General features: G+C 60.3%; 42 protein-coding genes. 23 read left to right on the top strand and 19 right to left on the bottom strand.

All coding sequences use genetic code 11. The features are described 5' to 3' along the window. The 3 genes from GSQ93_RS12165 to dnaA form a co-directional block, all read right to left on the bottom strand. Nucleotides 1–1,643, bottom strand: a 1,643-nt coding sequence (locus tag GSQ93_RS12165; protein WP_158935898.1) for a DNA gyrase subunit B, incomplete at its 3' end; no start/stop codon positions are given. Between the two features lie 147 nt (nucleotides 1,644–1,790). Next, a complete protein-coding gene (gene dnaN / locus GSQ93_RS12160) occupies nucleotides 1,791–2,894 on the bottom strand; it encodes a DNA polymerase III subunit beta (RefSeq protein WP_158935897.1) in 1,104 nt (367 codons plus the stop codon). A 500-nt stretch (nucleotides 2,895–3,394) separates the two neighbouring features. Beyond that, nucleotides 3,395–4,987: a chromosomal replication initiator protein DnaA gene (gene dnaA, locus GSQ93_RS12155; RefSeq protein WP_158935896.1), complete on the bottom strand. Its 1,593-nt coding sequence runs from the start codon at nucleotides 4,985–4,987 to the stop codon at nucleotides 3,395–3,397. A 418-nt stretch (nucleotides 4,988–5,405) separates the two neighbouring features. Between dnaA and rpmH the strand changes: the two genes are divergently transcribed. The 4 genes from rpmH (at nucleotide 5,406) to yidC (ending at nucleotide 8,221) form a co-directional block, all read left to right on the top strand. Next, nucleotides 5,406–5,540, top strand: coding sequence for a 50S ribosomal protein L34 (rpmH, locus tag GSQ93_RS12150; RefSeq protein ID WP_006998755.1), 135 nt, complete (start codon nucleotides 5,406–5,408; stop codon nucleotides 5,538–5,540). 92 nt (nucleotides 5,541–5,632) lie between these two features. After that, nucleotides 5,633–6,085 carry a ribonuclease P protein component gene (rnpA, locus tag GSQ93_RS12145; RefSeq protein WP_174254610.1) on the top strand — a complete coding sequence of 151 codons (453 nt, stop codon included), beginning with the start codon at nucleotides 5,633–5,635 and terminating at the stop codon, nucleotides 6,083–6,085. Between the two features lie 67 nt (nucleotides 6,086–6,152). After that, complete coding sequence (yidD, locus tag GSQ93_RS12140; protein ID WP_158935900.1) at nucleotides 6,153–6,536, top strand: membrane protein insertion efficiency factor YidD; 384 nt, start codon at nucleotides 6,153–6,155, stop codon at nucleotides 6,534–6,536. Between the two features lie 8 nt (nucleotides 6,537–6,544). After that, nucleotides 6,545–8,221 carry a membrane protein insertase YidC gene (gene yidC / locus GSQ93_RS12135; protein WP_158935894.1) on the top strand — a complete coding sequence of 559 codons (1,677 nt, stop codon included), beginning with the start codon at nucleotides 6,545–6,547 and terminating at the stop codon, nucleotides 8,219–8,221. A gap of 77 nt (nucleotides 8,222–8,298) precedes the next feature. Here the strand turns inward: yidC and GSQ93_RS12130 are convergent, their stop codons facing one another. Further along, nucleotides 8,299–8,718, bottom strand: a complete 420-nt coding sequence (locus GSQ93_RS12130; protein ID WP_158935893.1) for a transcriptional regulator — start codon at nucleotides 8,716–8,718, stop codon at nucleotides 8,299–8,301. Between the two features lie 312 nt (nucleotides 8,719–9,030). On the opposite strand from GSQ93_RS12130, the gene mnmE reads away from it, so the two are divergent. The 4 genes from mnmE (at nucleotide 9,031) to GSQ93_RS12110 (ending at nucleotide 11,546) form a co-directional block, all read left to right on the top strand. Further along, nucleotides 9,031–10,419 (top strand): tRNA uridine-5-carboxymethylaminomethyl(34) synthesis GTPase MnmE, encoded by a 1,389-nt coding sequence (mnmE, locus tag GSQ93_RS12125; protein WP_158935892.1) that lies wholly within the window; start codon nucleotides 9,031–9,033, stop codon nucleotides 10,417–10,419. Between the two features lie 67 nt (nucleotides 10,420–10,486). Further along, complete coding sequence (locus tag GSQ93_RS12120) at nucleotides 10,487–10,624, top strand: hypothetical protein (protein ID WP_158935891.1); 138 nt, start codon at nucleotides 10,487–10,489, stop codon at nucleotides 10,622–10,624. Between the two features lie 243 nt (nucleotides 10,625–10,867). Beyond that, on the top strand, nucleotides 10,868–11,233 hold the full coding sequence (locus tag GSQ93_RS12115; RefSeq protein ID WP_158935890.1) for a type II toxin-antitoxin system RelE/ParE family toxin: 366 nt from the start codon (nucleotides 10,868–10,870) through the stop codon (nucleotides 11,231–11,233). After that, nucleotides 11,226–11,546: a DNA-binding transcriptional regulator gene (locus GSQ93_RS12110; RefSeq protein WP_158935889.1), complete on the top strand. Its 321-nt coding sequence runs from the start codon at nucleotides 11,226–11,228 to the stop codon at nucleotides 11,544–11,546. The genes GSQ93_RS12115 and GSQ93_RS12110 overlap by 8 nt, the downstream gene beginning before the upstream one ends. A gap of 160 nt (nucleotides 11,547–11,706) precedes the next feature. On the opposite strand, the gene GSQ93_RS12105 is transcribed toward GSQ93_RS12110, so the two are convergent. Continuing rightward, the gene (locus tag GSQ93_RS12105; RefSeq protein WP_158935888.1) at nucleotides 11,707–12,333 is read right to left on the bottom strand and encodes a LysE family translocator; all 627 of its coding nucleotides are present in this window, start codon (nucleotides 12,331–12,333) and stop codon (nucleotides 11,707–11,709) included. Between the two features lie 530 nt (nucleotides 12,334–12,863). Here GSQ93_RS12105 and sap1 point away from each other — a divergent pair. Further along, the gene (sap1, locus tag GSQ93_RS12100) at nucleotides 12,864–13,208 is read left to right on the top strand and encodes a surface attachment protein Sap1 (RefSeq protein ID WP_158935887.1); all 345 of its coding nucleotides are present in this window, start codon (nucleotides 12,864–12,866) and stop codon (nucleotides 13,206–13,208) included. Between the two features lie 374 nt (nucleotides 13,209–13,582). Continuing rightward, nucleotides 13,583–14,134: a YaeQ family protein gene (locus GSQ93_RS12095; protein ID WP_158935886.1), complete on the top strand. Its 552-nt coding sequence runs from the start codon at nucleotides 13,583–13,585 to the stop codon at nucleotides 14,132–14,134. A 24-nt stretch (nucleotides 14,135–14,158) separates the two neighbouring features. On the opposite strand, the gene GSQ93_RS12090 is transcribed toward GSQ93_RS12095, so the two are convergent. Then, complete coding sequence (locus GSQ93_RS12090) at nucleotides 14,159–14,566, bottom strand: VOC family protein (protein WP_158935885.1); 408 nt, start codon at nucleotides 14,564–14,566, stop codon at nucleotides 14,159–14,161. A gap of 388 nt (nucleotides 14,567–14,954) precedes the next feature. Between GSQ93_RS12090 and ada the strand changes: the two genes are divergently transcribed. From ada to GSQ93_RS12060, 6 genes are all read left to right on the top strand, one after another. Continuing rightward, the gene (gene ada / locus GSQ93_RS12085; protein ID WP_158935884.1) at nucleotides 14,955–16,064 is read left to right on the top strand and encodes a bifunctional DNA-binding transcriptional regulator/O6-methylguanine-DNA methyltransferase Ada; all 1,110 of its coding nucleotides are present in this window, start codon (nucleotides 14,955–14,957) and stop codon (nucleotides 16,062–16,064) included. Between the two features lie 49 nt (nucleotides 16,065–16,113). Continuing rightward, nucleotides 16,114–17,082 (top strand): DNA-3-methyladenine glycosylase, encoded by a 969-nt coding sequence (locus GSQ93_RS12080; RefSeq protein WP_158935883.1) that lies wholly within the window; start codon nucleotides 16,114–16,116, stop codon nucleotides 17,080–17,082. Nucleotides 17,083–17,345: 263 nt separating this feature from the next. Continuing rightward, entirely contained in the window at nucleotides 17,346–18,965 is a 1,620-nt protein-coding gene (gshA, locus tag GSQ93_RS12075; RefSeq protein ID WP_158935882.1) for a glutamate--cysteine ligase, read from the top strand. Between the two features lie 279 nt (nucleotides 18,966–19,244). Further along, nucleotides 19,245–19,790, top strand: a complete 546-nt coding sequence (locus GSQ93_RS12070; RefSeq protein WP_158935899.1) for a hypothetical protein — start codon at nucleotides 19,245–19,247, stop codon at nucleotides 19,788–19,790. 792 nt (nucleotides 19,791–20,582) lie between these two features. Then, nucleotides 20,583–20,840 (top strand): hypothetical protein, encoded by a 258-nt coding sequence (locus GSQ93_RS12065; RefSeq protein WP_158935881.1) that lies wholly within the window; start codon nucleotides 20,583–20,585, stop codon nucleotides 20,838–20,840. A gap of 243 nt (nucleotides 20,841–21,083) precedes the next feature. Beyond that, a complete protein-coding gene (locus GSQ93_RS12060) occupies nucleotides 21,084–22,655 on the top strand; it encodes an efflux transporter outer membrane subunit (RefSeq protein ID WP_158935880.1) in 1,572 nt (523 codons plus the stop codon). 69 nt (nucleotides 22,656–22,724) lie between these two features. Here the strand turns inward: GSQ93_RS12060 and GSQ93_RS12055 are convergent, their stop codons facing one another. From GSQ93_RS12055 to gspD, 12 genes are all read right to left on the bottom strand, one after another. Beyond that, nucleotides 22,725–23,516, bottom strand: a complete 792-nt coding sequence (locus GSQ93_RS12055) for a type II secretion system protein N (RefSeq protein WP_158935879.1) — start codon at nucleotides 23,514–23,516, stop codon at nucleotides 22,725–22,727. After that, nucleotides 23,513–24,016, bottom strand: a complete 504-nt coding sequence (gspM, locus tag GSQ93_RS12050) for a type II secretion system protein GspM (RefSeq protein ID WP_158935878.1) — start codon at nucleotides 24,014–24,016, stop codon at nucleotides 23,513–23,515. The genes GSQ93_RS12055 and gspM overlap by 4 nt, the downstream gene beginning before the upstream one ends. After that, entirely contained in the window at nucleotides 24,013–25,314 is a 1,302-nt protein-coding gene (gene gspL, locus GSQ93_RS12045) for a type II secretion system protein GspL (protein ID WP_158935877.1), read from the bottom strand. The genes gspM and gspL overlap by 4 nt, the downstream gene beginning before the upstream one ends. A gap of 78 nt (nucleotides 25,315–25,392) precedes the next feature. Further along, nucleotides 25,393–26,532: a type II secretion system minor pseudopilin GspK gene (gspK, locus tag GSQ93_RS12040; RefSeq protein WP_254073855.1), complete on the bottom strand. Its 1,140-nt coding sequence runs from the start codon at nucleotides 26,530–26,532 to the stop codon at nucleotides 25,393–25,395. A gap of 2 nt (nucleotides 26,533–26,534) precedes the next feature. Continuing rightward, entirely contained in the window at nucleotides 26,535–27,233 is a 699-nt protein-coding gene (locus GSQ93_RS12035) for a type II secretion system protein J (RefSeq protein WP_158935875.1), read from the bottom strand. Continuing rightward, complete coding sequence (gene gspI, locus GSQ93_RS12030) at nucleotides 27,211–27,639, bottom strand: type II secretion system minor pseudopilin GspI (protein WP_158935874.1); 429 nt, start codon at nucleotides 27,637–27,639, stop codon at nucleotides 27,211–27,213. Before gspI ends, GSQ93_RS12035 begins: the two co-directional genes overlap by 23 nt. Continuing rightward, nucleotides 27,639–28,151: a GspH/FimT family pseudopilin gene (locus GSQ93_RS12025; RefSeq protein ID WP_158935873.1), complete on the bottom strand. Its 513-nt coding sequence runs from the start codon at nucleotides 28,149–28,151 to the stop codon at nucleotides 27,639–27,641. Before GSQ93_RS12025 ends, gspI begins: the two co-directional genes overlap by 1 nt. Before the next feature lie 49 nt (nucleotides 28,152–28,200). Further along, nucleotides 28,201–28,677 (bottom strand): type II secretion system major pseudopilin GspG, encoded by a 477-nt coding sequence (gene gspG / locus GSQ93_RS12020; protein WP_158935872.1) that lies wholly within the window; start codon nucleotides 28,675–28,677, stop codon nucleotides 28,201–28,203. Nucleotides 28,678–28,914: 237 nt separating this feature from the next. Next, nucleotides 28,915–29,328 (bottom strand): type II secretion system protein N, encoded by a 414-nt coding sequence (locus GSQ93_RS12015; RefSeq protein WP_158935871.1) that lies wholly within the window; start codon nucleotides 29,326–29,328, stop codon nucleotides 28,915–28,917. Nucleotides 29,329–29,341: 13 nt separating this feature from the next. Then, entirely contained in the window at nucleotides 29,342–30,559 is a 1,218-nt protein-coding gene (gene gspF, locus GSQ93_RS12010) for a type II secretion system inner membrane protein GspF (RefSeq protein ID WP_158935870.1), read from the bottom strand. A gap of 6 nt (nucleotides 30,560–30,565) precedes the next feature. Next, nucleotides 30,566–32,053, bottom strand: a complete 1,488-nt coding sequence (gene gspE / locus GSQ93_RS12005; protein WP_158935869.1) for a type II secretion system ATPase GspE — start codon at nucleotides 32,051–32,053, stop codon at nucleotides 30,566–30,568. Then, on the bottom strand, nucleotides 32,050–34,464 hold the full coding sequence (gspD, locus tag GSQ93_RS12000; protein ID WP_254073854.1) for a type II secretion system secretin GspD: 2,415 nt from the start codon (nucleotides 34,462–34,464) through the stop codon (nucleotides 32,050–32,052). The genes gspE and gspD overlap by 4 nt, the downstream gene beginning before the upstream one ends. 660 nt (nucleotides 34,465–35,124) lie before the next feature. Here gspD and GSQ93_RS11995 point away from each other — a divergent pair. Beyond that, nucleotides 35,125–35,571: a lytic transglycosylase domain-containing protein gene (locus tag GSQ93_RS11995; protein ID WP_156528906.1), complete on the top strand. Its 447-nt coding sequence runs from the start codon at nucleotides 35,125–35,127 to the stop codon at nucleotides 35,569–35,571. A 189-nt stretch (nucleotides 35,572–35,760) separates the two neighbouring features. Next, the gene (locus GSQ93_RS11990; protein ID WP_158935867.1) at nucleotides 35,761–36,915 is read left to right on the top strand and encodes a GTP-binding protein; all 1,155 of its coding nucleotides are present in this window, start codon (nucleotides 35,761–35,763) and stop codon (nucleotides 36,913–36,915) included. A gap of 947 nt (nucleotides 36,916–37,862) precedes the next feature. Here the strand turns inward: GSQ93_RS11990 and GSQ93_RS11985 are convergent. Next, a complete protein-coding gene (locus GSQ93_RS11985; protein WP_031364544.1) occupies nucleotides 37,863–38,141 on the bottom strand; it encodes an HU family DNA-binding protein in 279 nt (92 codons plus the stop codon). 436 nt (nucleotides 38,142–38,577) lie between these two features. On the opposite strand from GSQ93_RS11985, the gene mnmC reads away from it, so the two are divergent. From mnmC to GSQ93_RS11960, 5 genes are all read left to right on the top strand, one after another. Then, nucleotides 38,578–40,440, top strand: a complete 1,863-nt coding sequence (gene mnmC / locus GSQ93_RS11980; protein ID WP_158935866.1) for a bifunctional tRNA (5-methylaminomethyl-2-thiouridine)(34)-methyltransferase MnmD/FAD-dependent 5-carboxymethylaminomethyl-2-thiouridine(34) oxidoreductase MnmC — start codon at nucleotides 38,578–38,580, stop codon at nucleotides 40,438–40,440. A gap of 746 nt (nucleotides 40,441–41,186) precedes the next feature. Beyond that, nucleotides 41,187–42,389, top strand: a complete 1,203-nt coding sequence (locus GSQ93_RS11975; protein ID WP_158935865.1) for a cation:proton antiporter — start codon at nucleotides 41,187–41,189, stop codon at nucleotides 42,387–42,389. 190 nt (nucleotides 42,390–42,579) lie between these two features. Next, nucleotides 42,580–43,695 carry a YbdK family carboxylate-amine ligase gene (locus tag GSQ93_RS11970; RefSeq protein ID WP_158935864.1) on the top strand — a complete coding sequence of 372 codons (1,116 nt, stop codon included), beginning with the start codon at nucleotides 42,580–42,582 and terminating at the stop codon, nucleotides 43,693–43,695. A 695-nt stretch (nucleotides 43,696–44,390) separates the two neighbouring features. Beyond that, nucleotides 44,391–45,035 (top strand): MarR family winged helix-turn-helix transcriptional regulator, encoded by a 645-nt coding sequence (locus GSQ93_RS11965; protein ID WP_158935863.1) that lies wholly within the window; start codon nucleotides 44,391–44,393, stop codon nucleotides 45,033–45,035. A gap of 209 nt (nucleotides 45,036–45,244) precedes the next feature. Next, entirely contained in the window at nucleotides 45,245–45,964 is a 720-nt protein-coding gene (locus GSQ93_RS11960; protein ID WP_158935862.1) for a glutamine amidotransferase, read from the top strand. Nucleotides 45,965–46,171 lie beyond the last annotated feature (207 nt).

The raw sequence follows: 46,171 nt of genomic DNA, 5'->3' as shown, positions 1-46,171 counted from the left end.
CCACGCTCCACAATCTCCGGCATCTGCCGATAAAAGAACGTCAATAGCAGCGTACGAATGTGCGCACCGTCCACGTCCGCGTCGGTCATGATGATGATGCGGTGATAACGCAGCTTCTCGAGGTTGTAATCGTCCTTGCCCAGCCCGGTCCCGAGCGCCGTAACCAGCGTCACGATCTGCTCCGACGAAATCAGCTTGTCGAAACGCGCGCGCTCCACGTTCAGCACCTTCCCGCGCAACGGCAGGATGGCCTGAAATTTCCGGTCACGCCCTTGCTTCGCCGATCCGCCTGCCGAGTCGCCCTCGACAATGTAAATCTCCGACTTCGCCGGATCCTTCTCCTGGCAATCGGCCAGCTTGCCTGGCAAACCCACGCCGTCCAGCACGCCTTTACGCCGCGTCATTTCACGCGCTTTACGAGCAGCGTCGCGAGCACGCGCTGCATCGATAATCTTGTTCGTGATGATCTTCGCGTCGTTCGGCGTTTCCTGCAGGAACTCCTCGAGCGCCTTGGCGACCACGTCTTCCACCGGCGCGCGCACTTCCGACGACACCAGCTTGTCCTTCGTCTGCGAGCTGAATTTCGGCTCCGGCACCTTCACTGACAGCACGCACGACAAGCCTTCGCGCATGTCGTCTCCACTGGTCTCGATCTTCGCTTTCTTCGCGATGTCGTGGTCCGTGATGTACTTGTTCAGCACCCGCGTCATGGCCGCGCGCAAGCCGGTCAAGTGCGTGCCGCCGTCGCGCTGCGGAATGTTATTCGTGAAGCACAACACGTTTTCGTTGTAGCTGTCGTTCCACTGCATGGCCACTTCGACCGTGACGTTGTCCTTCTCGCCAATCGCGTGAAACACCGTCGGATGCAGCACTTGCTTGTTCTTGTTGATGTAATCGACAAAACCCTTCACGCCGCCGACGAATGCGAAGTCGTCTGTCTTGCCGTCACGCTGGTCGGTCAGGCGAATCCGCACGCCGTTATTCAAGAACGACAATTCGCGCATACGCTTGGCGAGGATGTCGTAGTGGAATTCCACGTGGCCGAAAATGGTGATGTCGGGCATGAAATGCACTTCGGTGCCACGATTTTCCGTGTCGCCAACAACGGGCATAGGCGAATACGTAATGCCGTCTTCCGTCACGAGTTCGCGGTTCTGCACCACGCCCTGACGAAACTCCATGAAGTGCTTCTTCCCGTCGCGGCGCACGGTGAGGCGCAGCCATTCGGACAAGCCGTTCACGCACGACACACCCACGCCGTGCAAGCCGCCCGACACCTTGTAGCTGTTCTGGTCGAACTTGCCGCCCGCGTGCAGCTCCGTCATCACGATTTCGGCGGCGCTGCGCTTCGGATCGTGCTTGTCGTCGAGCTTCAGACCCGTCGGTACGCCACGGCCGTTATCGGTCACGGAGATGGAGTTATCGGCGTGAATGGTGACGTGGATGTCGTTGCAATGTCCGGCGAGCGCTTCGTCGATGGAGTTGTCCAGCACTTCGAAAACGAGGTGGTGCAGACCCGTGCCATCCGACGTATCGCCGATATACATACCCGGCCTCTTGCGGACCGCCTCCAGACCCTCGAGGATCTGAATGGAGGATGCGCCATAAGCGTTGTCGGGTTGCGAAATTGGGTTTTCAGTCATGGGTTTTTTTCCGGTTCTGCGTCACTACGGAGTTGCTACTGGGTCACTGCGGGGTTGCTGCGCGGTCGCTGCATGAGACTTTTCGAAACACCTTAAAAATGCCAAAGGGGCAATGCGCCCCTTGGAAAGTTTTTAGTTTTGGCCGCGTCAGATGCGCATCGGCATCACCACATATTTGAATTCGTCGTTCTCGGGAATCGTGATCAGCGCGCTTGAGCTAGCGTCGCCGAGACTCACTTGCAGCATGTCGATCTTCAGGTTCGCGAGCACGTCGAGCAGATACGTGACGTTGAAACCGATGTCCACGCTGTCGCCTTGATACGCGATTTCCAGTTCTTCCTGCGCTTCTTCCTGGTCGGCGTTGGTCGACATGATCTTCAACTGGCCCGGCTCGATCAGGCAGCGCACGCCCTTGAACTTGTCCGACGTCAAAATGGCGGCACGCTGCAGCGAACGCTGCAATTCTTCGCGGCCGATCAGGAACGTGTTCTTGTGCGACTTCGGGATCACGCGCTGAAAGTCGGGGAACTTGCCTTCCACGAGTTTCGACACGAGTTCGACCTGGCCGAACGTGAACTTGACCTGGCTTGCAGCAATGTCGATAACCAGCGCGTCGTCAATGTCTTCAAGCAGGCGCTGCAATTCAAGGATGGTCTTGCGCGGAATGATGACTTCCTGGCGCGCGAACGATCCCTCGATTTTCATCGATGAAAACGCAAGCCGGTGACCGTCCGTTGCAACTGCCATCAACTGGTCGCCGTCGACCACCAGCAGCATGCCATTCAGGTAATAGCGGATGTCCTGCTGCGCCATGGCGAAGTGGACCATGCCGAGCAATTGCCGGAAGGTCTTTTGCGGAACCGACAGGCTCGCGCCGAACTCTGTAGCCTGGTTGACGGTCGGGAACTCATCGGCAGCAAGCGTCTGGAGCGCGAAGCGGCTTTTGCCGGAGCGTACCGTCAGCTTCTTGTCGGTGAGATCGAGCGACACTTCACCCGGCGGCATGGCGCGCAGGATGTCAAGCAGCTTGCGCGCGGCGACCGTGGTGGCGACCTGATCGCTGCCCGTGCCGAAGTCAGCACGCGTGGTGATCTGAAGTTCGAGATCGGTCGAGAGGAACGACACGTCGGCGCCAGTCTTCGTGATCAGCAAATTGGCGAGGATCGGCAACGTATGACGGCGTTCGACGATTCCGCTCACGGTTTGCAGCGGCCTTAGGAGATTATCTCGTTCGGTCTTGACCAGTTGCATAGAGTTCCTTCGTTGATGTGACGGCCGTCCGCCGCTTTTGTCACCGCTGCAGTCACCACTTTTGCCCCCGCTTTTTGAGAAGCGTTTGCCACCGCATGGATGACCTTCGGACGGTCTCGTGTCACGCGCGGGCGGCTACTGCCGCCCGCACGTGCCAGGCTTGCGCCAAAACGCCGCCCAGGGCCGCTGGACGGTCAAACCCGTATTGTGCCTCAAAACCTGACCGCTCCCTGAAAATGGGGGCAATTTCGTCAATAAACAGGCCCATTTTTTGACGCTTTTTGTGGCGCTTTTGGGCGCAAGCGACAAACCACCGCGCGCAGGATCATCAGTGGCCGTTGAATGCGTTTTTCGCCGCCAGCATGATTGCTTTCTGGTTCGGCATTGGTTTGGGGCCGTTCATTGCCGGCGGCCAGATTCAGCCGCCATTTTCCCGCACCCCAACGTCTTTTGCCGCACGCGCGGACGTGCGCCGCGTGGGTGGCCGCCGCGCAAAACGCTCAACCTTTCAGCGTTTGCTCAAGCACGTGTAATTCGTGGTTCAACTGAGCGTCCGTGCCGCGTTCCGCCGAAATTTTCCGTACGGCGTGCAGCACCGTGGTGTGGTCGCGCCCGCCGAACAGTTCACCGATTTCCGGCAGACTCTTCTGCGTGAGTTCCTTCGCCAGATACATGGCGATTTGACGGGGCCGCGCAATGTTCGCCGGCCGCTTCTTGGAATACATGTCGGCGACCTTGATGTTGTAAAAGTCCGCCGCTGTCTTCTGGATATTTTCCACCGATATCTGCCGGTTCTGCACCGTCAGCAGGTCTTTAAGCGCTTCCTTGGTCAACTCGATCGAGATCTCGCGGCCGTGGAAACGGGAGAACGCCAGGATCTTGCGCAACGCGCCTTCGAGTTCACGCACGTTCGAGCGCAAATGTTTTGCGACGAAAAATGCCACATCCTCCGACAAACTCACGCCTTCCGATTGCGCCTTGCGCATCAGGATGGCCACGCGCATTTCAAGCTCCGGCGGCTCGATCGCGACCGTCAGGCCGGAGTCGAAGCGTGAAATCAGCCGGTCATCGATACCCGAAATCTCCTTCGGATACGTATCGCTCGTGATGATCACCTGCGCCTTGTTGGCCACCAGCGCCTCGAACGCATAGAAAAACTCTTCCTGCGTCCGCGATTTACCCGAGAAGAATTGAATATCGTCGATCAGCAGCAGGTCGAGCGAATGGTAGTAACGCTTGAAATCGTCGAAAGCCTTGCGCTGGTAGGCTTTCACCACGTCCGACACGTATTGCTCCGCATGGATGTAGCGGATGCGCGCGCCGGCCTTGTCCTGCAACAACTGGTTGCCGATTGCGTGAATCAGGTGGGTCTTGCCCAGACCTACGCCGCCGTACAGGAACAGCGGGTTGTACGAGATGCCGGGGTTATCGGCGACCTGGATCGCGGCTGCGCGGGCGAGCTGATTCGCCTTGCCGGTCACGAAGTTATCGAAGGTGAGGACGGGATTGAGCTTCGAACGCTCGTAAGCCGAATCGTTTTCCCCGTTCGACGACGCCGTGCCGCCCGGCCGCCATGTCCGGCGAGCGACGGCAGCTTCGTTGGCGTCGAGGCTCGGGAGATCGAGATCGCCGTTGTCGCCCTGGTCGTTATGTTGCAGCGATTGCGCGTTCTGCGCGGCTTCCGCCGCGAGCGCATTGATATGAGCGCTCGCGTTCGCGTGGCCGCCATTGCTTCTTTCGGCAGGCTGGGGCGAGGGCCGCTGCATGGACGGGGAAGCCTGCGTGCTCGAGGGCGCGGCCGAAGCGGATGTCGCTGGCGCGCCGCCCATCGCCTTGCGGGCGGTGGCTTTTGGGTCCAGGACAAACTGAATATCGACGGGTGCGTGCCAGAAATCCCGGGCCATATCCGCGATTCGGCCGGAAAACTGGCTTTTCACCCAGTCGAGCTTGAACCGATTGGGCGCGGCGATGCGCAGCGTGCTCGCGTCGGCATCGAAGTCGACCAGGGCCAGCGGTTTGATCCATGTGACGTACTGCTGTGGCGTAAGTTCGCGCTCCAGCAATGCGGAACAGTGTTGCCAGAAATCGTTCATCGAATGCAGTCGTTAGGGTTTACCGCGAGTCCTGCCGCCGCCCTCGCCGCCACTCGGCAGCAAGGCCCGGTGCGCGCGGGCAAGCGTGCCCCAGAGCCTTGTCCACCATGCTTTTGCAGGCGGTACAGCGGACCGGGACAACGTGCGGTTACGTCGGATTGAGCGGAGATTCTAACGCCAAATGCAACCGCGGCGCGAGTTATCCACAGGGACGGACCATGTCGTGTATCGAATCATCGGACCTGTGGACTTCTTGGAAAACCGCTCGCCATGCCTCGTAACCTATTGACGGTCAATAGGAAAACGGTTTAAATAGCGGGTTCCGCAAAACCGAATTTCTGTACCACCGGCCGGTGCGTCGCTTTTTACGTCGCTTACCTCATGCCGCGCGGTCCGTATTTACCCAAGTGAGACCAACATGAAACGCACTTACCAACCTTCCGTCACCCGCCGCAAGCGTACCCACGGCTTTCGCGTCCGCATGAAGACGGCCGGCGGCCGCAAGGTGATCAACGCACGTCGCGCGAAGGGCCGCAAGCGCCTGGCTGTATAAGGTCGCTTTTGACGGCGCGCCCCGGCACTCGCCCAGACGCGTGCGACGGCCAGGTGTGCAGCACGACCAGCTCCGGACAGGAAACCAGTCAGTTGCGAGCGAGTGCCGCGTTCCCCAAGGCCGCAAGGCTGCTGAAAACGGATGAATACTCATCCGTTTTTCGTTTGCGCCCCTGGCGCCGGTCCCCGCACTTTGTCCTGTATGGCAAGCCGACAGGCAACGAGGCGCGACTGGGTCTGGTTATCGGCAAGAAGTTTGCACCGCGTGCGGTGACGCGCAATCTGATCAAGCGGCTGGCGCGCGAGGCATTTCGGCTTCGGCGCGCGGAGCTTGGCGGCTGGGACATCCTGCTGCGGCTGCATGCGAAAATTGACCGCAAGGCCATGCCGAGCGCGAAATCGCCGCCGCTGCGTACGTTGTTTCGCGAAGAGATCGACGGCCTGCTTGACCGTGCAGTGCGCGAAGCCGCTCGACGTACTGAAGGCATGGGTGAGCAGGGTGCATCGCCTATCGTCAACGACCCACCCGCGCCTGCGGGCTCTTGAGCCGCTTCAGGCGCACACCGGCTTGTTCGGCGTCGACTTGAGCGCGAATTCTATGCAAACGGCACGAATGGCAGAAACGGCGTTGATCGCCTTATTACGCTTCTACAAGGTTGCGGTGAGCCCCATGCTCGGCAACCGGTGCCGCTTTTACCCATCGTGTTCTGACTACGCGCGCGAAGCAATCCAGTATCATGGCGCCGCGCGTGGCTCATTCCTCGCAGCGAAACGTCTGTGCCGCTGCCATCCGTTTTCGGCTGGCGGCATCGATCTGGTCCCCGTGCCTCCGTCCGCCGCCGGCTGCGTTCAGCAGGATGGCGCGTCAGCGGCCGACCCAGTCGACGACTCTGCCCCGAGCGCATCGAATTCGCCAAATCCAGCTCCGTCGGATTCGGCAAATTCTGTGAGTTCAAACCCCCACGGCGCCAATAACGCGCTCTTCGATCGACACTGAGACAACGCATGGATATCAAACGTACCGTCCTATGGGTCATCTTTTTCATGTCGGCTGTCATGCTGTTCGACAACTGGCAACGTGACCATGGGCGCCCGTCGATGTTCTTCCCGAGCGCCGTCCCGACCAAGACGGTCGGCAGCGCTGCACCGGGAACCACGACGCCGGGCACGCAAGCCGCCGATTTGCCGGCCACTCCTGGCGTACCAGGCGCACCGGTCGCACCGGGTTCGAACGCACCTGCATCGAGCGCCGCAGACCAGCTCGTGAATTTCTCCACGGATGTCTACTCCGGCCAGATCGATACGCGCGGCGGCACGCTGTCGAAGCTGTCGCTCGTGAAGGAAGGTGACGGCAAGCAGCCGGATCTGTACATCACGCTCTTCGATCACACCGCGACGCACACGTATCTCGCGCGCACGGGCCTGCTCGGCGGCGACTTCCCGAACCACAACGACGTGTTCACGCTCGTGCCGGGCGGCCAGACGTCGATGGGTGACGGCAACACGTTGTCCATCGCGTTCGAGTCGCCGGTCAAGGGCGGCGTGAAGGTCATCAAGACCTACACGTTCACGCGCGGCAGCTATGTGATCGGTGTCGACACGAAGGTGCAAAACGTCGGCACGGCGCCGGTCACACCGCGCCTCTATATGGAACTCGTGCGTGACGATTCGCCGGTGGAAACGCCGCGCTTCTCGCATACGTTCATCGGGCCGGCTGTTTATACCGAACAGCATCACTTTCAGAAGATGACGTTCAGCGATATCGACAAGGGCAAGGAAGATTTCGCGCCCTCCGCCGATAACGGCTGGGTCGCGATGGTGCAGCATTACTTTGCGTCGGCGTGGATTCCGCAGCAGGGCGTGAAGCGCGATATCTACGTGCAGAAGATCGATCCCGCGTTGTATCGCGTTGGCGTGCAGCAGCCGTTGCAGACCATTGCGCCGGGGCAGACCGTCGACGTGCAATCGCGGCTTTTTGCCGGTCCGGAAGAAGAGCGGATGCTGGAAGGCGTCGCGCCGGGTCTTGAGCTGGTGAAAGACTACGGCATGGTGACGATCATCGCGAAGCCGCTGTTCTGGCTGCTCGAGAAGATCCATAGCTATGTGGGCAACTGGGGCTGGTCGATCATCCTGCTCACGTTGTTGATCAAGGCGGTGTTCTTCCCGCTGTCGGCGGCAAGCTACAAGTCGATGGCTCGCATGAAGACCATTACGCCGCGCATGACGCAATTGCGTGAACGGTATAAGGGCGATCCGCAGAAGATGAATTCGGAGTTGATGGCGCTCTACAAAACCGAGAAGGTGAATCCGTTCGGCGGTTGTTTGCCGGTCGTTGTACAGATTCCGGTGTTTATCTCGCTGTATTGGGTGTTGCTGTCGTCGGTGGAAATGCGCGGTGCGCCGTGGGTCTTGTGGATTCACGACTTGTCGCAGGCCGATCCGTTCTACATCCTGCCGGTGATGATGGCCGTGTCCATGTTCCTGCAAACGCGGTTGAATCCCACGCCGCCGGATCCGGTTCAGGCAAAGATGATGATGTTCATGCCGCTGGCTTTCTCGGTCATGTTCTTCTTCTTCCCGTCAGGACTGGTGCTGTATTACGTTGTGAATAACGTGCTTTCCATCGCGCAGCAGTATTACATCACGCGCATGATGGGACAGAAGAAGGTGGCGAAGGCTTAAGCCTTTGACCTTCGGTTGAATTGAAAACGCCCGGCTTGCCGGGCGTTTTCGTTTTGTGAACTGTTTGTATAAGCGTTTTATCGTTTCCCACCCGCCCCATAAAACTGGTCGATGAGTTCTTCCAGCAAATACCGGTGATGCGACGAAAGCGCCTCGATCTTCGACGCCAGTTCAAGCGTCTCTTCTGAGGCCGGATACTTCTCGTCATGCGATATCGGTTTCGGCGCGTTTTGTGGATTCCCGCTCGGCGGCGGTCCGTAGTGAAGCCAATGCTGCTCGACCTTGAACCACTCAGCGAGTGTCGCCAGTTTGTCGGTAGTGGGAATTGAACGCGCGGTCAGCCACTTATGCGTGGTTTGCGGCGACACGGGTTCGCCGTGATAACGCAAATTGAAATGCAAAGCGAGATCGGTTGCGCCGCGCATTTTCTCGGGCGCGCGTGTCATCGAAAATTTGAGCCGATCCGAAAAATCGGTTTTTTCTTTGGGTGTTGGCATGGTCGCGATTGTGCGAGGCAAACGCAGTGGTGGAGTCAACCGCCTACGCTAGATATGGCGCATCTTTCTCATTTTTAGCGCGTTCAGGAAAAACAACTCGAGAATGCCGCGATGGTTGATTAATGATGTCACCCAATAGCCAGCACATTTGCACCCAATGAAACGATGCGCACCCACAGCCATTCCTAAGGTTCATCATATCCCACATAAGATAAATTAAGAATCCTCCGAACGACTCGTGCGGCGCAGCGAAACAAAGGCGCCACGCTACAATGCCGCCACTCGTTCACTCGCGTTCCGCTGGAAACCACCATGTCCAATAACGACACCGATCCGATTGTCGCGATCGCCACCGCGCCGGGGCGTGGGGGGATCGGCGTGATCCGGCTGTCGTTCGGGCGGGCGGGCGAGGCGGCGGCGAAGCACGCAATGCTTGCGCTGTGCGGCCAGTTGCTCGACGCGCGGCATGCGAGCTATGTGCCGTTTATCGATGCACGCGGTGAGGCGATCGATCGCGGCATTGCGCTGTATTTCCCCGCGCCGCACTCTTACACCGGCGAACACGTGCTCGAGTTGCAGGGGCACGGCGGTCCGATCGTGTTGCAACTGCTGTTGCAGCGTGCTGTCGATACCGGGCGTGAATTCGGGGTGCGGTTGGCCGAACCGGGCGAGTTCACGCGCCGCGCCTTTCTGAACGACAAGCTAGATCTGGCTCAGGCCGAAGCCGTGGCCGATTTGATCGAGGCGAGCACGGAAGCCGCGGCGCGCTCGGCGGGCCGTTCACTCGATGGCGCTTTCTCGCGCGAAATCCACGCGCTCGTGGAAGACGTGATCACGTTGCGGATGCTGGTCGAAGCGACGCTCGATTTTCCCGAAGAGGAGATCGATTTCCTGGAAGCCGCCGATGCCCGCGGCAAGCTTGCCCGCATCCGGGCCTTGCTGGACAAGGTGCTCGCTGATGCTCGTCAGGGCGCGCTGCTGCGTGAAGGGCTATCGGTTGTGCTGGCCGGGCAGCCGAACGTGGGCAAATCGTCGTTGCTGAACGCGTTGGCCGGCGCGGAACTCGCTATCGTCACGCCGATCGCCGGCACCACGCGCGACAAGGTCACGCAGACTATTCAGATTGAAGGCATTCCACTGCATGTCATCGATACCGCGGGCCTGCGCGAAACGCAGGACGAGGTGGAGCGGATTGGTATCGAGCGGACGTGGGGGGAAATCGGTCGCGCAGATGTCGTGCTGCATCTGTTGGACGCTCGCGAAGCGCTGAGCACCGACGATGCTGCAATCTCGGCGCGTTTTCCGGTTGGCGTGCCGGTCGTGCGCGTGCTGAACAAGGCGGATCTGGCGGGCGTGGAAGCATCGGCTGATATGGCCGATGATGGCGTCGGGGAAGTGCGTTTGTCGGCGAAAACCGGGGACGGTATTGCGCTGTTGCGCGGCGAATTACTCAAGATTGCCGGTTGGCAGGCGGGCGCGGAAAGCATCTATCTGGCACGCGAGCGGCATCTGATTGCGCTGCGCGCGGCGCGCGAACATCTGGCGATTGCCGCGGACCACGCGGACCAGAATTCGCAAGCGCTCGATTTGTTCGCCGAAGAGCTGCGGCTCGCCCAGGATCAGCTCAATTCGATCACCGGGGAGTTCAGTTCCGATGACCTGCTGGGTGTGATTTTCAGCCGGTTTTGTATTGGGAAGTAGGCGTCGCATGGTTCATCGCATTCCTTGATGTAGGATTCCAGCAGGGAAGCCACGCAGGGAGGCCGAAATGGCGAAACCAAAGGGTCTCGATGAAGAGCAAGCCACTCGCTGCCGCAGGCAGATAGCCTTGGCCACCATCGCTGCGGTGATCGTTATCGCGGGGCTCTGGCGAATGGCGGTGTGGTTTGGATGGCTTGGTTTGTGATTCGGGCCTCTAGTCAGAGCGCCATGGCGCCGACGAATCGAAGTGGAGGCGTACCGCCGCTTGACCCGCGCCGCTCACCTAAGCCTTAACCCCCTCTTCCCTCTTCGCTGACATTCGCACTATGTGTGGTGCGAGCTCCCGCCATCGAACCGGATCGATCATAGTCTCCGTTGCATCAGAATTTGACTTGAAGACTATACCACCAGGTGTCATAGCCGATCTTTATAGTCAAACCGGCATGCAATGCAACCACCCGCGCAGCGCTTCTTTAAGACAGTATGGTTCAGCAGGGCCGCCAACTCTGCTGGCATTACCTACGGCGATCTGTGCAAAGCCGCAAAGCAACTGATGGCGGGCCAAGGCGATGATCTCGGTGGCAATGGCTGGAAGAAGCGACTGGACAGGAATACGAAACGCCGCCTCGTTTTAAACAAGGTGGGCAGAAGATGGATCTTCGTGTTTTTGTTTGCGAAAAGCGACATGGACAATATCGGCGACATCGATCTAAAGAAGTTCAAGCGACTCGCCAAGGATTATGGAAGCAAGACATCAGGCGATATCGATGTACTAGTTGACCTGCGAGAACTATTGGAGATTTGCAATGGCTGACAAACGATTCAAGAGCGACGCTTCGGAGGCAATTCACAGCGCCGCGTCTGGCCTGTTTCGCGCGAAGCTTATCGACAAAAAGACGATGCGTGAGTATGAAGACCTATGCATCGAGGAGCCGCCTCACTATGAGGCTAAGGACGTTGCACGTATCCGAAAGTCTGCCAATGTCAGCCAGAGTGTTTTTGCTCATTACTTGAACACGAGTCCTTCGACCGTCAGGCAGTGGGAGGCTGGCGCAAAAAAGCCGAGCGGTCTTGCGGCACGTCTGCTTCAAGTCGTTCAAAAACACGGCTTGGAGGTGCTTGCGTAATTCGGTGACCCGCAGGCATTGCCACAGCCGCTTCGGGGCGGAAATGGGCTGAGATAACCGTTGAAAAAGCGAGTGTTGCTTGCGAACGCTCAGCCCATCCGAGAGCGAAGCGGCCGATAACCGGCTACGCGGCGCTTCCCCGGCGCCGCCCACCCAAACCTTAAACCGCCTTCTTCCACGCCGCCGCAAACACCCCTGCCCCGATCAGCAGCGCGCCGCCGGTGCGATTCACCGTCCGCTGCACGCCGGGCCGCCGAATCGCGCGCCGCGCAAACGAAGCAAGCATTGCATACGCAAACGCATTCGCCGCCGCCAACCCGACAAACGTCGCCTCCATGATCGCGATTTGCGAAATGCTCGCCACGTGCGGATCGATGAATTGCGGCAAGAACGCGATAAAGAAAATGATGCTCTTCGGATTAAGCGTGGTCACCGCGTAAGCATGGGCGACGATCCGGCTCGTGCGCAACTCGGTGGGCGCGCTGACCGCATCGGCATCGATCACCGGCGCGCGCCACAACTTGATGCCCAGATAAACGAGATAAGCCGCGCCCACCCATTTCAAGACCATAAACAGTTCCGCCGATGCCGCGAGCAACACGCCAAGTCCGAGCATGGAAGCGGTCATCGACGTAAGGTCGCCCAGCGCGACGCCAGCGGTCGTAGCAAGCGCGTATTTGCGGCCGTGGCCAAGCGCATAGGAGACAACGAGCAACACGGTCGGTCCGGGAATGGCAACAAGGATGGCGGAGGCAATCGCGAACGGCAGCCATTGAGCAAGGGTCATAGAAGCTCCTGTAGAAAGCGTCGATTAATCCACGAACATCCGCGTCTGACAAGACACTGTGTAAAAACAGCAGAAGCCGCAGCGGGACCTGGCCCACGTCGAAGCAACGTGTCACGCACCAAGTGCCTGACTTGCAACGGTTTCATCTGCGGAATTGCGTTTTTGTGATCGATTTCCGCGTTCGGCACAGATTCTGCTTAGTATTTAACGGGTTTTGACCAGCGATCAGGCCCGGTAATCCGTAGTGTCTCCTCCCTCACTCGTGAGGTTAATGCCCGGTTCCGGCGAACCGGGCATCTTTTATTGTCTTTTCTATTTGCGCCGCATCAATCGAGATTTTTGACTACGGCACCGCGCGCTTAAAGCCGCTTAATCCTAAATATCCCTCTGCGACAATCTGTCGTGTTGCGAACGCACACAAGTTGTGCTTGCCTCTTGCAAATTCTCGTCTAGGATAAACGCTGCAGATTAATAACTAGTCACTGAATACATAGCTAAATCCCCGCTAAAGAGTTGCATGGAGGCTATAGATGAAAAAGCGCGCCATTGCTGGTTTTGCGATGATCGGCTTATTGGGCGCGGTCACCTCGGTGCAAGCCCAGGACAAGGTGATCCAGCCGCAACAAACGTTCAGTTTCATGCCTAATGCGTTCGGTTGTTTATCGAAGGACAAATTCGATTCCGCCGATCAGCACGCCCAAGCAGGCGAGCAGCAGAAAATGCAGGAATTCTTCACGGGGTTTCAATGCATGCCGACTCCGGAAGGCGCTCATTTCCGGGTAGTGCAGGTTGTCGGCCATGATGTCGAATTTGTAAATGCCTCAAACAGTGATACACAAGGCTTGTGGACTGCAGACCGATTCATTAAGCAGTGAATTAATCAGCTGTAGATCACGGTTTTAAACGATAACGGCGGCGTAAAAACCGCCGCTCATCTAATCGCTTGATTACCTCGCGGAGTGAATTTATTCACGCCCGTCAGGTTTTACACGCCCGCGCGAGACAGTCGCGGGACAGTCTCAAGCCACATCGGCAACGGCATACGTCAGCGCCAACTCGCCCCCGTTTTCCCCGCAACATCTCCCCTTTACCAGCGATTCCCCGCAACGATCGAACGCGTTCGGTATCATCACGCGTTGAACGTCGTCGAATGTGATTCGGAACGCGTCGGCACGCAGCGGTTCCGCCCGAAACATCCGTTCCGAATTCCCCCTTTTTCAAGCCTCTCAAACAGGCTTTCCGGTGTTGCATGGCCCTTAAATCCACAATCTACAAAGCTGAGCTGCAAATTGCCGACATGGATCGGCATTACTACGGCGACCACGCGCTGACCATTGCCCGGCATCCGTCCGAAACAGACGACCGGATGATGGTGCGTGTCGCCGCGTTCGCGTTATTCGCAAGCGAACGCCTCGAATTCACCAAAGGGCTGTCAGACACCGACGAACCCGATCTCTGGCAAAAGGATCTGACCGGGCAAATCGAAACATGGATTGAAGTGGGTCAGCCGGAGGAACGCCGCATCGCGAAGGCGAGCGGTCGCGCGGACCGGGTGATCGTGATCGCGTATGGCGGCCGCACCTCCGAAATCTGGTGGCAGGGCGTCAAGGCGAAGGTCGAACGGATGCAAAACGTGACCGTCTGGTCGCTCACCGATGGTGTGGCCACAGCGCTCGGCGCGTTGGCCGAACGGACCATGCGGCTTCAATGCACGGTGCAGGACGGCGAGGCGTCGCTGGGCAGCGCCACGGTGGATCCGGTCGCTATCGACTGGACCGTGTTCAAGGGAAAGCCACGCTGAGCGGATGAGCAGGCCAGCCGCCGGTCACGCCTCCGGCGGCCCCTTTAGCTCAACAAGGTTGCCTTCCAGATCGAATAGATACAGCGACGGGCCGAAGCCTTCCGCACCGTAGCGACGACCTTCTTCACCCAGGCGCACGCCGTTCTCAAGCAGATGTGCACGCAACGCGGCGGAGTCGAATGGCTCCACGCGCAAGCACAAGTGATCCATGTTGTTGCCCGCGCCCGGCGTGCCGCTTTCCGGACGGTCGATCTTCGCGCCAACCGCCAACAGATCGATCAGCGAGCGTCCCGCGCGCATCTGAACCAACCCGAGCTCGCGCTGTTCCTTCTCCACCGGACAGCCGAGCACCGTCTTGTAAAAGCCGACCATGGCATCAAGGTTCGCGCAGCGAATCACGACGTGATCAATCTCGCGGATGGGTATGTGCATCGCGTGTCTCCGTTTTTTTGCGTGATGACGACCAACGAATCGCCACGAAAAACCAGCGTTAAGTTTAGCAAGTGTTGCGAAACAGCACGGCTATAAAGGCTACGAAGCATACAGACGAAAAAAAGCCCACTCGTTGCGGAGCGGGCTGAATCCATATCAGGAGGAGACATGGAGGAGACAGTTCCGATATTACACAGCCGATAGGGTCGATGCAACACTTATCGTAGTAAAAACCCCTATGGTGGTGATGTGTCGCATCTGTGCGTCATTTGTCCATGCGTTCACAGCCCCGTTATCCAAGGATGAAATGACAGAGCAAGATCCGGCGAGTACCTATAGACGTCCGCCTCTAAAGTAGTCACGTACCCTTCGCAAACCAAGGATTGTGATGAAAACCGAATCAAGTACCGTTGCTTTTTCCAACGATGAAACCCGTTGGAACGCCTTGTCGAGCCGCGACTCGAGCGCCGACGGCGAATTCTTTTATGCGGTTCGTACGACCGGCGTGTTTTGCCGCCCATCGTGTGCGTCGCGGCAACCGCGGCGCGAAAACGTCGAATTCTTCAATACCCCGCAACAGGCTGAAGCCGCCGGTTATCGGGCGTGCAAAAGGTGTCAGCCGGGCAGCCTGTCGCGCGAGCTGGCGATCGTGGAGCGGGCGCGTAAGGTACTCGATGCCGACCCGCAGCAACGCGTCACGCTCGCGGAATTGAGCCGCGCCGTGTATGTCAGCCCGTTTCATTTGCAGCGGCTGTTTTCACGCGTGGTCGGCGTGTCGCCGCGGCAATACCAGGCCGCCCGCCGCGCGGATGCGTTGCGCAGTGCGCTCCAACGTGGCGACGACGTGACGCGCGCCATGCACGACGCCGGCTTCGGTTCGACATCACGGATGTATGACGCCGCGCCCGCCGAACTGGGGATGACGCCGTCGACGTATCGACGCAAGGGAGCCGGGCTGGTCGTGCATTTCGCCACTGCGCAGACCGCGCTCGGGATCGTGCTGGTCGCGGCGACGCCCAAGGGCATCTGCAAGATCGCTTTCGGCGATGACCCAACTACGCTTGAAGCGGAACTGGCGCAGGAGTTGTCGGACGCAGAAAGGATCGAGGATCAGGCGCGGCTTGCGCCGTTTATCGTGCAGATTGATGCTTATTTGCGCGGTACGCGGGAGCACTTCGACCTGCCGCTCGATATCAGCGCAACGGCTTTTCAACAGCGCGTATGGGACGCGTTGCAGAGGATTCCATACGGCCAGACACGCAGTTATACCGATATAGCCGAAACGCTTGGGTCGCCGAAGGCGGTGCGGGCTGTGGCGAACGCGTGCGCGTCGAACCCGGTGGCGCTTGCCATTCCGTGTCATCGCGTCGTGCATAAGGATGGCGCGCTGGCGGGCTACCGATGGGGCACGGCGCGCAAGGTCGCGTTGTTATCGGCGGAAAAGGAGCATCGGCTGGAGGCGCCGCTCGAAACTGTGAGTGCGGAGGATCTGGGGTGATGGCGAATAGCGGGTTTTCGGTATCGTCTCGATCACGTTGAACGATACGATGCCGATCAGCATCCTGATCGCCCGATCCTCCCTGCTTTCGAACGCATCTAAATTGCCACAGACCAAACCCACCCGAATCCAGCTTCCCTACGTCGAACCCTACGATTGGCCCCGCGTCCTGCGATTTTTCGCGGGACGCGCGACGCATGGCGTCGAAGCGGTGGAGGACGGTTCGTATCGGCGCGCAATTGAGTGGCTTGGCGATTCGGGCACGCTCAGTGTGACGCGGCACGCCACCAAACCGTGTCTCGTCGCGACGCTGGAAGGTGCGGCGAGCCGCCATGCGAAAGCCATCGGCGAGCATCTCACGCGCATGTTCGATCTCCAGGCCGATGCACCCGCCATCGCCGCGCATCTCGCTCGCGACCCGTGGTTCGCGCCGATGACCCAGGCTGTGCCCGGGTTGCGCGTACCTGGCGCGTGGTCGGGCTTCGAACTGGTCGTGCGCGCGATAGTCGGGCAGCAGGTCAGCGTGAAAGCGGCATCGACTATTGTCGGAAGGCTGGTCGAACGCGCCGGTACGCCACTCACCGATCATCCGCATGCCGGTACGGCCTGGCGTTTCCCCACGCCCGCTGCGCTGGCCGCGGTCGATCTGGAGAAGATCGGCATGCCGGGCAAACGCGTGGCCGCGTTGCAGGGGTTTGCACGCGAAGTCGCGGCAGGCGCGTTGCCGCTCGACAATCCCCATGCGGACCGCGCCGAGCTGCGGGCGGCGTTGCTGGCCATGCCGGGTATCGGACCATGGACGGTGGAATATGTCGCAATGCGCGCACTACGCGATGCCGACGCGTGGCCCGGCACCGACCTGATCCTGATGCAGGCGCTGGTGGCACGCGATCCGTCGATGGCGAAAGCGGCGGCGCTGCGCGCCCGCGCTGAGGCCTGGCGGCCGTATCGCGCGTATGCTGCACTTCATGTGTGGAACGAGATCGCGGACCGGGCAGGGTCTGCGAAAGGCGGCTGACGCACAGCGTCGCTACGTGGCTCGAAGCGGATCCTGAAGCCCGCCCACGCCCACTGCCGCTTACGCAGCGCAATCGGAAGTCCCGCATCGTCCATCAAAAAAGCCTGCCGCTGCCTGTTGCGTTGCAATCTGTGGGAAATTCGCGCAAACCCTTATCCGGCAAGGGTTCAAGCACGTCTTACACTGAGGTGTTAAAGTGCCCGCTACCCAAAAATCTGGTTCGGCGCATTCGGTTCGGCGCCAGACACGCAACCGTCGCAGCAATGGCAAATACGAATTTCTCATCTCCGTCCGACAGCGCTTTCCTGCGCCGCTTATCCGCGCTGACCAGCGGCCCGCAAGGCGCTGCGTTGCGCCAAGGGCTACGCGGCATCGAGAAGGAAAGCCTGCGGGTCACGCGCGACGGTACGCTTGCCACCACGCCGCATCCACGCACATTCGGCTCCGCACTCACGCATCCGCTGATCACCACGGACTATTCCGAAGCGCTGATCGAACTGATTACGCCCGCTGAGAACGACGTTGCGCGCACGCTTGAGCAACTGGACGACTTGCATCGCTTCGCCTATGCCCATCTCGGCAGCGAAGTGCTCTGGAACGACTCCATGCCCGGCGTGCTTCCCGCCGATCAGGACATCCCGATCGGCTGGTATGGCACATCGAATATAGGCATGTTGAAGCATGTATACCGGCGCGGTTTGTCGTTGCGATACGGCCGCACCATGCAATGCATCGCCGGGATTCACTACAACTATTCGCTGCACGAAGATGTGTGGCGCAACTGGGCCGCGCTCGATAACCGCGGTGCCGTGCCACTTGTCGATTTCCAGTCCGAACGATACTTCGCGCTGATCCGGAATTTCCGCCGTACAAGCTGGCTGCCGATGTATTTGTTCGGCGCATCGCCGGCGCTCAACCAGCAGTTCCTGCGCGACCGCCCGAATTCGCTCGAGACCTTCGACGCCACAACGCGTTATTTGCCGTACGCCACCAGCCTGCGGATGAGCGATCTCGGCTACACGAACAACCCGGCGCAATCCGCACTGCTGCCGAGCTACGACACGCTCGACGGTTACCTCGATGTCCTCGCGAAAGCGGTCAGCGAGCCGTATCCGGCGTATGAAGCCATCGGCACGCAGCGCGACGGCGAGTGGGTGCAGATCAACACGAACGTGCTGCAGATCGAGAACGAGTTCTACTCGACCATCCGGCCGAAGCGCGTGACGCAACCCGGTGAGCGACCGTTGCATGCGTTGTCGTCGCGTGGCGTGCAATACATTGAAGTGCGTTGCCTCGATATCGACCCGTTTGAACCGACCGGGATTTCGCTGGAGACCGCGCGTTTCATGGACGCGTATCTGCTGTATTGCGCGATCGAAGACAGCCCGGTTCTGCCGCGTGCTGCCAACGAAGAAGCCAACGAAAACTTCGCGCGCATCACGAAGGAAGGTCGCAAGCCCGGCCTGACGCTGTCACGCGATGGCCGGGAAGTCCCCATGCAAAGCTGGGCGGATTCGTTGCTCGACGCCATCGAACCGGTCGCACAGGCACTCGACGCGTTGCATGGCATGAATGAACACATGACCGCGTTGAAGGCCCAGCGCGCACGGGTATCCGATGTCTCGCTGACACCGTCCGCTCGCGTGCTCGAGACCATGCGCGAGCGGCACCAGAGCTTCAACGAATTTGCGCTGGAACTCAGCGCAAAGCATGCCGATTACTTCCGTGGCCGTCCGCTTAGCGCCGAAGCCGAGCGCGAAATGGCAGCGCTTGCTGCAAAGTCGCTGGATGATCAGGCAAGAATCGAGCGTGAAGAAGTCGGTTCGTTCGATGCCTTCGTCGGTGCTTATCGTGCTTACACGTTGAACCGTATCAGCGTTTGAATTGGCTGGGCGCCGGCTCTAAAACCGACGCCCAGCAACCCAGCAGTTTTTCCTCGCCGCACAGCCTCAGCAGCGGCAACCCTTACTTGTTTTGCAACAGTGCGCAACGCGTGGAAACGCTCGCGTGCGTGTCGGGTCTGAAAATAGCGACGTATCAGCTGAGTCAGACTGGTTAGCGACTGGCCGGGCACGATCGGCCAGTCCGGACACACATCAAGGAGAGTTAGAAAAATGAGAAAAAACCTGTTGGGAGGCACGAACTTGGCCAAGACGGCGGCAATGAGTACGGTGGTGGCGGCAATCGCTCTCCTGGCCGGATGCTCGACGACCGGACAGATCGCTGGCGAAACCATGGAGCAGGCCACAGCGCCGCTCACGTGTACGAACAAGGCCGAATGTGACGCGTGGTGGGCGCGCGCGCAGGTTTGGGTGAGCAATCACTCCGAATACAAACTGCAGACCGTGACAGATTCGATCATCCAGACCGATGGCCCGTCGGGCGGCAAACGCGCCTTGGCGTACCAGATCACCAAAACGCCAAGCAACGAAGGGACGGCCACGATCGGTTTCGCCGCCCATTGCGACAACATGCTCGGTTGCGAGCCAAACCCCTGGAAGGCCGGCGCGGACTTCAAGCAATTCGTGCGCGGCGGGCCATCGCAGATGGGCACGCCGGGAGGCGCAACGGCATCTGGCAATGCGTTGCCGCCGGTTTCTCCTGCTCCACCATCGCAGCCGATGCGGCAAAACTTGCCCGTCCAGCCCATGCCGCCGACGCTCGAGAATCAGCCGGGACAATCTGGCCAAGTCCTGACGCCGCAGTAAGTTTCCGTCCGTTATTAAGCGCTGAAGGCCGCATTCTCGTCAGGGAACGCGGCCTTTGCTTATTCGATCAAGCAAATCGGCAAGACGGCGGCTATCGATGGGTATGTGGCGCCTACCTACTATTTAATGCATCGACGGGCTGGTTACTATCGGTTCGATAGCTAAAACCCTTGCATAGGCATTGTTTTACTTCCGCGAGGTAATGGCCGACTTCTCCGCCTGTTCGGGACACTTGGCGCAACGCGTCTCCGTGCAATACGCGGCCGAAGCGCCTGAAAGAGATTCGCCGGCCTAGCCTCCCACGCGCTCTCCGCTTCCCCGTTCTCGTGAACCCGCAACGCTCGCCCGCTGCTTAGTCGAACACGTTCCATGCAATACTTCATTTAAAGCGACCTCGCCCCGCGCTTCCTCCACAAAACCCCTTGCTGGCAGGCTGCAATGCGCAACGGCCGCGTCTGCCGGTTCAAGGCACATGAATTCAAGCAACGCTCAGAAGCCGCGTGAATTCCATCGAAACACCGTCAGTCGCAGCGCACAGAACGCCCCCAATGGAGAGCCCTGGAGTGAAACAACCCATCCCATCCGCCAGCCGGCGAATGCTAGTACCACGCAGGCTCCGCTCTCGCGACTTAAAAACAACAGTGCAAAAATTTGCTAAGGAACGCATCTTGAAAATCGATTGCATAGTCAATATTATTCTAAGCAACGAGTTACGCGCCAAGGCGCCACCCGAGACCATGTTCTGACCGACTGAAAGCATCGAACCATTCGATGCGTAAATGGATTTACCCGATGAACCGCGCTGCCCAAACCACCCGCCTCCTCGGCCGACGCTTCGGCCATTCAATCACTGCCGCCTTGCTGCACGTCCTGCCGCCTAATTTAAGCTCGTGGAAGCTGGCGCTCTATGTGATCGTGTTCTTGCTGCCGGGCGGATCGTTTGTCGTGCTGGGTGCCGCGTGGTTCGAAAACAGGCGCACGCGCAAGCCCGCCGATACTGCGCCCGCCAATACCCCGCTGCTTTGCCGTCCGAAACACTGCGACGCCTAATACTCTCGTCGCCGTTCTTGACGCTTCGTTACGCAACCCACGCAGCGCCTGCGAGTTGCGTAACGACCCGTAACTGATTCCGCACGGCGAGTAACACCCAGCTTCCTTTCAAACCGTTACCCTAACGCCTGCCCGACGTTCGCCCTACGCGCGCGTTCAGTTACCATTTCGGACCGGTTGCACGAACGCTTCGCGCCGCATTGCGTTGAAGCACGCGCAACCTCCGACAGGAATCCAGAGCAGATGCCGTTCACCCGAATACCCGTTTTTCCTCGCAAGTCCGCTTTCGTCCTCGCACTGGCACTGACAATGGCCGGTTGCGCCGTCGGTCCGAACTACAAACGCCCCGACGCCGCGATTCCCGCATCGTATAAAGAAGCGCCCGAGGGCTGGAAAGTCGCGCAGCCTTCGGACCGGGTCGATCGTGGAAACTGGTGGGCGATTTATAACGACCCGCAGTTGAATGACCTCGAAACGCGGTTGAATGCGTCGAATCAAACTATTGCTCAATTCGCGGCGGCTTATCGGCAGGCACGGGCGTTGGTCTCAGAAGCGCGTGCGGCGTATTTCCCTACGCTGGGGTTATCGGCGACGGGTTCGCGGGCACGTTCTTCCACCCGCTCGAGCGGATCGGTTTCTAGCGGTGGATCGATCAACAATGCCTACGATCTTTCCCTCGATGCATCGTGGGAACCGGATCTGTGGGGCACCGTCAGCCGGACGGTCGGCGCGCAGCGCGCCGGTGAGCAAAGTGCCGCTGCCGATCTCGCCAACGCACGGCTCTCGGCGCAAGGCTCGCTCGCGCAAACGTACTTCCAGTTGCGTTCGCTGGACGCACAGCAAAAGCTCCTCGACGACACCGTCGCCGCCTATCAGCGCACGCTGCGACTCACGCAGAACCAGTACGCGCAAGGCACGGCCGCCCGCTCGGATGTGATTCAGGCGCAGACGCAATTGCAATCGGCACAAGCGTCGGCTATCGATAACGGCGTCGCCCGCGCGCAATACGAACACGCGATTGCCGTGCTGGTCGGCGAGCCGGCGTCGACATTCTCTATCGCCTCATCGCCGCTCGACGCCACGCCGCCCGACGTGCCGCTGCAACTGCCGTCTGCCATCCTCGAACGGCGGCCTGACATTGCGTCGGCCGAGCGCAAGGCGGCGCAGGCGAACGAACAGATCGGCGTGGCCATTGCGGCGTTTTTCCCTACGCTGACCTTGTCAGCAACCGGCGGCTTCCAAAGCTCAATATTTTCGCAATTGCTGACCGCGCCGTCGCGCTTCTGGACGCTCGGGCCGGATCTCGCGGCGACCATTTTCGATGGCGGCTTGCGGGCCGCCCAGACCGAAGCGGCGCGCGCGTCGTATGACTCGGCCGTGGCGACGTATCGGCAAGCGGTGCTGACCGCGTTCCAGGACGTCGAGGACAATTTGGCGTCGCAGAGGATTCTCGCGAACGAGATCGGGATCCAGCAGCAAGCGGTGGCGTCGGCGCAGCAGGCGCTGGCTATTGTGACCAATCAGTACAAGTCGGGCACGGTCGGGTTCATCAACGTGCTCACTGCGCAGACCACGGCGTTCACCGCCGAGCAGAAGCTGGCGAATATCGCCGGGGAACGGATGGTGTCGTCGGTGGGATTGATCAAGGCGCTCGGCGGTGGCTGGGACACGGCGCAGATGGATCAGGAAACCGGCAGCGCAGCGGCGCCGGTTCCCGCGAGCGCAGTTGCGGTGAAGGGGTCGAACGCCGCGTCGAATCCCGCGCAAGGTTCGTCGACGGTTGCGACGAACGGCGGCGGCACGGCCAAAGAGTAAGACGCACCGGGGCGAGGATGCCCCGAGGTCCTTGGCGCGCTGCGAAGCGTCGAAGGAAGGGCCCGACTTCTATCGAACGAAGGTCAGCTCGACGGTATCCGGTCCCGTATGCCGTCCGAGCAGGTTCAACAATCCCGCCAGGTTTTCGCGTGCATCCGGCGTGGCCGTCGCCGTGCCGTCGAACGCGCTCGATGTCTTCGACACCGTCCCTTGCCCGTTCAGCAGCAACGGCCCTTTTGACATCGTCGTCAGGTTAATGGTCCCCGCCTGGCCTTCCGCCTGAAACACCACGCGATACGACCCCAACGGCTTCACGCGCGACACGCTGGACGCCATATCACCGAGCGTCACGATCACCTGCCCGTAGGTGTTGGGTCCAAGCATCCGCCATTCGGTCCAGTTCAGCCGGACATTGCCTTCCATGTTGAGCGTGTTGAATGGCGCGCCCAAACCCGAGAGCAGGCTCGCCGGCACGGCAATCGCGCCCGCCGAAACAGTTGAACCTGAAAGACCGGCATCGACGAAAACCGGGTCCGGCATGGAGTCCGTCTGGCGCATCTCCATGTGTACATGGCCGGTGAACAAAGGCCAGAAGGCCGTGTGCCACTCGATCCGTCCCGGCAGCAGCGTCGCGCCGTCGGCAGCGGCCGCACCACCGCCGGTCGCCAGCATCAGCGTGGCCGAGCCTTTCCAAAGCGAACCGGCCGGATCGACGAGATTCACATGGCCGTCCGTCGACTTCGCGAATTGCGGCACGATCCAGGCCGCCGGCAACATGACGGCCAGCGTGATGACCACCGATATTCCCGCCACCACGAACCACGGCCAAGCCGCGAGAAGCCGCCGCGTACCGTAGTTCATTGCAGCTGCGCCGGTTGCAGCGATGCCGTCAGATCCACTTGGCCATCGGGCTTCAGCGCCGTGATATGCGCCTCGCTGACCTGCACCTTGAACTGCTTCCTGGCGTTGTCGAGCCAAACCGTCCATTCCGGGAACGACGCGTTCTTCAACTGGATCTGCACGCCCGAGCCGACCACCTGGACCTGCACGGGCGGCATGTTGCTGTCGGTGAGAGACTTCGCCAATGCGTCGCGCAACGCGCCGCCGGTCGGCGTGACGCCCTGGCCGCCGCCTGCCAGCGAGCGCGCCTCGTTGGCTTGCGCGGTCATCTGCGCGAGCTGGAGCTGCATGCCGGGCAGCGTACTGCGAAGCCGCGCGCGCCCTTCATACGCGGGTGCCCACAAGACCAGATAGACCAGAGCGATGGCCGCAACCACGCCCCCCCACATCAGGATGGTCTTTTCGCGCTGGGTACGCGCGTTCCAAAACTCGCCCCAAGTGTCGATGATGACTTGTTTCATTGGGCGCTCCTGATGGTCCACTTGCCGGTATTGCTGTCGATACCACCAGCCAGCCCGTTCGCCGAAAGCCGTGTCTGCAAGCCAGGATCGACCTTGGTTTCCGGCTTGAAGGTCACCTCAAGCCGCCTGTCGTGGTAATCCAGTCCCGCAATCCCATTCACCGGAATAGGCCCAAGTGCACGGGCGAGGGCATCGGCGAGAGAAAGGAAATCAGACGGCGATAGTTGCCCCGACACCAGCCGCAAGCGGTCAAGCTGTCGCGACATCTGGTCGGGCGCATCCAGCACGACCGTGGTTTTCGGGAACGTGTTGAGGAGCGTCTCGGTCATCTGCGCGTTGATCGCGTCGCGTTGCCGGGCGAGCTGCATCCACTGGATGTTGATGCCGATCATCGATACCACCAGCGCCGCGGCCAGCAGCGCCACCGGCAGCCTCAGGCGCCGCATGGTCGCTCGGTCGAGCCGCCACGGCTGCGCGGCGAATTCGAACTGGCACAGGTCGAATGGGTTGGCGAGCGCGTTGTGCGCAAGGGTTTCGAACGTCAGCGGCTGCGCGCCGGGAATCGCGGGCCGCGCCGACGCCAGGCGCGGCTCGGCACCGGGAACGTCGCGCAGGGTGTACAGCGACATCGGCTGGGCGCCCGCGAGCGCGCTGAGCGTGGTTGTCACGGCATCGGCGGGAATCGCCAGGCCTTCGCCCAGCGCCGCGTGCTCGCCACGCGCAATCGCAATCTCGACGCGCGTCGTAGCGCTCTCGGGCGCCCTGAGCGCGTCGCCACCGAGCAAAGTCGGGGCGGTCGCCAGCACGTCACCCAAGATGCCCGCGACAAACGGATTCGGGGTATCGGCGGCGCTTTCATGCAGCGGCAAGCAACGCATGGCCGGAACGGCCTTCACATTCCGATGCCCCGCGTTCGCGAACGCATCGAGCACAAAGCGGAACCAGCCGCGGTCGATCACCGCGAGCACCCGCCGGCCGCTCGCGAGCGCGACCGGATCGACGGCAATATGGCACGTCTGCGGGTCCTGGATCAGCTGATCCTCGACCACGTTGGGCAAGGCCTGACGCAAGCGCGGCCCTTTCAGCGGCGGCATTTGCGCGGCGGTCAGCAACAGGTCGCGCGCAGCGACAATCAGCACCGTCGCGCTCGCACGCGGCAGCAGCGAAAGCGCGGCACGGCCGGCCCGCTGCTTGACGTTGCGCTTGTCGAGCAGCAAAAACGGCAACTCCGGCAAATTCCACTCTTCGGAGCGCACCGCCGGATCGCGCGGCGGCAGTAGGACGATCAATGTGCTCAAAGGCCGCTCTCTTGTTTTCTGTATCGAAAGTTACTTACTGTACTGCGACGTTGTTCCGATGAAACCCGTCCAAACGCATCAAAGCTGGTCGCGTACATAAACAATACGCGTGGAATGCGTCGCCGGATCGCGATACAGCAAGGTCGTCCGGTCCACTTCCGCCCGCTCGTGCTGCACGCGGCCGTGGATCAGGAAATACTTCGTGGTCACGTCCATCTGATTCGGATCGATGTTGGTGGTGTTCGCGCCCGCGCCTGTCAGGGCGAGTTGCACGTTGCTGACATCGTGGAAAAACACGGTCTCGCGGCGCGCGACAAACGCCTGCGCCTGCTCCAGCGACATGCCGGGCACCGTCGCGGCGATCACTTCCGGCGTCGCGGTGTTCATGTTCACCGACGTCGTGGTCGGAAGCACCGTTACGAACGGCCGCAATTTCTCCACGGCTTCCGGCGAAAAACCGGGGACATCGAGCAACGATTCCACGTTGATCATCTGCAACGGTGCGACCGGCGCGTTGCTGTCTGCATCGGCGAGACCGGGGTCGTCGGTAAAATTGCCACCGCCCGTTCCGCCGCCCTGCGCGATCGCGGCCTGCATGGCGCTCGGTGTGTTGTTCGCGGCGGCGGTAGTCGATTGCGCCTGAAACCGCGTCGCCGATTGCGCCAGTCCGGCGCGAATCTGCAGCGCGACGGTTTTCGCCAGCGACGCATTCAGTCCGAGCAGCGTCAGCAGGCGCTGGAACGACGCAATTTCCTGCGCGTTGATGATCAGCAAGCCGGGCGTGGGCGTGGAGACCAGGTTGCGCAGGTTGAACTTGGCCTGCGCGTCTTCAATCGATCCCGACAGATAGGTGGACGCGCCCTGCTGCGCCCGTACGTCGCCAATTTGTCCGAGAAAATCCGACAGCCGCGTTTTCGCGATCGGCACACCCCACACGCCGCCGAGATACGTGACGGTTGGCGCGGAATCGGCTTCGGAACGCAGGATCAGCCGGGTCCAGTCGAGCGCGCTGCGCGCGATCCATTGCGCTTGCGCGAGCAGCCGCTGGTTCTCGATACGGCGGACCTGCACTTGCTGACGCCACAACAATCCCGACACGATGATCGCCGACAACGCCACGACCAGCAGCGCGCTGATGATCGCGACGCCGCGCTGTCGCACACGCCTGGAAGGTCTCACTGACCTGACCCGCCTTCCCTGAACCGATGAAGAACGCATAGTCATTCTCCGATCAGAAACACGCGCGTGATCGGCCGCGCGAGATTGTGCGCGCCGAGTGCGATCTGAATGCCCGGCACCGCGCGCAGCAACGGCTCGTTGCCGAGCTGCGGCACTTTCAGGTTGTTATCGTTCTTCGTGATTTGCGCCGCCACGTCGCCCATGCGCATCGTCCAGCCGATACTGGGCACATACGCGCGCGTGGCGAAGGTCGAAACGCCGCCCATCAGCGGTATCGCGGTCCAGCCGTTCGAGTTGTCCGACGCCGATAACGCCCGCCGCACTTCACCCACATTGTCGAGCGGCGGCGACGCAAATCGCACCACCCGGCCATTGTCCGTCAACCGGTAACGCACGACCTGCAAGCGCGGCGCCACGCCTTGTGCATAGACACCGCGAACAATCTGCAGCGAATTGCCGCCGATCGCCACCGCGGCCTGGCCGGCTTCATCGTCGGTAGCGGCCTGGCGGGCATCGATACGCATCTGGTCGAACAATTGCGCCATCACGCGCTCATCTTCCATCGCGTTCGTAATGGTCGTGCGGCCGCGCATGACCTGGTCGAGCCCACGCCACGACAGCACCGCGATCACCGCGAGGATCGCGATGGCGACGAGCATCTCGATCAGCGTAAAGCCATGATCGCTGCGAACGCCCCGAGGGCTGCGAACGTCCCGCCTAGAGCGAACGGTTGGTTTCATTCGCCACCACCATGACCATTTGCGCGAGATTGCCGGAGACACCGGGCGATCCCACGACGACTTCCACCCGCCGGAAAATCGGATTCGGCGTCGAGGATACGCGGTCGGTACAAATCAGCTTCAGATTGCCCTGCGAGCAATCAAACGAATGTTCACCAATGTCCGGCCACGTATGCGTGAGCCGCAATTGCGCGAGTTCGTTGTCGGCGCTCCAGCCGGCCAGGAGCCGCCGATGCAAGTCCGCCTCGCCGGTCGCCATCGCGCCCACGGCGCGCAGCGACGCCGCCAGCGCCACCGCGATGATCGCCAGCGCGACGAGCACTTCGATCATCGTGAAACCGCGCGAACGGTTGAGTTTGAGTTTGAGTTTCAGGCCGTGACGAGGGCCGGTCGCGGGCGTTGGCATCAGCGCACCTGATAACGGCCGTTGCCGGTGCCGACAATCGTCACGCTGCCCGATGCCGAGACGAGCGTCACTTCCATCGGGGTATCGATAGCTTCCGTGCCGAACACCACCCGCGCCGCGGACTGGTCCGTACCGGCGTACTGGATCGTCACGCCGGTCACGCCACCTTCCCAGCGGCGCTGGCGCAGCAGGTCGTCGCGCAATGGACGCCAGCCGTCTTCCGTGCGGATATCGAAGCGAAAACCGCCGTCGAGCGGCATCCACGCAATAGGACGCGCCCGCACCTGCGCTTCGTCGCCAGCGGATTCGAACAGGAGCGCGACACGCTGCGCTTCCTCGTTCAGATCCGTGCGCGGATTGCGCGTGAGCTTCACCGACGCCAGCGACACCAGTATTCCCGCGATCACCAGCACCACCAGCATTTCCAGCAGCGTAAAGCCGCCCTGCGGCCACAGCTTCGCGCGGCGCGACGCCTTGGCCTCGGGTACTGAACAGTCCGGCTTGTGCTGCATGTTCACGTCGATTCGCTTCTATAAAAGGGGCAAGGAACGGCTAAAAAGCCTATTGCCACGAGCCGATGTCGGCGTCGTTGCCCTCGCCGCCCGCTTTGCTGTCCGCGCCGTAACTGAATACGTCTACTTCGCCGTGCACGCCCGGGTTCAGGTATTGATATTCCTTGCCCCACGGGTCCATTGGAACGCGATCCATATAACCGCCGCCCTTCCAGTTGTTCGGGACCGGTTCGGTGGTCGGCTTTTCAACCAGCGCGCGCAGGCCCTGCTCCTGGGTCGGATAGCGGCCGTTATCCAGCCGATAAAGATTCAGCGACTGCATGATCGAGCCAATATCCGCCTTCGCCGCCACCCGCCGCGCCTCATCCGGACGGCTCATGATCTTCGGCACGATCAACGCGGCGAGAATTCCGAGAATCGCGATCACGACCATGATTTCGATCAGCGTAAAGCCGCGTTGGCGACGTGTTTGCTGGCTACCTTGCGCCGTCTGGAGTTCGTAGCGGCGCTTCATCCACATTTGCATGACTTGATCTTCCTTTCCAATTGATGTCGTTACAGCGCTCAGGCTCGCCATGAGGCTCGATGCCCGTCTGCCACCCTATCCGGATCGTCGACGATGGACCATTCGTAGGAACAATCAACGGTCGCTGCGGGCAGGCAAGCATTCTATAGCTCCGGCCCGGGCAGATTTCACTTCGTAAGCGGCGCTCGTTGGTTCCTTTTGATCCTGAACGGCCTCAGCGCATATTCGTCGCAGGAATCAGCGCACGTAAATCGTCGGGCCGGGCGCGTTCGGCGGCAGGAATACTTCGGAGGTTTTGCCCTTTCTATCGATGATGATCGAGCGCGCCCGCACTTCCTTGATCGTCACGCCTGGCGTGAGCGGGCCGCCCAGCGAGATCGCTTTCGCCGGTTCACCGCCGTAGCTTACGATTGCCGCCGCGCCGTGTTGCAGCGCGAGGATCCCGAACAAGTGCACGTCCTGGTTTTCCTGGTGTTGCAGCTGGCCGCCGAACAACGTGGCCGCCTGCTCCACCGACGGCGCACGCGTTGCCGCCGCCGCGGGCAACGGCGCGCCCTGGTTTGTCGACAGCGTGATGACCCACCACGTCAGCGTCGCGCAAAAAATGGCGAGCGCAACAAGCGATAGCAGGCGGGTCTGGAATGCATTCATGGGATGGGCTTCTTCACTGCACCAGATTATTCAATTCGATGATCGGCAGCATCACCGCCAGCACGATCACCAGCACGATGCCGCCCATTGCGAGGATCAACAGTGGTTCCAGCAAGCTCGTGAGGAACATTGTGCGGCGTTCGAGTTCGCGCGATTCACCTTCGGACGCGCGATCGAGCATGGTCGTGACGTCGCCGGTGGCTTCACCGGAGCGGATCAAATGCACCAGCACGGGCGGAAATGTGCGCGTGTTGCCAAGCGCGCGTGACAGCGACGTGCCTTCGCGCACGCGGATGATCGCGTCTTCAACGTTCGCGCTCATCGCGCGGTTGCTCAGCGTTTCACCCGCGGCTTGCAGCGCGCGCAGGATTGGCACGCCGGCCGCGGTCAGGATCGCGAGCGTGCTGGCAAAACGCACGGTGTTATATCCGCGCACGAGTTTGCCGAGCAACGGCGCGGTGAGCAGCCACCGGTCGAACGCCATGCGAGGGCCCGGCCGCGCCAGCAGGCTCTTGATGATCCAGCTCAACAGCGCCACGCCGATCAGCCCGGCCCACCACCAGTTCCGCACGAAGCCGGAGAGCGCCATCATCGCGATGGTGAGGAACGGCAGCGCCTGCTTCGTGCTGGCGAACACGTTCACCACTTGCGGCACCACGTAACTCAACAGGAACGTGACAATCCCGAATGCGATCAGCGTGACGATCGCGGGATAGGTGAACGCGAGCACGATCTTCTGCTTCAGCGCATTGCGTTGTTCGATGTAGTCCGCGAGCCGCGACAACACCAGTCCAAGCTTGCCGGTATGTTCCCCGGCGGCTACCAGCGCGCGATAAATCTCGGGGAAATCGCGCGGATGTTCCGCCAATGCATTCGCGAACGAATGGCCGCCGAGCACTTCGCCGCGGATAGCGGCCATCAACTCGCGAACATAATCGCGTTCCGATTGCTCGGTCAGCACCGACAGCGTTTCGCCGAGCGGCAGACCCGCGGTCAGCAGGCTGGCGATTTGCCGCGTGAGAATGGCCTGCTCGCGTTGCGACAAGCGTTTTCCCAGCGATAACCGCTGTTTGCGCTCACCCCGCGTGCGAGTCGCGGCTGCTTCGACCACCAGCGGCGTCAGCCCCTGCGTCCTCAGCTGGCTGCGGGCGGCACGGGCGCTGTCGGCATCGAGTACGCCTTTCTGCGACTTGCCCGCCTGGTCGATTGCTTCGAAACGAAACGCCGGCATGGATGTTTAATCTCCGCCCGTCACGCGCAGCACTTCTTCCAGCGACGTTGCGCCGGTCGCGAGCCACCGGTTTGCATCCTCGCGCAGCGTGCGCATTCCTTGTGCGCGCCCGGCCGTCAAAATTTCGGCATCCGATGCATTTCGGTGAATCAGCGCGCGAATAGGATCGTCGAGCAGCAACAGTTCGTACACGCCGCGACGTCCCGCATAACCCGAGTTGCCGCATTTATCGCAGCCGACCGCATGCCAATGAACGTGGCCATCTTCCGAGCGCTCTTCCTTGCACACGGGACACAACTGCCGCACCAGCCGCTGCGCCAGCACGCCGAGCAACGACGACGCGAGCAGATACGGCTCGACGCCCATATCGGTGAGACGCGTGACCGCGGACGCAGCATCGTTCGTATGCAAAGTTGCCAGCACGAGGTGACCCGTCAACGACGCCTGCACCGCAATCTGCGCCGTCTCAAGATCGCGGATTTCCCCGATCATGATGATGTCCGGGTCCTGCCGCAGAATGGATCGCAACGCGCGCGCGAAGGTCATGCCAATGCGCTCATTCACTTGCGTCTGGCCGATCCCGCCCAGGTCATATTCGATCGGATCTTCCACCGTCATGATGTTGGTGGTCGCGGTTTCGAGCCGCGACATCGCGGCATACAGCGTGGTCGTCTTGCCCGAACCCGTCGGGCCGGTGACCAGCACGATGCCGTGCGGGCGGCCGATCAGCTTGTCGAAATGAACCAGCGTATCGCGCGCCATGCCCAGCGTTTCGAGGTTCAGCCGCTGCGCATCTTTTTCCAGCAGACGCAGCACCGCGCGTTCGCCATGACCGGTCGGCAGCGTCGACACGCGCACGTCCACCGGCCTGCCGCCTACGCGCAGCGTGATACGGCCATCCTGCGGCAGCCGTTTTTCCGCGATATCCAGTTGCGCCATGATCTTGATACGCGAGATCAGCGCGCCATGCAGCGCCTTCTTCGGGCGCACGACATCGCGCAAGGTGCCATCGACACGAAAACGCACCACCGAAGACGTCTCAAACGGTTCGATATGAATATCCGATGCCTGTTCGCGCGCCGCCTGCGTTAGCAGCGCGTTGATCATGCGGATGATCGGCGCGTCGTCTTCCGACTCGAGCAAATCCTCAATTTCGGGAATGTCCTGCATCAGCCGCGACAGATCGACTTCGCCTTCCACTTCGCCCACGACCTGCGCCGCGCTGCCGTCATTGCGTGAGTACGCCGAATTGATTGCAGCAGACAGTTCGGCCACCGGCAAACGCACGATGGAAAGCGCGCCAAAGTTGCGAGCGACTTCGGCGAGTGCCGCGTCGCTGGTTTTATCGCTGATCCACACTTCGATGCTGTCCGCGTGCTGGTGCGCCACCAGGATCTGCCCGGTCCGTGCGAACGCGTACGGGATCAGCCGTGCCGCGAGCGGCGACGGCGTGCTCGTGGCAACGTTCGCGACAGACGCGCTCAGCGTGCTCACGGCTGTGCTCCCGTGGTGCCGCTAAGCGGCACACCCGGCGCCGAATTACTCGGCACAGCGTAGTTATTCACATTCGCCGGCTGGCCTTGATACTGCGGCTGCGCCTGATACTGGCCCGGCGGCTGCGCCGTCTGATACTGCTGCTGGCCTTGAACCTGCCCTTGCTGATCCTGCATCTTCTGCGGCGGCACCTGGGGCAGCGTCGCGCTGCCACCCTGCGACGGCGAGCGTGTCATGTTGTTCCAGTCGAACAAGTTCTGCGACGGCACACCGCCCTGGCTCGGACCGATCGGCGCCGGCGGTAAAACTGGCACGTCCTTATCCTTCTCGATGCGGTTATCGGACGTCGAGTTGTATTGTTGCTGACGCAAGTTTTCGTAGCGATCGTTCGATATCTGCGAGCTGGTCGCCTGGTCACGCACGATCACCGGGCGCAGGAACACCATCAGGTTGGTCTTCGTCCGCGTCTTCGCTTCGCTGCGGAACAATTGGCCAATCCAGGGGATGTCGCCAAGCAGCGGCACCTTGCTGTTGCTCGTCGAATACTGGTCCTGCATCAAGCCGCCAAGCACGACGATTTCACCATCGTCCGCCAGGATGGTCGACTGGATCGAGCGCGTGTTGATCGTCACGCCGCCCGGATTGTTGGTCGTGGTGGTATCGACGCTGGAATCTTCTTGATACAGCTGAAGCTTCAGTATGCCGCCCGTCGTGATCTGCGGTTTCACGTGCAGCGTCACGCCCACGTCGCGCCGGTCGAACGTATTGAACGCGGACACCGACGTGCCCGTATTGGCGGTCGGCGTGGCGTACGAACCGGTTACCACCGGCACGTTCTGGCCGACCACGATCTTCGCTTCCTCGTTGTCCAGCGTGATGAGGTTAGGCGTGGACAGAATGTTCGCATCCGACGACGTCGACAACGCCTGGAGCAAACCGCCCAAGCCGAAGAAGTTGCCGAACTTGTGCAGCAGTCCGATGTTCAGGCCCTGCGCGAGGATGTTTGTCTGACCTGCAAGCGCGGCCGGATTGTTCGCAATCGTGGCGCCGGCTGCCGTCAAATCGACGATGCTCGACGTGCCCGTGCCCAGGTTCGAGCTACCGTAAATGCCGTTATTGCCACTTTGCGAAAGCAGCGCGCCCTGCCACTGAATGCCGAGATTTGCGCCCGTCGTTGCCGACAGTTCCACAATCAGCGCTTCGATATAAACCTGCGCACGGCGAGCATCGAGCTGGTCGATCACTGCACGCAAGTTGCGATACACCGGATCGGACGCGGTAATGATCAGCGAGTTGGTGGCCGTGTCGGCCTGAATCATGCCGTTGCCGGGTGAATCGTTCGAACTGCTGTTGTCATTGTTGCTGAAGCCCGAGTCCTTGCTTTGGCCGCCGCCCGCCATCGGATTGCTGCTCGACGACGAACTGCTGCTGCCAAGTCCGCTCGGCAGCGGCGGCACGCCGTTCGTGCCGGTAGACGAGCCGGAACCGTTCTGGCCAAACGAGCCCGAACCGCTCGACGATCCCGATGACGACGACGAACTGTCGCTGCCGCCCTTGCCCATCATCGCGCGCAGGGTTTTAGCGAGGCGCGAGGCGTCGGCGTTGCGCAGCGAAACCACGTGCATGTTGCCAGGCTGGGTGGTGGCCGCGTCGAGCTTGTGCGCAAGCTGCTTGGCCGCTGCGAGCCGTGCGCCGCTGGACGCGCGCAGCATCAGCGAGTTCGTGCGCGGATCGGCGGTGACGGTCACTTTCAGCGTGGCGTCGGTGCTGCCTACCGAGCCGGGATCGAGCAGCTTGTTCAGCTGCTCGGCAACGTCGAGCGCGTTTGCGTTCTTCAGCGGCACCACGTCGACCTGCCGGCCCGCCGCTGTGTCGATACCCGCGATGATGCTCGCGATACGCCGCACGTTGTCGGCATAGTCGGTGACGACCAGCGTGTTGTTGGCAGGGTAAGCGGCGATGGTGTTGTTCGGCGAGATCAGCGGACGCAGGACCGGCAACACGTTGTTGGCCGATTCGTTGTGCAGCTCGAACACCTGGGTGATGACCTGGTCGCCTCTCGCCGTGGGCGCGTTGCCGACGTAGGTCGGCACGCCCTGCAGCTTGGCGTCGGCTTCGGGCACGACTTTGAGCACACCGTGATCTTGCACGAGTGCGAAGCCCTGCATTCTCAATGCCGACTGCAGCGTTTTCAAAGCCTGATCCTCTGGCACCGGATTTTCCGATACAAGATTCAATTGCCCTTTGACACGCGGGTCGACGATGATCGTCTTTCCAGTCGCGGCGCCGATCGCTTTCGCGACCTGATCGATATCCGCATTGACGAAATTCAGGGTGACCTGGGCGTGCGCAATTTGCGTGGTGACAAGACCGGCCACCAGCAAAGCGGTCGCGACGCGACGCAATGCCATACGTTTTCTTCTCATGGAGTGTGATGTCTAGACCTGCTGATCACGCTGCTGCAAGCCCGTTGTGTTGCGCGTTTTTCGACGCTATTGACACCACGACGGCTTAAAACAGACGTTTCCAGGGCCGATGCCTGGGCAATGCCATATCCCAAAAACGTGAACCATAGCAGCTTTTCGTGTCAGGTTTGTCACAAAAGTACTAATCTTTGGCCGACGATCGTCAAATATTAAGGGGCCATAAATCTCAAAAAAACTTCTTACAAAAGGCTATTGATTTTGACCCTTACTCCGCCCTTTCTACATAGGAAAAAGGTTGAAATTGTCATATTTGTTCGCTTTCGCCCGTGCAGTAGAGCCGTTCCAGTTTTATGCGCCTATAAAGACAAACGCGGTCGATTTGGATTAACTTTCGATTGCCTTTCAGATTAATTGGCGTCACATGGCTTGGCTATGTCGGATGGTCAAATTTAAAATGCCATAGTCTGCCGGTATGATACGAGCGCTTCGGTGCACTGGATGAGCAAAGTGCGGGTGGGTTTTCCCGTGTTTACCGAGTCTTACCTAGTTTTACCGGGTGTTACCCGGTTTGCCGACCAAGTGAAGTCTTCACCGCAGCAGTCCGCGGATGCAGGGCACACAGTCGATCAGGTGGTACCTATCATGATGAAAATGTTTTTGCGACTCTTTGCGATTGGATTCGGCGCCTTACTGGCAGCCGCGCCGGCGCACGCCGACTGCTTCGACGAAGCCGCCAAGTATCAGAAGGTCAATCCGCTGATCCTGCGCGCGATCGCCTGGCAAGAGTCGCACAACCAGCCGGATGCAATGAACAAGAATGCGAACGGTTCCATTGACTACGGTCTCATGCAGATCAATTCGGTGCACCTGACGCAGCTCGCGCAGTACGGGATTTCGACCACCACGCTGATGCAGCCGTGCAAGTCGGTCTATATCGCTGCGTGGCATTTGCGTCAGAAGATGAACAAGTATGGCAACACGTGGCAAGCAGTCGGCGCGTATCACTCGGAAACGCCGTCGCTGCGTGATCAGTACTCACGGCAGATCATCAATATCCTGGGCAAGTGGAAGCTGTTGACGGCATCGCGCTGATCCGGGTTCGCTTCATTCTGTTTCGTTCAAGTTCTTCTGTTTTTCATCGCATGGCGCGGCGTTCCAGCCGTGTTTGATGCACAATTCCGCGTTCCAGCTCGCCGCTATTCGAGGCGGGTTTTCTTGAAAGCGCCACCGTTTTCAGCGGCCGCTCGCGCGACTACGCGCCCTCTTTCGATGCCAAACGCGATGAATCAGCCCCTGCCCGTTACCGTGCTTGCCGGTTTGCCAGGCGTAGGCAAGACCACGCTCCTCGACCATCTGCTCGCGCATCATGCCGGCACGTCCATCGCGGTTGTGCGCGGCCGGATCGACGATCTATCGAGTGAAATCAACAGCGCTGCCGCCGAAGGCCGCTTCGACGCGATTCTGGTGGAAGCGACCGGTACCGACGACCCGCAAGTGATAGCCGAAAGCCTGATCTTCGATAACGACATCGCGCACCTCGACACGATCGTGACCGTCGTCGATGCGGAGAGCTTTTCGCGCGATTACGCGTCGACGGATTCGCTGAGCGAGCGCAGTTTGGTAAGCGATGACCACGACGACCGCACCGTTGTGGAAGCGCTGATCGCGCAAATCGAGTTCTGCGATGTGATCGTGATCAACAAGACAGATCTCGTCGATACCAACGCGCTCGCCAAACTCCGGCGCATCCTGCATGCGCTCAATCCGCGCGCCGAGCTGATCGATGCCCGTCAAGGCGTGGTGGCAGCGAGCGAGTTGGTGAACACGGACCGCTTCGACTTCGACGCGACCTCCAGCGCTCCAGGCTGGCTCGCCATGCTGAACGCCGATCCGGATTCAGCATCGGTGTTGGCGGCCGATGACCTCGGCATCGGTGGTTTTGTATATCGCGCGCGCCGGCCGTTTCATCCCGAGCGGCTGTGGGCGCTGGTGCATCAGGAATGGCCGGGTGTATTGCGTTGCAAGGGCTTTTTCTGGCTGGCGACACGCAGCGATATTGGCGGCTCGTTGTCGCAAGCCGGTGGCGCGCTCCGGCATGGTCCCGCTGGCATGTGGTGGGCGGCGCAAGAGCGCAGCGAATGGCCAACGGGCGATGCGGAACTGGAAGCCGAAATTGCGGCGGACTGGTACGGCGATGCGGAGGATATGACTATCGGCGACCGTCGGCAGGAACTGGCGATCATTGGAACCGGCCTGGACGAGTCGCATTGGCGCGCGGCTTTCGACGCTTGCCTCGTCACCGATGAGGAATGGACGCAAGCGTCGGAAGGGTTGTTGGCCGATCCGTTCCCGTCGTGGGAGATGGATGAAGATGAGCACGATCACGATCACGATCATCATGACCATGGCGATGATTGCGACTGCGGCACCCATTAGGTTTTTGCTCGCGCCGGTGGACGGGGTTGGAGGGTTTTGGGGTAGCGGTGGGGGTTGATGCCGGGGTGGTGCTTTCAGTGTTAGTGGTCTGCGAGAGTCGGATTTTCTCTTTATCACTGTTAGCCACTGTGCGTGGCGGCACGTCATTTCTTTGTCCAAAGCGACAAAGAAACGAAGCAAAGAAAACGCTTTTAACCGCACTACCCTAAGTGTCCACAGCGTGCAGTTCCCATTCATAGGTGCCCCAAAAGCACGGTGCTCGCCAGAGCACCGGATGTGTGAAACCCTCCTTCTCCGAACACGGGTTCTGACACGCTTCGCCACCAGTGATTGAACCTGTCCGAGGTTCACCCCGCGCTATCCGCGTGAACCAACCACCAAATCTGTACGCACGACGAGCCACGTCGCCAACCCAGCTGGAAACGAGGCCGCGAGATGCGTAAAGCCGTACACCGCGAAATAACTACGCCGACCAAGCAGCTAACCTACGAAGAACCGCCGAAGCAAATACGCGCGAGGCCGTGCCGGTCCGTGGAACACTCGTGCTAGCCCGAGAGCACGGGTGGCGAAGCGTGTTCATGTAAGGATTCGCGAGAAGGAGGGGTTCACACATCCTTCGCTCTGGCGAGCACCGTGCTTTTGGGGCACCCATGAATAGAAACTGCACGCTGTGGACACTTAGGGTAGTGCGGTTAAAGCGTTTTCTTTGCTTCGTTTCTTTGTCGCTTTGGACCAAGAAATGACGTGCCGCCACGCACAGTGGCTAACAGTGATAAAGAGAATATCCGACTCACGCAGACCACTAACACTGAAAGCACCACCCCGGCATCAACTCCCACCGCAAACGCTAGCACCCCCGGGCAACACCCCAAAATGACCAAACCCCGTCCACCGACGCGAAAAAAAACCCGCCAGGGGCGGGTTCCATACTGACAACCGGCTACAACTTACCGCTTGTTCACTGCGTCCTTGAATGCCTTGCCAGCCGTGAACTTGACGGTCTTGGCGGCCGGAATCTTAATGGATTCGCCGGTCTTCGGGTTACGGCCGGTGCGCGCTGCGCGCTTGCCCGAACCGAAGCTTCCGAAGCCAATCAACTGCACGGCGTCACCCTTCGAGACGGCCTTCTTGACCACTTCGAGCAACGTGTCCAGCGTTTCGCCGGTTTGAGCCTTGCTGGCGCCGGTCTGAGCGGCCACGGCGTCGATCAGTTCCTGTTTATTCATTAAGGTTCCTTTATCAGTTTAGGTTGACACGAACAGCGCGAACGCGCCGATTATACGTGCGCGAGCCTTGCAGTCGAGTACTGGCGCGGGTCCCGCCCCTTGGCCCACTATTCCGGCAAACCCTCCCACCCCGGTCGCCGGGCCACCTCCTTACTCGGCCGTTGTTATCATAACGCAGCGCAAACCCAAGCAGGATAAGGGTTTCGAAGATTTACGCATGATCGGACGCAGGTGAAAACCCTTTCTACTGCCGTTTTCATGCAAGCAATCCCTTCGTTCTGTCCCTTTCACGCTCCGTTGGTTTTTGCCAACGGTTGACGGGCGATCCGGTGTATCAAGCGCTAAGCCTTGCCCCTATTAGCTTTAAGGGAAAGCAGCCCAACGTCGGAAATGCACGGCGAAGGTCATATCATCAGTTTGCTTTCAAAGCTTTCGTATGACCCATTCCTTTTTCTGCGCAAACGTGCTTGGCGATCGCGCGCGCTGGCCCCAGCGTCGAAATTTCACGGTTTTGCAGGCGGAATTCGACGCTGGACGGCTGTTTATCGAGACATGGGCTGCCTGGCGCGCAGATTCGCAGCGCTGCGAGCGCTTGCATTTCGTGGCGGTCGGCCGGCTGGCGTCAATGGATCTCCCCAAAGTACTCGCTGAGCAGCCCGCGCTTTCCCAATTGCTGATCGATGCGTGGCCGATGCAGGTTGCCGGGCTGCACAGGCTCGAGTTTGAAAACGGGCGCGTGGTGCTGACATTGGCCATCGGTGAGATGGAAAGCATGCTGTCGAAAATCTGGCTGCGTGCCGATGCCTTTTATCTGCGGCTATCGCAGGTCGACGCGAAGCTCGCGTATATCGCTAAAGCACTGGCCCGCATCGCCGGGGATCAAGCGACGTTATGCGCCGAAGCGCATCCCCTGCTTCCCCAAGCGCTCAAAGACGCAGGCTTTATCTGCGATGAAACCCCGGACGGCGCTTATCTGAAAGCGCGCTTCGCCCCGCGCTGGCGTGTACGGCGTCACGAACCACCACTTGCGTTAGCAATAGCGGACGCCACTCTGTCGGCAGCGGTTTTAAAGGGTTTAGCTCCCTCACCTCAAACGCCGCGCCATGCAATCGTCATCGGGGCGGGCCTTGCCGGATGTGCAATCACCGAGCGTCTTGCATCGCGGGGATGGCGAGTCACGCTGATCGAGCGTCACGACGATCTCGCCCGCGATGCGTCGGGCAATCCCGCCGGCGTCTTCCACCCGATCGTCTGGCGTGACGACAGCGTCGCCGCCCGCCTGACACGCGCCGGGTTTCTCTACGCGCTGCACCGTTGGTCCGAGCTCGAACGCGCCGGCCACAGCCTGAATCGCAGCCACCGCGGATTGCTGCAAATCGCAGATTCCACCGACGATGCGCACGCCATTGCCTCCGCGATCAAGCGCTTCGGGTTACCGCCGTCCTATGTCATACCCGTCGATGAACACGAAGCCGCCCGCCTGGCCGGCCAGCCCGTCGCGCGTCCCGGATGGTTTTTCCCTCATGGCGGCTGGATTTCCCCTGCCGCGATATGCGCCGCGCAATGCAAGGCCGCGGGCGATTTGCTGACCACCTGTTTCGATACGGAAGTCGCGCGGATCGATCAGGAAAACGGCACATGGACTACGTTCGACACCAACGGCCGCGTCCTCGCCCAAGCGCCGGTCGTGATTCTTGCCAACGCTGGCGATGCTCAACGCCTCGCCGGCCTCCACGGCCTTCCGACGCGCGGCGTGCGCGGCCAGCTAACGCTATTGGACTCGAGTCCACTTGATGGTCTGCGCGTACCAATAGTCGGGGATGGCTACGCCGTGCCGCTCGGCGCTCATCGAACGCTCACGGGCGCGACCTACGATATCGACGATATCAACACGCAGATCCAGTCAGCCGGTCATACCGAAAACCTTGAACGCGTCGCGACGATGCTTCCCGCTCTCGCCGGGTTCGAACCAGCGCCAGAAACGCTGGAAGGCCGCGTCGCTTTCCGGTCGGTGACGAGCGACCGCATGCCGATGATCGGCGCCCTCGCCGATGAAACCGCCGCACGTGCCGATGCCACCCGTCTATCCGGCGCATGGCCGCTCGATTTGCCGCGCACGCCCGGCTTGTACGGCGCGTTTGCTTTCGGCTCGCGCGGACTGGTGTGGTCGACACTGGCCGCCGAATTGATCGCGGTGCAAATCGAAGGGGAACCGTGGCCGATCGAACGTGAACTGGCTGACGCCATCGATCCCTCACGCTTCCTGCTGCGGGCTTTACGACAAGGCGAATTCGGCTAAAAAGACCGGTTGGCAAACTATCCACCGCAGCCTGTGGATAACCCGTCGAATTTCGCGCGAATGACCTGTGTACTCGCTGTGGGCGTAAACGGGACAACTTGATGAAGCCGCAAATCCGCCCGAAGTTGTTCGGAGTTCGCCCCTGGGCGCGCACACGTTCGCTATGTGCTTATGCGTCCTTCAAGCGATTGTAAACGTTGATGAAAATAGAGTTATCCACAGAAAACGTGCGGCCTTGTTAACTACTACTACGTATATATAAACAAAACTTGTAAACCTTAAAACAAGCGTCATCGGCAGCGCTCAAAGTAGAAAAACCACGTTATTTCAAACGAAACAACACCGGGATTCAACCTTCAAAAGGTAGTTTTTTCCTCGGGCCGGCACGTTAAAAATCATTGTTACCGCTTGGTCAAAACTGCCGCAAGGATTGAATAGGGGCGCCGGGAGCTATGGCACAATCGCCGTTCTTTCGTTTGGCCGCCTTGCCGGCTTATCGCTTCAAACCGGGCTCTACACGAGCAACGTGCGTTGAAAAAAATCGCTGTAACCGTTGCCGTGACGGCGATTGACCGATTGATCAAGCAACGAAAACGGCCGCCAGTGGGCCGACTGTTCCCAACGGGCCTTGGACGGAGCCTGAAGAATCAGCGGGCAACGAACCTTTCCGGCCACGCACATCGGGCCGCGCATCACCTGCCCATTCACTGTCTATCCGCACTAGCTGCGAAGGAGAAGTCCTCACGATGAAGTCGGCCTTTTCATTCTTACCGGTTTGGCCACTCGCACCCGACGCCATTTTTTGGGCCGGCCTTGCACTGGTTGCCGCAGGCCTCTGTGGTGAACTGCTCTGGCGCGCCTGGCGTTTGCCGCGCATCACGGGCTACGCGGTTATCGGCCTGATCGCGGGCAATGCCGGTTTTGGTGTAATCGATGTCAGTTCGGCCGGAATCTCGCGGCCCTTACTCGACGTCGCGCTCGGCTTGCTCCTGTTCGAACTCGGCAGCCGGCTCGACCTGCGCTGGATCCGACGCAATCCTTATCTGATCTTGTCGAGCATTGCTGAAAGCACGCTCACGTTCGGCTTCGTCCTGATCGCGTTGACGCTGTGCAAAGTGCCGACCATGCCGTCGGTTGTGATTGCCGCCATCGCTATGGCGACGTCGCCGGCCATGGTCATCCAGCTGCGGACAGAACTACGCGCCGAAGGCCAGGTCACACAACGATTGCTCACGCTGACCGCGCTCAACAGCATGTACGCGGTGATCGTGGAAAAACTCGCGGCCGGCGTGCTGCATCAGGAGATCTACGGCAACACGCTTGCGACCATCGTGCAGCCGCTTTATCTGCTGCTCGGTTCGCTCGTGCTGGCGCTGGCCCTCGCGCTGGCCTGCAATCTGCTGTACCGGCGACTGAATACCGACGACGAGCATTCGTTCGTTGCGCTGTTCGGCCTCGTGCTGCTGGCGATTGCGATTGCGCATGTGTTCAAGTTGTCGACCATTCTTGCGTTGCTGGCGGCTGGCATCATCGTGAAGAATTCGAACGAGCGGCCGCAACTCTGGCCCACACATTTCGGCACGGCGGGCTGGTTACTGACGGTGATCTTGTTTGCGCTGACGCTGACGTCATTCGAATGGCGCGATATCGCGCTCGGCGGTGTGGCTGCGCTGGCGCTGATCGTGGCGCGTTTCATCGGCAAGCTGGCCGGCGTGCTGATCTTCGCGAAACCGAGCGGCCTGAACTGGAAACAGGGCGCGGCGCTTGGGGTGGCATTGACGCCGATGTCGGCGCTCGCTTACTTGCTCGTCGACGATATGTACGTGCTGTATCCCGACTACGATCCAACGCTGCGGGCCATCGTGATGTGCTCGATCGTCGTTTTGCAAATTGTTACGCCGTTCCTCGTGTATCGCAGTTTGTCGGCGATCGGCGAACGGCGTGAGTAGCGGGCAGGTAAGGTTTAAGTAGCGTTTTATCCTGTTTTTTTCTCGTTTTTATCGGGTCGCCGGGCGCGTCTTTGAGCTTGTCATTGAGCGCTCGAGCGTAAGCGTATTACCCGGCTTATCTGACTTGGCCGGCGCATCGTGCCCATAAGCTGTCGGCCGGCGACCCAGGCTTTGTCAATCAAGAGGCACCATGTCACTCGAACCTTTCATCAACTCGGAGCCGTTCACCTTCGGCGTCGAACTCGAGATCCAGGTCGTCAACACGCACGACTACGACTTGACCAAGGCCGCCTCCGATCTCATGCGGCTCGTCAAGGACGAAAAGATCCCTGGCAGCATCACGCCGGAGATCACCGAAAGCATGATCGAGTTGTCCACCGGCATTTGCACGACGCACGAACAGGCCGTAACGGACCTCCGTGCCATCCGCGACACGCTCGTGGCCGCTGCTGACCACCTCAACGTCGGGCTCTGTGGCGGTGGCACACACGCCTTCCAGCAGTGGAGCGACCGCCAGATCTTCGATACACCGCGCTTTCAGTACCTTTCCGAGCTCTACGGTTACCTCGCGAAGCAGTTCACGGTATTCGGCCAGCACGTGCACATTGGCTGCCCGGACCCGGACAGCGCGTTGTTCCTGCTGCATTCCATGTCGCGTTTCATTCCGCACTTCATCGCGTTGTCGGCTTCGTCGCCGTACGTGCAAGGTGTGGATACCGGCTTTCATTCCGCCCGCCTGAATTCTGTCTTTGCATTTCCGCTGTCCGGGCGCGCGCCGTTCACGCTCACGTGGGACAGCTTCGAGGAATATTTCTCGAAGATGGTCAGCACCGGCGTGGTCAACAGCATGAAGGATTTTTACTGGGACATCCGGCCGAAGCCGGGTTTCGGCACGATCGAAGTCCGGGTGATGGACACGCCGCTGTCGGTTGATCGCGCAGCGGCCATTGCGTGCTACATCCAGACGCTTGCGCGTTACCTGCTGCTCGACAAACCCCTGACGCTGAAAGAGGACGACTATCTCGTCTACACGTTCAACCGGTTCGAAGCGTGCCGCTTTGGCCTGGAAGGCAGCTGCATCGATCCGCAGACGGGCGAGCGCCGCACGATTGCCGAAGACATCCTCGCGACGCTTGACGTGATCGCGCCTCACGCCGATGCGCTGGGTTCAGGCGAAGCGCTGCGCCAGGTCGGCGATATTGCCCGCAGCAACATGAACGACGCAACTTGGTTACGCGGTGTTTTCGATCGCGAGCGTTCACTGCACGAAGCCGTTCGCCAGCAGTGCCTGCAGTGGCGGGAATGATGGGGACTGTCCTGGCTCCCGCTGTTTGACCGCCTCCGAAAAAAAAGAAACCTGCTTCCCGGCAGGTTTTTTTTCGTCATTTTCTTTCAGCTCGATCCCGATAACATGCCTCTAAGGTTTACTGTCATGAGTTCGTATACATACGTAATAGTAGTTAACAAGCCTCGTGCAATTCTGTGGACAACCGATAAAATCTCCGCAAACTCAACAGTTTGGAGTGCGCACAACTACGGTGTGGCGCCTTGCAACGAGCGGGGTTTCGAGGGATAACAATTGGGCGGATTTGCCCGCCGGGGGGTTATCAAGAATCGGCGCACATCGAATAATGTGGTTATCCACTGCGTTATCCACACTGTTTTGTGAATAACTAAGGTGTACGTTTGGTTCCAGTCGCTTAGAATGTCGGTTTTACCGGCAGGGAGATGCAACACCGGTGAAACAAACGAAGCGCGCGACGGTCTAGAACAGGCGCCACGGAGAAACGTAGATGTCCTTATCCGGACGACGAACTGGCGGCATCGGTTTGATCGCCCGAATTTTGAGACGGTAGTTGATAGGAAAGGATTCGCCGGTCGGATACGTCGGCGATTGAGCCAGCAGCGACTTGGGTAAAACGAGCGGGGTCTGTCGTTTTACCGGTTTCAAGCCGTTGCCGAACCATCAGATAAGCATCAAGAAAGACGAAGCGAACGACTATGAGCGAAGGCGTATACGGAGAGCAGGCCACAGGGCGGGTGACCCATGGCTTACTGCGGTTGAGCACGGCGATGCGTAGCCAGGCATGGGAATGGGCTGAGGGTGCGGGCTTGACGCCGACCCAGGGCGAAATTCTGGTCCTGTTGATGCAGCGGCGCGGTCCAATGCGGCTTGGCGAGATCGCACGTGAAACGGCGTTGACCGCCGCGACCACGAGCGATGCCGTCAGCACGCTGGAAGGCAAGGGTCTGGTCGAAAAGCGCCGCGCGCTGGACGACGGGCGCGCGCTGGCTGTGCGCCTGACCGCACGCGGAAAGACGGCGGCCAAGAAGGCGCTGGTATGGCCGGAGTTCTTGTCGAAGGCAGTTGGCACGTTGAAAGCCGATGAGCAGTCGCAGTTGTACCGGAGCCTGCTCAAGACCATTCGACAGCTCGAAGTGGTGCAGCAGATTCCGCCGCATCGCATGTGCCTGAGCTGCACGCACCTGGAAGCGAGCAAGAACCCGAAGAAGACGCCGCATCACTGCGCGTTGCTGAACATCGACATGGCCGATACCGACCTGCGTCTCGATTGTTCGGTATACGAAGAAGGCGATCTCGCCAAGCAGAAGAAGAACTGGAAGATCTTCGCGCAGGTCGCATAAGCGTCCCTGCCTGAAGCTTCAGGTTCGCCGTCCGTGCTTCGCGCCTTGAGCGCGAAGCACGGCGGTTTTGGTTAGACTTGTCGGTGGACTATTCGAGCCGCGCACCCGCCGCCGGCGCGCTGGCTGCTCGACCGTGCCTCTCCTTTGTGTGCGCCGCCCGATGCCGCGTGCGCTGATCTCAGCTTGCCGGCTTTCCTGGGTGACCGCCGATGAAACGTGAAGTCCTGGCGATACGCCACGTCCATTTCGAAGATCTTGGCAGCCTGGAACTGGTGCTCGGCGATCGTGGCCAACTGGTCCGTTATCTCGACGTGGGCCGCGCTCGCATCGACGCGCCCAATCCGCTCGATACATCGTTAATGGTCGTCCTCGGCGGCCCGATCGGCGCTTATGACGACGCGCTCTTTCCCCATCTGAATCCGTTGCTCGCCATGCTGGAAAAACGCATTGCGGCGGGGTTGCCGACTATCGGCATTTGCCTGGGTGCGCAGTTGATTGCCCGTGCGCTGGATGCGAAGGTTTATCCGGCGGCGCAAAAAGAACTTGGCTGGAAGGCGCTGACCTTGACCGACGCAGGACGGGCTTCCGCTTTACGGCATTTCGAGGCAGATGGTCAGCCGATACCGGTTCTTCATTGGCATGGCGATACCTTCGATCTTCCCGATGGTGCCACGCGGCTTGCATCTACGGATCTTTGCGAGAATCAGGCGTTCAGCTGGGGCGATCACGTCCTGGGCCTGCAATGCCATCCGGAAGTCCTGGTCGACCGTTTTGAAACCTGGCTGGTTGCCTATCCAGGCGAAGTGGCAGAAAGCGGGACTACTGTGACTGCATTACGCGCCGATACCGTCCGGCACGGTCCCGCGCTTGAGCGCGCCGCACGCAAGATGTTTGGTGAATGGCTGGACCGTTTCGAGCCATCGGAATAAAGGGTTCGCTCGCGCAAAGGGTTCGCTCGCGCCGGTGGACAGGTTTGGGGTTTGGGGATGGGCGGCGCTGTACGGTCCAGAGTTGGTGGTCGGGATCAATGTCAGGGTGCCAGGTTCCAGGGTTAGGGGTCGGAGTTTATGCCGGGGTGCTACTTTCAGGGTTAGTGGTCTGCGTGAGTCGGATTTTCTCTTTATCACTGTTAGCCA

The sequence above is a fragment of the Burkholderia sp. S171 genome (assembly GCF_009766085.1).
Taxonomy (GTDB): domain Bacteria; phylum Pseudomonadota; class Gammaproteobacteria; order Burkholderiales; family Burkholderiaceae; genus Caballeronia.
Note: the sequence above shows the minus strand (reverse complement) of the source record. Positions and strands in the feature narration are given on the sequence as shown.

Coding starts and splice junctions, on each gene's coding strand:
- dnaN (WP_158935897.1), bottom strand. CDS start 2,894: ATGCAACTGGTCAAGACCGAACGAGATAATCTCCTAAGGCCGCTGCAA.
- dnaA (WP_158935896.1), bottom strand. CDS start 4,987: ATGAACGATTTCTGGCAACACTGTTCCGCATTGCTGGAGCGCGAACTT.
- rpmH (WP_006998755.1), top strand. CDS start 5,406: ATGAAACGCACTTACCAACCTTCCGTCACCCGCCGCAAGCGTACCCAC.
- yidD (WP_158935900.1), top strand. CDS start 6,153: ATGGCAGAAACGGCGTTGATCGCCTTATTACGCTTCTACAAGGTTGCG.
- yidC (WP_158935894.1), top strand. CDS start 6,545: ATGGATATCAAACGTACCGTCCTATGGGTCATCTTTTTCATGTCGGCT.
- GSQ93_RS12130 (WP_158935893.1), bottom strand. CDS start 8,718: ATGCCAACACCCAAAGAAAAAACCGATTTTTCGGATCGGCTCAAATTT.
- mnmE (WP_158935892.1), top strand. CDS start 9,031: ATGTCCAATAACGACACCGATCCGATTGTCGCGATCGCCACCGCGCCG.
- GSQ93_RS12120 (WP_158935891.1), top strand. CDS start 10,487: ATGGCGAAACCAAAGGGTCTCGATGAAGAGCAAGCCACTCGCTGCCGC.
- GSQ93_RS12115 (WP_158935890.1), top strand. CDS start 10,868: ATGCAACCACCCGCGCAGCGCTTCTTTAAGACAGTATGGTTCAGCAGG.
- GSQ93_RS12110 (WP_158935889.1), top strand. CDS start 11,226: ATGGCTGACAAACGATTCAAGAGCGACGCTTCGGAGGCAATTCACAGC.
- GSQ93_RS12105 (WP_158935888.1), bottom strand. CDS start 12,333: ATGACCCTTGCTCAATGGCTGCCGTTCGCGATTGCCTCCGCCATCCTT.
- sap1 (WP_158935887.1), top strand. CDS start 12,864: ATGAAAAAGCGCGCCATTGCTGGTTTTGCGATGATCGGCTTATTGGGC.
- GSQ93_RS12095 (WP_158935886.1), top strand. CDS start 13,583: ATGGCCCTTAAATCCACAATCTACAAAGCTGAGCTGCAAATTGCCGAC.
- GSQ93_RS12090 (WP_158935885.1), bottom strand. CDS start 14,566: ATGCACATACCCATCCGCGAGATTGATCACGTCGTGATTCGCTGCGCG.
- ada (WP_158935884.1), top strand. CDS start 14,955: ATGAAAACCGAATCAAGTACCGTTGCTTTTTCCAACGATGAAACCCGT.
- GSQ93_RS12080 (WP_158935883.1), top strand. CDS start 16,114: ATGCCGATCAGCATCCTGATCGCCCGATCCTCCCTGCTTTCGAACGCA.
- gshA (WP_158935882.1), top strand. CDS start 17,346: ATGGCAAATACGAATTTCTCATCTCCGTCCGACAGCGCTTTCCTGCGC.
- GSQ93_RS12070 (WP_158935899.1), top strand. CDS start 19,245: ATGAGTACGGTGGTGGCGGCAATCGCTCTCCTGGCCGGATGCTCGACG.
- GSQ93_RS12065 (WP_158935881.1), top strand. CDS start 20,583: ATGAACCGCGCTGCCCAAACCACCCGCCTCCTCGGCCGACGCTTCGGC.
- GSQ93_RS12060 (WP_158935880.1), top strand. CDS start 21,084: ATGCCGTTCACCCGAATACCCGTTTTTCCTCGCAAGTCCGCTTTCGTC.
- GSQ93_RS12055 (WP_158935879.1), bottom strand. CDS start 23,516: ATGAACTACGGTACGCGGCGGCTTCTCGCGGCTTGGCCGTGGTTCGTG.
- gspM (WP_158935878.1), bottom strand. CDS start 24,016: ATGAAACAAGTCATCATCGACACTTGGGGCGAGTTTTGGAACGCGCGT.
- gspK (WP_254073855.1), bottom strand. CDS start 26,532: ATGCGTTCTTCATCGGTTCAGGGAAGGCGGGTCAGGTCAGTGAGACCT.
- GSQ93_RS12035 (WP_158935875.1), bottom strand. CDS start 27,233: ATGAAACCAACCGTTCGCTCTAGGCGGGACGTTCGCAGCCCTCGGGGC.
- gspI (WP_158935874.1), bottom strand. CDS start 27,639: ATGCCAACGCCCGCGACCGGCCCTCGTCACGGCCTGAAACTCAAACTC.
- GSQ93_RS12025 (WP_158935873.1), bottom strand. CDS start 28,151: ATGCAGCACAAGCCGGACTGTTCAGTACCCGAGGCCAAGGCGTCGCGC.
- gspG (WP_158935872.1), bottom strand. CDS start 28,677: ATGCAAATGTGGATGAAGCGCCGCTACGAACTCCAGACGGCGCAAGGT.
- GSQ93_RS12015 (WP_158935871.1), bottom strand. CDS start 29,328: ATGAATGCATTCCAGACCCGCCTGCTATCGCTTGTTGCGCTCGCCATT.
- gspF (WP_158935870.1), bottom strand. CDS start 30,559: ATGCCGGCGTTTCGTTTCGAAGCAATCGACCAGGCGGGCAAGTCGCAG.
- gspD (WP_254073854.1), bottom strand. CDS start 34,464: ATGGCATTGCGTCGCGTCGCGACCGCTTTGCTGGTGGCCGGTCTTGTC.
- GSQ93_RS11995 (WP_156528906.1), top strand. CDS start 35,125: ATGAAAATGTTTTTGCGACTCTTTGCGATTGGATTCGGCGCCTTACTG.
- GSQ93_RS11990 (WP_158935867.1), top strand. CDS start 35,761: ATGAATCAGCCCCTGCCCGTTACCGTGCTTGCCGGTTTGCCAGGCGTA.
- GSQ93_RS11985 (WP_031364544.1), bottom strand. CDS start 38,141: ATGAATAAACAGGAACTGATCGACGCCGTGGCCGCTCAGACCGGCGCC.
- mnmC (WP_158935866.1), top strand. CDS start 38,578: ATGACCCATTCCTTTTTCTGCGCAAACGTGCTTGGCGATCGCGCGCGC.
- GSQ93_RS11975 (WP_158935865.1), top strand. CDS start 41,187: ATGAAGTCGGCCTTTTCATTCTTACCGGTTTGGCCACTCGCACCCGAC.
- GSQ93_RS11970 (WP_158935864.1), top strand. CDS start 42,580: ATGTCACTCGAACCTTTCATCAACTCGGAGCCGTTCACCTTCGGCGTC.
- GSQ93_RS11965 (WP_158935863.1), top strand. CDS start 44,391: ATGAGCGAAGGCGTATACGGAGAGCAGGCCACAGGGCGGGTGACCCAT.
- GSQ93_RS11960 (WP_158935862.1), top strand. CDS start 45,245: ATGAAACGTGAAGTCCTGGCGATACGCCACGTCCATTTCGAAGATCTT.